Origin of the sequence: Paenibacillus rhizophilus, from assembly GCF_003854965.1 — a bacterium.
GTDB lineage: Bacteria > Bacillota > Bacilli > Paenibacillales > Paenibacillaceae > Paenibacillus_AQ > Paenibacillus_AQ rhizophilus.
The window spans coordinates 57,197-114,867 of the sequence record NZ_RQPI01000014.1; the positions used below are offsets into that span (position 1 = coordinate 57,197).

Here is a 57,671-nt window from a genome sequence, read left to right on the forward strand (position 1 = left end):
CGTCTGTAAACCATTTCGGAACGACATCCAGCAGCACCTTCACGATCTTATCTCCGAAGATTACACAAAGTAAGGTGGGAATCGCTGTGGTTAAACCAAAAATAAGAGGCCCAATCCAGAAAATACGGTTCATTTTGGCGAATTTTCCTTCGTTTAGCGCTTTTTGAGCCGCATGAGACACATAGGAATTGAGGATCTTGCCCAGCACATCCAATTGAATACCAAGCATTCCGACAGGCACCCCAACTGCTAAGGCTATAGCTTTCGCATTTTCAATATCACCGGTTGTACGGATAGCTACGTAAATCCCGACAAGTGTCGCAAGACCGTAATTGGGTACGGAGGACCCGCCTATATTAGCTACCCCTAAGGCCATCAATTGGAAAGTCCCGGCTATGACCATGGCCGTAGGGACATCGCCCATAATAAATCCGGCAATCATTCCGATAATGGATGGGAACCAGGTTGTAATGACGAAGCCCTGCTGGTCCAGAACCATCCAGAAGGCTAATGCAACAATGAGTATCGCTTGTATAATCTCCATGTTTTATCCTCTTCCTGCTTGGTTATTTGATATAGGTTTCCAGTGGTTCTTCGGCATCTCCCGGCACAAAGTGAAAGGTGACTGGAATTCCTTTTTCTTTTAAAGCTTTTAAATCGGCTACTTCTTTTTCATTGACCGAAACCATCTTCTTTACCGTTGTTTTGCCTTCGCCGTCAAAGATGATCCCGACATTTACCTTCGGAATGTGAACGCCGCCCGCAGCAAGCTTCAGTAACGTTTCAGGTTCTCGAACAACCAATAAAACATTATGGTCGTCATATTTTCCAGCATTGAAGTTGGTAATGGCCGTATCCGTATCAATGATCGACATCCCGGTTCCGGCAGGCTTGCTCATACGCATCGCCGTTTTTTGGACTTCATCCTGACTTACAACATCATCCACGACCATCAGCCGTTTGGCTCTTGTATGTCCCGCCCATTGCGTTACCACAATTCCATGAATCAAGCGTTGATCAATTCGCGCCAGTACGATACCCATATCTCTAATCTCCTTCTGTAAGTGTTTTCTTTATGGCCATGAACAGAGGATATCACCATGAGAAAACGCTAACAATACATTTGGAGGAAGTTAGGAAAGCGCTTATTAAACCGGGAAAAGTATCAGATGTACGGGAAAATTCCCACGTTCCTCCACACGGGCGGGCGCAAATAGAAAACCCCTGATCCATCAGTATTTCTGACGAATCAGGGGCACGTACTGTCTCAAACATATGTTGAAAAAGATCTATATAATCCTTTCTAATAGATCCCCCACTTTTTCTGCCATTTCCTGCGGTGGATAAGGCCATACCACTATTTTATCTTTATATTCATCTGGAGGGGTATTTCCAATGAAATATTGTATTTTACAGTACACATCCTTAAGTAAAGTATATAGATTCCACTTGTTCTTATCTTCTTAGTTCTTCGGTCTATTTAAACTATCCTGACACTCTCTCAGGAAATTACAGTTATATAAATTACTATTCTTTTGTTTTTCATTGAGAGCTATTTAATCCATTTAAGAAATTTCAATCTAGAGTATTGAGTATGGTTTGAATAATATTTGATAATTTTCGTTGATCCGTTGCTGTTTTCACCATGGTACGCAGTCCTAACCAAGCATTCAATAAATATTGAGAAGCAGCCTCTGGCTCCAGTGAAGCTTTAAGCTCCCCTCTTTGCTGGCCAGTCTTAACGAGGTCATATAACAATTCCTCCATTTTTGAATAGCTGTCTTCAACAAGAGAGGCAACTTCGGGATCTAGTACCCCCAGCTCAACACCCGAGTTAACAATTAAGCATCCTTGAGGTTCTCCTTCTTTCCTTATCGAGGACTCTAGGAATTGCCGGATCAATTCCTTTACCGGTTCTTGCTTATCAACCAAGAACCTCATTTTCTTGTTTTGAGTTGACTCATACCGTTGTAATGCTTTCATATATAAAGTGTGCTTATCTCCAAAAGTGTCATAGATACTTCTTCTGTGGATTCCCATATAGTCCACTAAATCTTGCATTGAAGTTTTTTCATAACCTTGCACCCAAAACAGTTGAATTGCTTTATCTAACACTTCATTTATTTCAAATTCTTTGGGTCTTGCCAATGTAATCACCTCAAGCAATCATTATACATTTTAGTGACTGATCCGCAAACTAAAGTGTAAAACGCAAATAAAATCAAGCGAGGTGCTTGATTTTATCCTTCACATCTTTTAAATATGCTTAACGAAGAATTCTTCGTTTGTCTGCTTGTAACCACCCCGGAGTCCAACCTTTTTCCATCGCGTCCAGAGTTACTGCAGGTGGGACAATAGAATCGATCGCATCCAGAATATCTTTACTTAATCAGATGTCGCTACCCTTTAAGGTTTCACGAAGCTGCTCAATTGTCCTAGCCCCAACAATTGCTGATGTAATGGAAGAATGAGCTTGCGTAAATGCCATGGCAAGATGCGGTATAGTCAATCCTGCCTCATCTGCCAGTGTTTGGAGTTTAGCTATGGCTTCAAACTTGCTGCGGTTTTCTTCCCGATTAGGATCAACAATGGATTGCAAACTTCCCGCAAAGGTGGCTGCTCTTGAATCGGAGGAAATGGCTTCCCCAAAACGGTATTTACCAGTTTATAGACCACTTGTAATATAAATATCTGGGCAACATTGATTTTTTGATACACCCAATACTTAGCCCTTCTGTGATTCCAATTCTTTCAATGTAGGATAGTCAGTATAACCTTTGCTTCCGATCCCGAAGAAAGTTGTAGGATCTGCTTCATTTAATGGAGCTCCTGATTTAAGCCGCTCTACTAAATCCGGATTAGCTAATGACCATGCACCGACCGGTACCATATCAGCCAGGCCATTATCAAGATCGATACTTAGATCTTCCAGAGCACGCCCAGCCCGATTGACTAATAGTGGATTTGTCCAAATGGAACGAATATCATGGAGCAGTTTTTCGTTTCCAAGATGCATCACATGGAGATAAGCTAATTCCAGTTTAGCTAACTCTTTTACAAGGTAGAGATACAGTTCTGGACCTTGTTCTCCATCTTGAATCCCCCCAAGAGGTGTCCCTGGCGAAATACGGAAGCCTGTTCTTTCTGCTCCAATCTCTTCGACGACGGCTTTCGTAACTTCAATCGCGAAGCGAGCACGATTTTCTATAGATCCCCCATACTCATCCGTCCGAGTATTCGAATTTTCTCCGATAAATTGATTAATGAGATATCCATTTGCTCCATGAATTTCAACGCCATCCGCACCGGCTTCAATAGCTGCTGCTGCTGCTTTTCGGAAATCGGCAATGGTCGTTTGAATATCCTCTTTACTTAACTCGCGCGGAACGGGTATGTCCTGCATTCCAGTGGCTGTAAACATTTGAACACCGGGAGCAATTGCAGATGGTGCAACGGGTTGACGATGATGGGGTGTATTGTCGGGATGCGACATACGACCGGCATGCATTAATTGGATGTACATAAATCCACCTGCTTCATGCACTGCATCCGTAACCTTCCTCCAACCTTCTATATGCTGTTCAGTATAGATTCCCGGTGACCATAAGTATCCTTGACCATCATCAGAAGGCTGTGCGCCTTCCGTAATAAGGAGTCCCATAGATGCTCTTTGAGCATAATAAAGGGAGCTTAATTCTCCTGGTGTACCATCACTTTCCGCTCTGCTGCGTGTCATTGGTGCCATCGCCAAACGATGTGGCAATTCCAGGTTCCCAATTTTCGTATTACTCCATATTTTTTCCATTTTGTACACTCCTCTTTAAATTAAGTTAACATCGAAATTGTTATTACGAAAGTTGTGGGTATAACGCAGGAACGCCACCTGCAAGTCCACCTTGTATCATCCGGCTGGTATCATCCGCAATAATTTCAAAGCTGCCAGATTCTATGCCATCAATAGCTATTTTTGCAATATCTGCAGGGTTCGATTTGGGAACATCTATACCGGTTGTCATGTCTGTCTCCATAAAGCCTACATGTAATCCTGCTACTCTGACATTATGAGGATACAAGTTTAAACGTAAATCGTTCGTCAATGCCCATGCTGCAGCCTTCGCAGCTGTATAAGCACCTGCAGTTCCCGAACTAAACCAAGACAATGCGGAAAGAATATTCAAAATCGATCCTCCCCCGTTTTTTTCAATGACCGGTGCAAAAGATCGAACCATGGATAGCGTACCGAAGAAATGCGTATCAAATTCCAACTGTATTTTTTCCACATCCCCTTCCAGCAAAGAAGCGCCTGTTGATGATCCTGCATTGTTGATTAAAAGCGTAACATCCTTAGCAAGGATGGCAGCTGCTGCAACCTCTTGAGGGTTGGTAATATCAAGCTTTACCGGTATAACGCCTGGAATATCAATGGTCTCCGGATTTCTTGCACCAGCATAAACTTTAGCTCCTCTAGATAGAAGTTCAAGGGTGAGCTGGAGGCCTAAACCTCGGTTTGCTCCAGTGACAAATGCGACTTGTTCAGAAATGTTCATTGTATTAGCTCCTTTTATTCATTATTTGAGTACAGTCCCTCCTAAAACTCAGCAAACAGTGACTCACTTTTAAAAAGTTCCAGGTTTAGAAAGGCCTCACCATACGGGAATGATCGTTCTAATAATTTCAAAATAATAGACCATTTATGAAGGTAATCTTAATGCAAGAGAAGGAAAGAGAAACGTTTTAAGAACGATCATACTAGAAAGTGCAAAGGGAATTATATGCTAGATAAAAGTTTAATCGATACATCGGCTATACGCTGCAATTTTTCTTTGCGTATGGAGGTTCTTGCCATTACCCTTAACCCTACATAGACTGCATGCAGATGATTCGCTTGATCGTCGGCATTATAATCTGAGCTAAACTCTCCATCCTGCTGTCCCCACAGAATAATATCTTTGAACAGCTGTTCGGATAATGCAAACAATTCTGTGGTCTTTATATCCACCTCAGCATCACGCATTGCCAATTCCACCGCTGAATTTACCATCAAACAACCGGAAGGTGAATCTTCTTCACCACATATCACGAAACTAAAAATAAGCTGAAGTGCCTCAGTTGCAGTCTTAGAGCGCTTAACTTCGCCTACAAGCTTAGTACTTACTTTATCGTGAAATCGGTCCATTGCTTTCAAAAACAGCGTATGCTTGTCGCCAAATGTGTCATATAAACTTCTTCGATGAATTCCCATATGCTCGACCAGATCCGTCATAGATGTCTTCTCGTAACCTTGTTCCCAAAAGAGCTTCATCGCCTTTTCTAATGCCACATTCTCTTCGAATTCTTTGCTCCTTGCCATTCTATTCCCTCCCTGTTATTCAACATAACATATTGAGAACGATCGGTAAAGAATTTTTATATTACCACCTAGTGCATTAGCTTTATACGACCTATAATTTTAACTATTCTCGTATTAATTTGATTTAAGAAGCATTTGACCCCAAGTATGCGTGATGAAATCCGGAGCGAACTTCATGGAAAAGCGCATAACTTTCGTAAAACCGGCATTTACGCGTATTTTGTTTTTTTCCATCCCTTTAACACCGACATTAACAAGTTTTGCTAATGGCAAAGAGATCATCTTATTCAAAAAGCCTTCGTCAAAAGTGTCTGTGAGATTGGTTTCAGAAATAACGGGTGGACAAAGTTCCATCACATGAATGTTTTTTCCTTTAGCCCGGATTTGCTCACGTAATGCATCACTGAACATATGAATCCCAGCCTTCGTTGCAGAATAAGCCGGTGCGTTGGCAACTGTAATATTAGCAAGTAGTGAACTAACGTTAACAATCATCGCCTCCTGTTGTTGGGCTAACAGTGGCAATAAAGCCTTGGTGATATAGATTGTCCCATTCAAATTTGTGGCGATTTCAGCGGTAAGATGCTCGTAGGTAACTGCTTCATCAAACAAGTCAAATTCGTGTATAATACCAGCATTATTAAAAATAATATCCAGTTTCGGGTAGTGAATCCTTAGTTCTTTAGCAAGCTGCTCAACGCTATTGGGATCACTAACATCTGCGGCCATCCCAATAAGTCCGGGATTGTTCTTTACGGTCTGGTCGATTCGTTGTTGCGAGCGCCCCGTTATGATCACCGTATTTCCCATATCGAGCAAACGTTTAGCAAAAGCAAAACCAATCCCGGAAGTACCGCCAGTCACCAATATTGTTCTATTTTTTAGTTTCATTCTTCATCATCTACTTTCAATATGACTTTCCCTTGGCTATGCCCTGTCGCAATTTTAGCAATCGCGGCATTCACTTGGTCAAAGGGGTACACAGAATCAATCACCGGCTTAATGTTTGCTTCTTCAAGATACTTTGTGAAAGCTGCTAATTGCTTGCCATTCGGCTGCACGTATATGAAGTCATAACTTTTGCTTTGCGATTTGGCAAGCCCATCAAAAGGTGCCCCCAGTAAAGCGAAAAGAATCCTCTTCCCCGTTGACCAATCTGCGCTTTGACTAGCGAAACGGGCATTGGGGCCAGCGTTTAACGACAGTAATTTGCCACCTGACTTCAGTATCTTCATTTGTTTAAAAATTTCGCTAACGCCTCGGGTATCAATAACATAATCATAGTCTGCCAGTATCTCGGTATAGTCCTGCGTAGTATAGTCGATAAACTCATCTGCCCCGAGTCGCTCCGCCAATGCCCGCGCTGATCTACTCCCACTAACTGTCACAAACAGTCCTTGTGACTTCGCGTAAGGAACAGCAATCTGACCAAACCCCCCCGTACCGCCAGAGATGAATACTTTACCGCCTTGCTGAACATCTAAGATAGCTAGCGCCTGAACGACCGTTAAAGCAGACAGTGGCACTGCCGCTGCTTCTCTAAAGGAAAATTTGACTGGTTTTTTAGCAACAATCGCTGCATCCACTGCAACATATCCAATATTCTGGAGTACCGCGAGATTTGTGCAGCCTGCATTGGATACTCTCCTTAAAATTGAATAATGACTTTTCCTTTGGGATGACCTGTAGCAACAAGATTCAGTGCTTCGTTAATATCTTCAATATGGAATTCTGTGGGGTCCACCGCTGGTACAATTCCGTTCTCTTCAATAATCTTTGTAATTCTCTTCAATTGTTCTCCATCACTGCGAACAAAAATGAAATGATATTGAATTTTCTTCTTCTTGGCTTTGTGATCATACTTGGCCCCAGCAATGGTGAAGAGCTTTTGTTTCCAACCTGGCAAGCCCATAGCTTCGGCGAAACGTTTGTTAGGGCCGGTCCGCAAAGAAAGAAGGCGACCGCCTGCTTTAATAATGGAAAGTTCATGATCAAATTCGCTTGGTCCCAAGGTATCAATCACATAATCAAGATCACTAAGTTGTTCCCAATAGTTCTCAGTCGTGTAATCAATGTACTGGTCAGCTCCAGCCTCCATTGTCCGTTCACGTGCTTGTGGATTTCCACTGACGATGACCTTGAGCCCCATGCTTTTGGCGATAGGAATAGCCATTTGGCCAAATGAACCAGAGCCCCCGGGAATAAACACACTTTCGCCAGCTTTAGCAGCTAACTCTTCATGCAAACCTTGATAGGCAGTCAATCCTGTTAAAGGCGCAGCCGCGCCGGTCACAAAATCCAGATTAACAGGTAAATGTGCGATGGCATCCGCATTAATCGCCGCGTATTCCGCAAATGCACCAATTTTTTGTAGTGGCAGGCGTGAATAAATTGCATCGCCAACTTTGAAGTTCTGGACTTTCTTGCCAACCTTTTCAATAATACCTGTGAGCTCGTTACCGAGTACCAATGGGAACTCATAATCCTGGATTAACTTCACGCTCCCGGTAGCGATAAGCAGTTCCAAATGATTAACTGCCGCTGCTTTCACCTTAACCAAGACTTCGTTATCACGTATTCCCGGGATTGGAATATCGTTCACTTCAACTTTGAACTGTTTGGAATATTTAGTAATCTGTGCTGCTTTCATAACTCATGGCCTCCCATGCACAAAATAATGAGTAACATTCATTCGTTTTTGTAACTTACGCAATAAGCATAATACCCCAGGTTACAAAAGTCAACAATTGTTACTGACTATTATTTTATGCTATACTACAACCAGGTGTATACACGATGATTAATGAATTCATTAAAGAAAGAAGGGTTGGCAGCATGGTGTTACGCTGGGGCTTGATAGCAAATGTTTGCTTCAAAAAAACCATGTTCACCTGCCAAAACAAATGGCTAAAATCACACAAGAGCTTATTATTGAAACAGCGGAGGCATTAATTGAACGTACGGAAAAATCCGAAGTGACGCTCTCTCAAATTGCGGATGAATTAAGTATCACCCATGCAGCGCTCTATAAACATTTTAAAAATAAGCAAGAGCTCTGGGCAGCTGTGTCTAAGAGCTGGTTCAACCGGATGATTTCAGAACAAATCAAAATAGACACATCTAATTTAGCCACGCCAAGGGATGTGCTCCACGACTGGCTCTGGTCCTTTGTTAACGCAAAAAAACGCGCTTATAACGAAAATCCCAAAATGTTCGCCCTTAATACACAATATGTGGACAGCAATCCATTGGTATTACGCGATGTTCTCTGGGACTCCTACCAGATTATCGATGGCTTCATGGACTATCAAGATCCCCACTTAGAGCGGGCAGAGGCGATTCTATCCGCGTTTGCGGTGTTTAGTCTCCCGTCCTTCAAAGAATCCTGGAATTCCCCAGACTACCAAGATAGGTTTGAGCGCATCTGGAGTTTAATCAAACAGGGTCTTTAATTCCTAATGGAGCAACCACATCAAGTATCTACGATTATTCTTTTCAAGAATGCCAAAAGACACTCTAGGTTAAAACCAAAAGAATGTCCCAATCTTTAAGAAGCTTCGGCGAGTTTCAGCTTAACTGTGAGTCCCCGAGTTTATTTATAATCCAGAATTCAACTGATAATGAGATGAGATTAAATAATCACAGGCAGAATCACTTCCTATGCCGCCAAGCCCAAAACACGGGGTTTAATTACTCCTGACAGTACCTGTTGACGGCTTAGTTTTACCCTGTTCTATTTTACTAAGCTTACCTTGTGAAATCCTAATCTTTCAGCAAAGCAACCTGATTGTGATTACGCTTGATACATCAGCACTTCCGGTGTTTCAAGGGTTGGAAATCGTCATTTTGTAAACCTGTCTCAGTTATCATATAAAACAGTCTCAACTATAAAGGTTACTCACTGTGAGTAACCTTTATAGTTGAGACTAAAAAGCGCCGAAATCGGCGCTTTTTTTATGTCCATTTGAGACAAATGACAATTATAGATGAGATTTGTTGTGTTTTTATCAATTATAACTGAGATAAATTGTTCCCCTTGATTTAAGCAGGTACTAATATATCCGAAAAGCCAACATGAATTTTTTTCATTCCCATTAATCTAATAAATATTAAATTAGATTGTTGACTGGCTGATTTTTATCTCGTCAACTCTGTGCAGAGATGAACGCACGATTTTTAAAATATTCTCTTTGAAAAAAACAAAATTATCTCCATCAGCAATTGAACTTTTAAACTTAAAGCCTGCATATCCATTTGCTTTAATTAAATTCAGCAATATATTGTGTTGGAATATAATCAATTCCTGAATCTGATGGACTCACGGGTTTTGAAAACTCCATACTTATCGCATCAAGCAATTGTTGCAATTGAATAGCTCTTCGAAGATCAACTATCTGAAAAGGTGATTCAATTTTAGACAAGGTTAGGTCAACTATCTCCACTTCCTGTTTAAGTTCAAAGGTCGCAACACTAACAAGTGCATTTTTCCATGGACGAACCTCAGAAACAGCCGTGTCTATATCAGACGAAGTGTACAAATACGATATCCCCTTAGGATTTGCTCGACCATCTGATACTAATCTCGAGGGAGCTATACCCAATTCATTATTACTGTAAGGAACTGTAACATTATCAACTAATTCATAACCAATCCTAGCATGAAAAAACAATCTTCTGCTTTTAGTTTAATACGTTTCGAGTTTAGTAAATCCACAAAATCTACATCTGATGTAAAGTCTAAGATAAAGCGATTATGAGTTTTGATCTCCAAACAAAACCTCTCCCAAAGAGAGCTTTTATCATCATTAGTTATAATATTATCGTAAAATATTGCGCACTGCACATCTTCTACATCCTCACTACCATAGCCAATACACCAATCGTCTTTTTCTCTTGAAGAACTGTATATATCCGATAATAGTTTTTTTCGATTTTCGTCTGTTAAAGTTTCAGAAAAAAATGGACCAATCATTCTGAATATGTTGATACAACGGCCTTAGATTACTAAAAATCACTTCATCAATATCGTATTCATAACTAGGGGGCCTAATTATTTCCCAATGTCCACCTTGTTGTGACCTATCATAGATTGAAAAAACCACTTCGAATTCTGGTGTTAACTCTTCCTACAGCTATAACACTTTGCGACTTATTACCGCAATAACTGCAGCTACCAACTCTTTTATTACTAAAAATTTTATTGCGAATGTAATTATCTTGAAAACATCTTACACAACAGAACGACACAAAATTAACCTCCAATAAGCACAAAGAATTTTCTGAATGCTCGTGCTTTACTATTCTTGATTTTTTTCACTGATCGTGAACGTACATAACTAGTTTCATCGCTTAATAATTTCCAATTCAATTCAGTCTCCCAAAACCGATAAAAAATCAACCCTCATGATATACTCTTAGCCCCTTTTGAGGATCACTTATTTTCAATTTCTCTCAATTCAAAAGTAGCTACCCCAAAGTTATACTCTGAGGTAGCTGCACTATTTTTTAGAAGATATTATTCAGCCGTTCAAGTAACTATTTATTCATATGAGAGGTCGGTGGACAGGTCCCGATAAGCGTTAATCTGTTCCTGAAGCTCCACAAGCTTCTGCTCAAAAGCAGCAACCGCATCGGCACCAGCAATCCAGCGTAGTGGCGGCTTCTCCTCGCTTGCAATGGTAAGGAGTGCTTTTGCGAGCTTAGCTGGATCGCCACCTTGCTTACCGTTCATCGATTCCCACATAGCGCGGGTTTGTGTCGTACGCTCAGCATAGTCATCGATGCTCAGCTCTGGCCAGTTGGTCGACTCTGGTTCCAGTAGCTCTGTACGGAAGAAACCAGGCTCAACGACGGTGGTATGAATACCAAATGGCTCCACGTCGAAGCGCAAGGACTCCATCCAACCTTCGAGGCCGAACTTGGAAGCAGCATACGCGGAACAAAACTCTTGTCCTATTAGACCGGCGAGCGAAGAAATCGAGATAATGTGACCAGAGCGAGCTTTACGCATGACGGGCAGCACAGCTCGTGTAACATTCATCGGACCGATCAGGTTAGTGTTAATCTGTTTCTCGATCTGAGCTGGGCTCAACTCTTCAAAGTAACCCGCATAGAAGTTAGCCGCGTTATTAACCAATACATCAACTCGACCAAACTTTTCTATCGCTGCTTTGACAGCTGCCTCAGCGTCTGACAGTTTGTTCACATCAAGTTGAACGACCAAAAGATTGTCCGACGCACCTATCGCTTGAGTAACCTTGTCTGTGTTGCGGCCTGTTGCGACGACCTGATAGCCGGCTGCCAGAGCTGCCTTTGCAATGTCTACACCCATACCTCGTCCTGCACCTGTAATAAACCATACTTTTTTATCTATCTTTTTTATTTCCTCCAAATTGATCGCTTTATGTTTTTTAGAGTTGTTGAATGGTTGGACGGACAATCATTTCATTAACCGCTACATCTGCTGGTTGTTCGATTGCAAATCCAATGGCACGAGCAATGCTTGCAGGTTCAATTGCAATTTTGGTTTCTTCTATAATGGCCGCTTTTAATTCTGAACCAGAAATGGCTTGAGTTAATTCTGTGGCAATAGATCCTGGCGAGATGATGGTCGTACGAATATTATTGCCGCACTCTTCGATACGGAGACCTTCCGTAATGGCACGCACAGCAAATTTTGTACCACTATAGACTGCACTAGCAGGGAATACTAAGTGACCAGCTATAGAGGAAACATTAATAATATGCCCTTCTTTTCGTTCTCTCATGGATGGAAGAACAGCAGCTATACCATATAGGACACCCTTGATGTTAATATCAATCATCGCATCCCATTCATGAATTTTCTTCTCATGAACTGGGGAGAGCGGCATTACTCCAGCATTGTTGACCATAACATCTATTTTTCCAAACTCTTTAAGAGCATACGCGGCCAGCTCTTCCATTTGTTCATGTGAGGCAACATCTGTTACTTTATAAACTGCTTGCCCCCCACTACTTTCGATCTCTTGCTGCAGCTTTTGTAAACGGTCTTCACGACGAGCCGCCAAGATTACTTTTGCACCCTTGGATGCAAGTTCTTTTGCAGTTGCTTCACCAATCCCACTGGAGGCACCTGTAATAATTACAATCCTATCTTGGATATCGGACATATAAGTAACTTCCTCTCTAATTAAACATGATTAAACTGTTTATTCAACAACTTGCATGTGCTCTTCAGACATACGCCCACCGTGCACTTTGACTTTCGAGAACTCTGTTTCAAGCTCGTGAAGTTCTGCTGAAGTTAGTTGGATTTTTATTGCCCCTAAATTCTCGTTCAGGTGGTCAATGTTACGCGTACCTGGAATTGAAACAATCCATGGTTTCTGCGCCAAAAGCCATGCAAGAGAAATCTGAGCTGGTGTAGCGTCTTTTTTTTCTGCGAATCTTCTTAGCAAATCAATAATCGGCATATTTGCTGTTATATTTTCAGAAGTAAAGCGCTCAAATTCAGCTCGAAGGTCCGTTTTCGGGTCAAGATTTGTGTCAGCATTGATTTGACCAGTAAGATAACCCATTCCAACGGGACCCCATGGGACGAACCCGATACCTAACTCCTCACAAGTTTTAAGTACATCATTCTGTTCAGGAGCTCTTTCCATAAACGAATATTCGCTCTGAATTGCTGTAACGGGCTGCACAGCATGCGCTCTTCGGATAGTCTTAGCACTCGCCTCAGAGAGACCAAAGTGCAAAATCTTCCCCTCCGTGATGAGATCTTTAATCGCACCAGCTACCTCCTCAATTGGTACTTTGGGATCTACCCGGTGCTGGTAATAGAGATCAATGCGGTCCGTTTTAAGTCGCTTTAATGAAGCCTCTACCACTTTTTTGATTTGTTCCGGCCGGCTGTTAAGGCCCTCTGAGCCTTCAAGGTCAAAACCAAATTTGCTTGCAATCACTACATTATCGCGGAAAGGTGCAAGCGCTTCTCCAACCAGTTCTTCGTTTGTGTATGGACCATAAACTTCTGCTGTATCAAAGAAAGTGATGCCTCTTTCATAGGCAGAACGAATGGTCTTAATTCCTTGCTCTTTATCTGCAGGAGGGCCGTAGTTGGCGCTAATGCTCATACACCCTAATCCTAATTCAGAAACTTCTAATTTTCCGAGTTTTCGTGATTTCATTTTATCTCCTCCTTAAGGATCTCCTACGTCAGTCCGGTTGTATTACTCAGGCTGATCGATATTTTCATTCTTCGATCTTAAACCACGGGCCTGAAGCTTGAATTCCATTCCATAGTTTTTCCGGAAGCTCAAGCTCGCTTACTTTTGAAATCTTAATAGCTGTCTCAAGTTCAGCTTCTTTACCCTCCTGAACCTTTCCTACCCAGTCTGGATTTATAATTAAGGCATGACCAATGGCTGCCAGAGTAATCCCCTTATCTAGGGCTGTTACAACCTGATCCGGAGTAACTAACGAACCAGCAGCCATAACAGGTAATCTGCCGCCTACATGTTCCACAATGAGTTCGAGATACGTTTTTTCATCCTGACTATCTACAGGTTTTGATGAGAGTGCATCTACGAGTGAAGCATGCACATAATCCACTCCCTCTTCAATCAGGCGATCAATCAATGTATAGGTATCCTTCATGCGCAGACCACCTTCCATGGGTTCGTCAGGAGAAACCCGGTAACCGAAAATAAACGGTTTTGTTGCATGCTTTTGAATCACGGTTTTCATTTCCTGAATGACTGCTAGCGGGAACCGCAGGCGATTCTCTAATGATCCTCCCCATTGATCTTCGCGTCTGTTGAAGAATGGAGAGAAGAAGTTCTGCATTAAAAATCCATGTGCGCCATGAATTTCAACACCATCGAATCCGGCTTCAATGGCGCGTCTTGTGGTTTCGCCAAATGCGTGGATCACTTCCAGTATTTCATCATGTGACAATGCTCTTGGCGTAACAGAAGGAGCAAATGCCGTAGCTTCAGTCTCTAGGGCACTAGAACTTACTACATCTCCATTAGGAGTTAACGCCGCCAGCGCTTTGTTCCCCGCGTGGAAAATCTGAAGCACTGCAGCAGCTCCTCCACTTTTCGCCGCATCGGCCAACTTTCGTAAACTTGGAATAAAGGTATCGTCATAGCCTGCAAATTCATGCGTAAAACCTATACCGTTTGGCTGGACATGTGTACATCCCGTGATAATCAGACCTACACCGTTTACTCTTTTTTCATAATATTTCACTTCTTCATCAGAAATCGTGTAATCGTCATTACTGGACCACGTAGTCATAGGCGACATAACAACTCGATTTCTAAGGGTGATTCCATTGTTAAGTGTAAGGGATTCAAGTAGCTTGTTATATTTTACGTTCATTATTTAACCTCTTTCATTTCTAAGTTTGATGTATTATTCGTTTTCTTTGATCTTAAGTTTTATGCTTTACAACAACACTTTCATCTATCCCCCTATGCCCGAATAAGAATTACCTTTTGCTTTTCTGGATGCGCTTCATAACATAGTACGTAATAAAGACACTGAGTCCCATGATAGCTATAAAATCTATAAAAAAGAGCACTGCTAACTGCTCATAATCCCAGAAGGAATACGAATAATATAAGACTAGATATTGACCGATTTTTCTCTTAAAAAAAGCGTATATGCCATAACCAGCAATCAGTACAGCAACCAGGCGAAGGCTGAGAACTAGTGTCCTACTTGCCTTGGGATTTCTCCTCATCCTCCGTGCTGCTCCCATAATCATTCCCCAGTGCAGTCCAAGATGAATGGACATCAGGACAAATCCCCAGTAGGCTGACAAATGATGCAGCTTTCGGCCAAAATCAATGCTTATGAATTGAATCAAGGAAAAAACGGTTTGTGAGATGATAAGTCCACTCACCATCATGCCCAGCATAACGAGCAGGAGCAAAAGATTGACCGCAGTACGAATGACACGAACCGCCGAATATTTCCCTTTAAAAATTGCCTTATACCAATTCAAATTCAGTACATTATGAATGATAAAAAGGGTAAACAAAGTTATGCCTGTCCACTCGTGGGCGGTGTTACCCGTCAAACGATAAGCCATCATGATTATAAACAACACAGTCATGATGGTATCGATAGATAATCGAACGATCATTTTGGGCTTTATCAAGTTCACCCCCTTTTTTTAACATTCTCAATTCACAATCCCGATTTCTTGTAACCATTTGTTCACCTCATCTTGTGCATCTTCTGCACGATTTCCCTGGACGGCAAGGCCATCCAGAATATTGGCCTCCGGGGCAAGCTCACGGATGTCGTTCACACTTCGTCCCAGACTACTTCCATCGTGGGTAATGAATGGAATAATCGTTTTTCCGGAGAAATCATATTCCTCCAAAAATGTATATACGGGCATTGGTATTGTCCCCCACCAATTGGGATAACCAAGAAATATCACATCATACTCATCCATATTTTCTACATGGGTTGCCAGTTCAGGCCTAGCGTCTGCCTTCTGCTGCTCCAGTGCTAAGTCTGTCGTTTCTTCAAAATCACCAGGGTAGGGTTCCACGGTTACAATCTGGAACTCATCGCCGTCAACGACATCCTGAACCATGTCAACAACCACTTTCGTATTTCCGATTAACCCCTCATCCCCAATTCTTAAGCTCGCAGAAGTAACAGCATCTACGTCTTCACTGAGGGAGGAAGTTCCCACGCGGGAGAAATAGGCAACGAGAGTTTTCCCGTTCTCACCTTCCGGCTGTTGTTCGCCACTGGACGCAATACTTTCGGTCGGGACCGGGGCAGAGGCTGGAGCAGTCGATGGCGGGGTATTTCCACTGTTGCTAACCGTTTCAGTGCTATTACCGCCCCCACAGGCAGCCAGTGAAAATAACATCAGCATCGAAAACATAGGTGTTAATAATTTCTTCAAGGTGTTTCCTCCATTTCATTTCAGGTTTTTTGATGTAAGGATTTCACAACACGCTCTAACCGTTCCAGTCCTTCTAACAACAACGCTCTGGGGCAAGCAATATTCATGCGAATAAATCCTTCCCCCGTTTCACCATAGGTAGGGCCATCATTGATTCTTAAGCGACCTTCTTCGAAAGCCTTGTTGCAAAGCTCTTCAGAACCGATACCAAGACTGCTGCAATCCATCCATACCAGATAAGTAGCTTCAGGGATCACGACCTTCAGTTCTGGAATCCTCTCATTGACGAAGGAGATTAAGTAATCCACGTTCCCTTGAAGATAATCCAATAATTGATCCAGCCACTCTTCACCTTCGTTGTAGGCGGCAATCAGGGCTTCAATTCCAAAAGCATTAGGTTCAATTGCTTCATTGACATTGATTGAACGGTTTACTCTATTTCTGTATTCCTCATTGGCTACGATGATATTTGATGTCTTGAGCCCGGCGAGATTAAAGGTTTTACTTGGTGCTGTGCAGGTAATGGAATTCATCAAAGACAATTCACTCACTGATGCAAATGGAATATGTTTGTTCCCTTTATATATCAAGTCCCTATGAATTTCATCAACGACAACAAGGACATTATATTTTAAGCATATTTCTCCCAAGCGCTGCAGCTCACTTATGCTCCACACTCTTCCCACAGGGTTATGGGGATTACAAAGTATGAAGACCTTCACCTTTTCATCTGCAGCTTTCTGTTCAAAATCCTCAAAATCAATTTCATAGGATTCCCCGGTGTACTTCAGTTCATTTTGTACTACCTCGCAGCGGTTATTCGTAATTGAGCTATTAAAGTAATTGTAGACAGGTGATTGAATCAGCACCCTATCTCCGGGCTCTGTAAAAGCCTGCACAACGGCCGAAAGCGAAGGTATGACACCCGTGCTGACTTCAATCCATTCTTTTTTGATTTTGATATGATGCCTCTTCGCCCACCAGCTTACCTCTGCTTCATAATAGGCATCCGGGATGCTGGCATATCCGAAAACCCCATGCTGCACTCTTTTTTCAAGTGCTTGAATAACTGGATAAGCTGTTCGAAAATCCATATCAGCCACCCACATAGGCAAGACATCTTCTGGAGTGGAGTCCCATTTCACACTATTGGTATTTCTTCTGTCAATGATCTGATCAAAATCATACCTCAACGTATGGCCTCCTCCGCTTCTTCATTGTTTATTTTGGTAATAAACTGCGTATTGGAATAATCCAGCTCAGGGTCATCCAATATAAGCTCTCTAATACCTTCTGCTCTGATCATGCCGCTGATCGGATTTTTAACACTGTCGATTGTATTCAAGATCGTTGCGTGCACAGTCGAATACTCGAAGGATAAGTCCGTATCCATCATTTCACAATTTTCAAGGATGAGGTTCTCGGCATAACACAAGGGCTGTGTGCCAATGATTTTACAGTTAACCAGTCTTAGATTTTTGGAGTACCACCCCAGATACTCTCCCTCTAAAACTGAATCATAAACCGTAATATCCTCTGTATTCCAAAAGGCATCCTTCGAGGTGATCACACAATTACGCACAACACCTTTTTTCACATGCTGGAAGGAGTAGTCACCATCTAATTTGAAATGATCAAGTTCAATATCGGAGCCGTGCAGCAGTAAGTAATTCCCTTTAAATTCAGAATCCGAGATCTTAACATTCTCGCAGTCCCATAAAGTCTCATTCGTATCCATGATCGTCTTGTGGATGGTGATGTTCTGGGCATCCCTAAAGATCTTAGGCGCATCCACTTTGCAATTGGTCATCCGGACATGACTGCTGTACCATATCGCTGCCCGGCCGCCATCCGAGAAATAGCTATCCTGAATGTCTATATCTTTGTTATGCCAGAACGGATATTTACCGGAAAAGCTGCAATCTGATACTTTCAGATCCCGGCTCTCTTTAACTGCAGATTCTCCAGCTAAAAATTCACTATGCTTGATTTGTACATTAGCAATTTTATATAAGGGGCGTTCGCCTTCGAATATTCCTTTTTCAATCAGGTTCATCATGTGTAGCCTTCTTTCTTAATTTAAGTTATAATCGAACATTCGTTTATTTAACTTTATAATACACCCTCGCCAATTCGTCACACCCGCACGATAATAAACGATTATTCGATTAATATCTAACCACTTAAAGCAGAGGGAATTGTTTTGTAAACTTCTAATTACACATAGCTCCCTCTGAACGTCTGATTTAAGCTTTTAAAGCATCCCAGGTCATTTGAACGATCTCGTTCAAGCTTTCTTGTTTCAATTCTAATCGACCACCAAAATATTCTTTAACATATTGCATCACCGGGTTAAACATGAACATATGGAGTAGGCTCGTATCCACTTGTTTGAAAACATTCTGGCTTTTGCCTTTTTCAAATAATTTAATGAGAGGCTCAAAATATTCCAATCCCTCATTACGGGACAATCTATCAAGGAGTGGTGAATTTGAAAATTGCTCCAGAAATAAAAACTCATCTTTATGCGTCAAAACAAAGTCAATAAATTTTCCTAACGCATGTTCGAATGCTGTTTTTAACGGCATAGATTCATTGTAATCATAAAACACTTCCAAACTCATTTCCTTTTTGATACTCAAATATAATTTATTCAGCATATCCTCCTTATTCTCAAAGTATACGTAAATCGTCGAAGCTGATACACCGGCTTTTTTTGCAATCTTGGACATCGAAGTTTCCGATAATCCAAGTTCATTTATCAGCTGGATCGAAGCATTAAAAATGCGTTCACTTTTATTCTCATCTTTATGTCTCATGCATCTATGATAAACGTTCGTTCGATTAAAGTCAACTGCTAATAAGAATAGTTAAGTTCTTGTCCTACGATAAAACATATACTGGTTAAAAGTGTACTTGAGTTGATTTTGAAGAGTCCAAGACTTGAACCTCATAAGAGCTATCGAATGAGCGATGGACATTAAGATTAATCTCAACGCTATTTATCCAATCTATTTGCTCACAAAATTCTAAATACTGATCCAGATTTTCGAAAAAGATGATGTTGCTGGACGGATTACTGTTCGAAGTAAATTCATAAACAAAAGTTGAGCCAATCGCACTAAATAGATTTAGACAATCGTTTGTACCTAACTCTTTTTCAGTAATTGATGAGAATTCGGCTCTCGGTCCGCCCCAGGCAATTCGGGGAAGCAGTTTCAGGCGGACACACCTACGAGGCTAACTACGTAAGCGTAGTCGGTCACTTCGTGACCTTAAGCCTCTCGGCATCGTGAATACAAGAACGTTATGCGAAACTCCAGATAAAAACAACAACTGAAGGGATAACAAAAATGAAGACCAAAATTGAAAATCCACTAACAATCGTTGCAATGTGGTTTGTTCAAATTTATCGTTAATTCTAATGGGAAACGTTAATTCAATGAAACAGCGACAGTCTAGGACTTTATTTTCTCGTCCTTTTCTGTCGCTGTTTCAATTTTTAGGGTCAATCTAAAACTTATTTTATGGAGTCTGACGGTATTTCAGTCTAATACTTTTATTTTCTGCTGACACCTACTTCAATCGCGGATGAGCCTGCTACAGAACCTGTTCTTAATGACTGCGCTTATTATATCTGCCAAAGGTTATGATGGTCAGTACCATACCCACAATGCCCATACCAGTTAGAAGCCCTTACGCGAAATCCATCACATTACTCCCGTTAGAATGAATAATTCGACTCGCTGTTAGCGAAAAAAAAGAGGCTGTAAACAGTATTCCTAAATTTTGTTGTTGCTTTGTATTCATTATTTCCACTCCTTACAAAACAACGATTTATCTGATTTATAATTGAATATTTTTTAGTATGACTATGAATCCACTACGTAATAACAATGTCACCCTTCATTCGATCCTTAAAAAGAATAAACCCTTGATACATCAGCACTTCCGGTGTTTCAAGGGTTGGAAATCGTCATTTTGTAAACCTGTCTCAGTTATCATATAAAACAGTCTTAACTATAATGGTTACTCACTAATCAGTCACCCGCTTAAATCTTATAAGCCTTCATCGCTTTGCGCAGCTCCTTGATGCTCGGGCGCTTGCCGTACATCAGCACGCCGGTGCGGTAAATCTTCGCGGCCAGCCAGCCCAGGCCGAAGATCGTAACGAGCAGAAGCAGCAGCGACAGGATAATTTCCCATGCGGCTACATCGCCGACGCCGATCCGGAGCAGCATGCTGAGGGGCGATGTGAACGGGATAAAGCTTGTGACCTTGATCAGCAGGGTGTTCGGGGTCGAAATGCTGAACAGCGGAACGTAGAAATTCACGAAGCCGAGCATCATGACCGGCATCGCGGCCTGCCCGAGGTCCTCGGTGCGGCTGACGATGGAGCCAACGGCGGCATACATCAGGGCGAACATGAAATAGCCGAGAATATAAAGGACGATTCCGTACAGCAGCAGGCTGACGCTCAGCTGTCCAAGGTCAAGATTGAAATCCTTCAGAACGCCCGAATTATGCGGCAGCATCAGGTTGGCGGCGATGGCGGCCGCGATAATGGCGATTTGCAGCAGACCGACCAGGAAAATGCCGATGACCTTGCCGAACATTTGCGCAAGCGGCGAGGCGCTTGTAATCAGAATCTCCATGATGCGCGAGCTTTTCTCCGAGGTGACCTCCGCAGCGATCATATTGCCGGTCATCATAATCGACATAAAGAACAGAATCAGCAAAATGTAGACAATGACATAGTTGATCAACGGATGGGATTTATCCTGTGCCGCTTCCCCGTCCGCGGTGATCTTCTCGGTGCCAAGCGGCACCGGCGCATTCATGGCCGCGATCTGCTGCGGCGTCAGCCGGTCGCCCGCGATGAGCTGCGCGTTGACCTGCTGGAGCGCGGACTGCAGGAAGCTCTTCGCCTTGGCACTATCGTCCGCCATATGGAAGACGACCGATCCGAGCCCGGCTCCGCTCTGCTCCGTAAAGGTGAGATATCCGTCCACTTTGCCGTCCGAAAGGGCCTGTTTCAAGCCGGCATCATCGGCGGCGGGATACGGGGTGACGGTCGCGTCCACGCCGGGCTGCTTGGCGTAAGCCTGAAGAAGCTGCGCGGCGGCGCTGCCGTTCTCCGCAATGACGGCGATGTGAACGGCCGAGCTTTGAGCGCCGTTTCCGTCCTCGCCTTTGAACACTTTAATAAAATAAGGGATATTCATTCCGATGCTCAGCAGCACTACCATAATCAACGTCGTGATCAGGAAGGATTTCGTTCTCGCTTTGTTCTTGAACGTGAATCCAATAATCGTGCCCATTTTATTCATGAGATTCACCCACCGCTCTGATAAAAATTTGGTTTAACGTCGGTTCCTTGATTTCAAAATGCTCCACTTCGCCCTGCTCCAGCGCCGCTTTCAGAATGCGCTGGGCGGCGCCGATCTCGGTAATGCGAACGAGATAGCCCCGCTCCTGGCGTTCCACGGCGGTCACGCCCAGAATGGCGTCAAGCCCGGTCACCTCGCCAGGCGTCCGCAGCAGCACCTCTTCCCGCGGATAGCCCTGCTTGATCTCGCGAAGGTCGCCCTGCACGACCGTATTGGAGCGGTCCAGAATGGTGATATGGCGGCACAACTCCTCGACATGCTCCATCCGGTGCGTGGAGAACAAGATGCTCGTTCCCTGGTCGCGAAGCTCCCGAACCGTATCTTTCAGCAGCTCGACATTGACCGGATCAAGGCCGCTGAAGGCTTCATCGAGAATCAGGATCTGCGGCTTATGTACAACGGCGGCGATGAAGCCCATTTTTTGCTGATTGCCTTTAGAGAGCTCCTCGATCTTCTTGTTATAGTAGTCCGGCACGTCAAAGCGGTCCAGCCAGTACCGCAGACTCTTGTCGGCATCGCTTGCGGACATTCCGCGCAGACGCGCCAGATAGTTAATCTGCTCGCTGACCTTTACTTTCGGATACAGCCCCCGCTCTTCGGGCAGATAGCCCATAATGGCCTGAAGCTCGCTGCTGAACGGCTTGCCGTTGTACCGGATGCTCCCCTCGTCGGGATAGATTAGGCCGAGCACCATACGCATGGTCGTCGTCTTGCCAGCACCGTTGGCCCCGAGCAGCCCGTAAATCTCTCCCCGCTCCACCCCGAGGCTGATTCCGTTCACCGCGGTTTTGTCGCCGTACTGCTTTACTACCCTTTCCAGCTTTAGTGCTTCCATTCTCTAATCTCCTCTCTTTGAATCGGTAAGTTCGGGACGGTGTCCCATGGTCCACAAACTCAAAATCTCTTCCAAATCCAGGCTGCGTTTCTTGATCATCTTTACGCCCAAATCTGAAAAGCGTTTCTCCAAATCTTGCATCCGCGAGGTAATCACCCTTGCCATACCCGGGGTCTGCATCTTCAGCTCCAGCGCCTCCGGAACCTCGGCCGCAAGCTCCGCGAGTTCCGTTTCATCCGCCGCGCTGACCCAGACTTCGCTCCATGTTCCAAGCAGCTCGTCTTTTTCGGCCATGCCGAGCAGTTCCCCCTTATGCAGCAGGACGATGTAGTCGGCCAGCCGGCGCACCTCCTCAACAATATGCGTGGAAATGATGATCGTGGCCTCCCGCTCATCCATATAGCGCTGGAACGTCTCGATCATGATCCGCCATGCAAAAGGGTCCAGCCCCGACGAAGGCTCGTCGAGCAAGAGCAGCTTAGGTCCGGCGGCAAGAACGGCGGCGATTTCGAATTTGCGGCGCTCGCCTTTGGACATTTTACCGAGCCTTACTCCCCGCGGCACTTCGAATTGCTCTAGCAGCGCCTCAAAATACGCCGGATTCCAGTCCGGGTACCATCGGCTGCGAAAGCAAGCTGCCTCTTCAGGTGTCCAGTGGCTCTCCTCATGAATCGGGGATTCCGGCACATAGCCGATGCTCCGCCGGATCTCCATCGGGAGCTCGCCTTCGGCGCTCTTCCCGAACCAGCTTATGGTCCCTTCTTCCGGAAGCGCCAGCTTCAGCAGCATGCTAAGAAGCGTGCTTTTTCCCGAACCGTTCTGCCCCACAAGCGCGATGATATGCCCCTCCGGCAGCTCCAGGTTGATCGGTCCTATCGTTTTGGAGCGCCTTTTCTTGATCACATTCCGCATCTCCACCGCCAGTCGAACCATGCCTCACTCCCCCTTATTATCCTCTTCCCCGTATTTGCGCTTTACCATTTCCCGAAAAAGCTCCTCCAGCTCCTCGCGGCCGAACTGAACGGAACGCCCGGCATCCACCGCCGCCTCCAGCGCTTTGCGGACCGTCTCCCGCCTGAACTCCTCTCTCGCCCCGTCTCCGACATGGGAGACAAAGGTTCCGGTTCCCTGCCGCGTCCGCAGCAGTCCTTCGCCCTCCAGATCCTGATACACCCGGCGGACCGTAATCACGCTGCATTTCAAATCCCCCGCAAATTCCCGGATCGAGGGCAGCAGCGTCCCTTCCGCAAGATTACCGCTTATAATCAGCGACCGTAGCTGCGTCTCAATCTGGTGGTACAGCGGCTCCGCGCTTTTGTCATCAATTTGTATAGGAATCCACAATGCTTACACCGCCTTCCCGCCCGCCGGCCAATCCGTCCCCCGCCATCATACAAGGTCCCGGCTCTTCAATCTGTGAATCGTCCATCTGGAGAACAGCTGCACGGACACCGTGCCCGCAAGCAGCGTTCCCCACATCAGGGGAGACAGTAGCCCCCATTCCTTCGAGCAGGCGAGGCTGTAGAACAGCAGGTTGCCTCCGGTAAATTCGACCAGCATAGCAACTCCAAAGGAAACGAGCATGATCAGCAGAAGCAGCCAAAAATAGGCTTTTCCGCTGTATAGAAACTCGATAAAAATGAACAAACCCGTTACTGCCAATCCATAGCCGATCCAGGTAAAAGAAAACACGACATACCCGAGCGGAGAAATGGAAGCTCTGAGATGGCCGGCGAGCGCGTAGACCAGCCCAAAGAACAATACGCCGTTCAGCGCGAAGCACATGACCGATTGCAGCTTTCTTTTGCACAAGACGGCATTCAGCGGGATGGGCAGGCTTCGCAGGTACGCCAGCATTTTCGTATAAGAATCCTCGCTCCAAGACTTGATCGCACGGCGGGAATACGCATAGCCGAGGGATGGAATCATCGCCAGCAGCAAATAGTCGGGCAACACGCTTCGCTGATGGGTCTCCGCCGAATCATTGATGAGCAGTCCCATCAGTCCCCCCAGATAGGTCATAGCGACGATAGTGAACAAAGCGGTGAACATCAGCCTTATTTTGTCGCCCCGCAAATCCCCCCGGAGCATAAACCAGGAATCTTTCCATGTTTGCATGAAGGTTAACCTCGCTTTAATCAAGTGATTATGTGTGATTACTGTATATATCTATATACACAGTATATGTCCTTATTTTTCCATTGTCAATAAGTGGAACAAAATATCTGTGTTGGCATAGCCGTTGACATATCGCAAAACGTCGATATAATGGTTACATGAAGCCAATTGACCCCATTGAAGTATTCAAGGCACTGTCTAATGAAGCGCGTCTTCAAATCTTGGATTGGTTAAAAGATCCGAAAGCCCATTTTGGCCCCCAGGGAGGCGTAGATCTTATCGAGGTTGGGGTATGCGTCAGCCAGATTACATCGAAACTGAATATGACCCAATCGACTACATCTCAATATTTATCCGTTCTGCAGCGGGCTGGACTCGTACATGCGACTCGGCTGGGCAAATGGACATATTATAGAAGAGATGAAGAGGCAATCAAAGAAATTGCTTCCTACATTCAGCACGACCTTTAAGTCATAAGGACTGGATTCAAACCGTTGAATTCAGTTTTTATATATAAAATAAATCGATAATTCGAGATTTGTAACTGAATCTTTTTATTTTTAACCAACAAATCGACATTTCTCGAATTATCAACATCCAAAAAAAGGAGTTGTTCTCATGTCCAACCGTTCCACCCCGTCCGGCAGCGCCGCAACGCTCGTGATCGTTGCGCATCCGGATTTGGAGTCATCCCGGATTAATAAACGGCTCGCGGCCGAGCTTGAACGAAGAGGCAACGTTACCATTCACCGGCTGTACGAGACTTATCCGGACGAAAAGATCGACGTCGCCCGCGAGCAGGCGCTGCTCACGTCTCATGACCGTATCGTGTTTCAATTCCCGTTGTTCTGGTACAGCTCGCCTTCCTTGCTGAAGAAATGGATGGATGAAGTATTTGAGCTCGGCTTCGCGCACGGCAGAGGCGGCGATAAGCTGAATGGCAAGGAACTCCTCATTGCCATCTCATCGGGCGGCGCGGAGAGCATGTACCAAGCCGGAGGCTTCCATAATTACTCTTACAGCGAGCTGCTGCGGCCGTTCCAGCAGACCGCCAATCTGGCCGGAATGATCTACCTGCCGCCCTTTGCTGTGGGCGGAATTCGCGAAGTGACCGACGAACAGCTCGAGAAGTATGCGGCGTATTACGCCGACTATGTGGAGGGACGGCCCGCCCTCTCCCGCACGCGAGGTTAACCGAAAGCCGCGTCGCCGAAGACAACCCGCCGGCGTCATTCTGTCGGCAGTAGACGGAAGGAGCCGGGAGGGGCCCGCGCCGCGATAGCTGTACGGGTACCTAACCCCGATAGCGGCATGGGCGCCTAAGCTTTATATCCCCCGGCCGGACGCGCAAACAACAACAGACTGCCCCTTAAGCGGCTATTTCCGCTTAAAGAGCAGTCTGTTGTTTTGATTCACAGGCCCTCAGAAGCCCGCAAGCTTCCCCGCTTCTTTTTTCCGAATCACTCTCCCCCTATTCGCCCTCCGTCTCCCTTAGTCCGGCGTCTTCCGGGTTCGGCGCATGCTGGAGACGGTATTCCATCGGAGATATCCCCTCGCTTTTTCGGAAAGCGCGAATAAAGGTATTCCGGTTATTAAATCCGACCGAAGCCCAAATATCTTGAATCAGCATCGTGGAGTTCGCCAGCAGCTCCTTCGCCTTCTGAATCCGCAGCTCCTGCAAATATTGATTAAACGGTTTGCCGAGCTCCTTCTTCAGCAGGCGGGACATATAGTTCGGCGTCGTATGGAACTTGTCGGCCAGAAACTCCAGATGAATATCCTCCTGATAATTGGCGTCGATGAAAGGCTTGAAGGCCAGAGACTCCAGCTTGCCTGCCTGCGGCTCGATGGTGTCCATGATTTTATTGAAATAGCCGTAAATGAATTCCGTCATGCCTTCAACCGAAATCGGGTGCTCGGACAGGATCATGCGGATATATTCCCGGTACGTTGCCTCGGGCAGCGTCTTGTCTTTATGCTTCAACACCTGCGAACCGATCACGAAGAGATGCATATACAGCTCTTTAATCGTAAAATCGCTCAGCCCCATCGCAACATGATTCCGAATAACCTTGTCCAGCAGTTCAAACAGCTCTTCCCGTTTAACGGACGCGAGCAGGTTGAATATTTTTTTATCGTCATTTGTATTAAGCAAGATGATTACAGACTCTTCATCTTCCTTCTGATAATAATGCAGCCGCTTATCCTCGAACGGCGACAGCCTCCACATCGCTTTCATCGCTTCCAAGTAAGACTCCTGAAGCCCGTCAAAGCCCTGATGAATATTACCCATGCCAATAAACAAATCATGCATGATTTCGTCATGGCGGAACAGGCTGAACAGACCCTCAAAATAATCCGAAAGCTCCCGCCGATCCGCATCCCTCGGAAGATTGACAAGCAGACAGAACACATTCGATTCGATTTCCACCAGAATGCTCTGATATCCCGCCAGCGTATTCGCCTTGAGAAGGCTTGCCATTTTGTCATAATACGTATTCTGCTCAGCGCTGCTGTAATCCATATAGAAGGCTTTCGTGAATTTGGTCCGGATCAGCGCCGCCGCGAAATAATCGTGCTTGAATGTGATTCCGCATTTCTCCAGAAAAGAGCTGATGCCTTGTTCGTCGGGAATCCGGTTAAACCGCAGCATCCGAACGACCCATTGCTCCAAAGCGAGCGGCGAAATCGAGGTCAGGCTGTTGTTCAACAGGTCCATATTGTCCATCATCCGGTGAAACTCCCGGTCCAGCACCTTATATTCGTCGGCAGCCGGCTCCGGGGACGGCGATATTTTAACGATGAGCGATTGAATCGGCGCATACAGCTTCCTACTGAACAGGAAAGACAGAAGAACCGACAGCACAAGCGCGATCAAAGACAGTGTAACTCCCCAATACTTCACGTGTTTCATGCTGTCGCGAATGTCCGAGACGGGTACCAGGGCAATCATGTTCAAGTTTTTAAAAACAAAACGGGTGCTCATTTGAATCGCAAGCATGTCCTTTTCCCCCACTGTTGTTCTCAAAACGGGCGAGCCGGAAGACTGGAACTGATTGACGAAATCCCGAATGTCTTCCCTGGGCTCGTTCATTTCAGTGGACGCGATAAGCTGCTGACTATCATCCACGATAAAAAGCATACTGTTCGGGGTCAGCTTGGAGCTTGCGAGCGACTCGATAATCGGATCAACCTTGAGATTGATCACATACAAATCATTGGACCGGTATTCGGCAATGGCCGTCTGAACAATCGGGAGGATATACGCGCCGTTCCGTGAACTCGACCTGGAAGGCGGGAGAATCTGAAACGGCCGGCTCTGCGACCCGTAATTCTCCCAAAATGGCTTCGGGTATTGTTCGAGTGCGTTTTTCCTGCCAAAAAAATCTGTGGCGGAATAGGTTCCCTGATCGCTGATGATGAGATTGTCTTTCTTCTTATAAATAAAAACGCTGTCCACATATTCGCCCATACGGCTAATTCGGCTCAGGGAATGGATGGTCTGTGACACAATAGCATATTGGGACGGATGGTCCACATTGAAACTGGAAGAGAACAGCTGCATGACGTCCGCATCCAAAGAAAGAAGATAATTGGAATTGTAGATCCCCGTAAACACGTTATTCAGGCCGTCCGCAATATTGGAAAGAGATTTGTTGTAATTCTGCTCCAGCTCGGATTCAAAATACCATAAATTGACCCGATACGTGATCAGATTGATCAATTGAATCAGCAGAGAGACGACGAGGAAGAAAAAGAAAAAACGGTACAGTAAACTCCGAAAAGCCCCCTTCATGAGTGAACGCGTAATCTTCAGCATCTGTAATGTCTACCCCCTGAAGATAAGTTAGGTTATATTATGTCTCCAAAAAGATTGATCTGTCAACAAAATGTGACATAATATGACGCATATAGGCTAGGAATGAGACATAAATCATTTTTGTACACTCGAAAATCGCTCAATCAGGTCAAGTTTTGTGACATCATGTCGAAAGTGTCTGTTTCGCCGGGATATCCTCGTAGCTTTTAATAAGGGTGTGGGCAGCAGCCAAGAAAGGGGATGATCGCAAATGGAAAACACCATAGCGAAGGAAAAGAAAAGCTTGGTCATCAAACAGAAAGGAATGAGGCGTATAAGTTTAGGAGTCTATTTTAGAAGAAATATTCATTACTATATCCTTCTAATCCTTCCGGTCTTGTATTTTGTTGTCTTCCGTTACGGTCCTATCATTGGAAACGTGCTGGCTTTTCGCAGGTATGTTCCCGGCGGGTCCATCTACGGCAAAGAATGGGTGGGTTTGAAATACTTCAAACTTTTTCTTGGCGATCCTAATTTTTGGGTGGCCTTTAAAAACACCTGGCTTCTGAGCTTCTATCATCTGCTCATTACGGTTCCGGTTGCCATTCTGTTCGCCCTGCTCGTCAATGAAATTAAATCGGGCAAGCTTCGCAGCGCGGTCCAGACGATCTCTTATTTCCCCAATTTCATCTCGATCGTCGTCGTAATCGGCTTAATGAAGGAGCTGCTCTCGCCAACCTACGGCCTGATCAACAAGGGGCTGGAAATGATTGGGATTGATCCGATCTTCTTCATGAATGAACCCGGATGGTTTCGCTCCCTGTATATTTCCTCGGAAGTCTGGCAGTATACCGGATGGAACTCCATCATCTTCTTCGCCGCTATCTCTTCTATCGATCCCCAGCTCTATGAAGCTGCGGAAGTGGACGGCGCGGGGCGTCTGAAGCAAATCATTCATGTCACCATACCGCAAATTATGCCTACAATCACCGTCGTCTATATTTTATCGCTTGGGCAATTAATGAGTGTTGCGTTTGAAAAGGTGCTGCTGATGTATACGCCAAGCAATTCCCAGGTAAGCGACGTTATTGAAACATTCGTTTACCGGATTGGGCTGGAAAGCAGCAATTACAGCTATGCGACGGCTGTCGGGTTGTTTAGCGGAGTTCTGGGGCTTGTAATCGTCATAATAGCCAACTACCTTTCCAAAAAGGTTACCCGTTACTCACTCTATTAATTCCTCCCGGGAAGGAGCGCCTTTCATGCATTATCGAAAAACAATGGAATTCCGTGTGTTCTCGGTGATCAACTTTCTATTTATGGCCTTGGTCATCTTCGGTGTCACTCTGCCTTTTCTTCATCTGCTGGCCGTTTCTTTCAGCGATTCGGCTGCGAACACGAGCGGCAAAGTCAAGTTTCTTCCCATTGGGATGAATATGGAGGCCTACAAGTTTATTTTTCAACACCCAAGTATTCTGGGCGGCTTCTGGAACGCTATTGTACAGACGGCAGTCGGAACCCTAATCAGCATCTTCATGATGACCATTTGCGCCTATCCGTTGTCCAAGCCCATCAAAGGGCGGAAAGTGATGATCTGGCTGATCATGCTGACCATGTTTTTCAATGGAGGCCTGATTCCGACCTATATGCTGGTAAAAGGGCTGGGGCTGCTGGATACGCTGGGGGCCATCGTGCTGCCTTTGTGCATCACGCCATATTTTCTAATGATCATGATTAATTTCTTTCAGAGTTTTCCGGATAATCTTGAGGAGTCCGCGTTAATAGACGGTTTGAATCCGATTCAGATTTTGTTTAGGATCGTTCTTCCGTTGTCCAAGACAATCATGGCCACCATGATCCTGTTCCTGGTCGTTATGTATTGGAACAACTGGTTCAATTCCTTGATTTATTTGAACAGTCCAGACAAGTACCCGATCATGCTGATTGTCCGGAATATTCTGGACGGAGCCAATCTGGTGAACGGTTCACTTACGGGAACCAACCTGGAGAAGCTGTCGACGGCTTCGTTGAAATCCGCTGCCATCATGGCGACAACATTGCCCATTTTTTGCGTCATTCCATTCGTCCAGAAGCATTTCACCAAAGGCGTTCTGCTCGGAGCGGTTAAAGGATAATTCCAATAGGAGGCATGATGATTTATGGAGAAAATGTCAATTAAAAGGTTCGGCGTATGGTCGAGACTTACCGCTCTTTCCCTGCTGGTAGCCATCCCGCTTGCGGCTTGCGGCGACAGCGCCAATAAAACCGGTAGCGCGGACAGGGCCAAAGACAGCGGACCGGCAACCCTGACCATGCTATATGCCGAATCGGGGTCCCCGTTCAACAAGGACTGGCCCGTGTATAAGGAGCTTCAAGCACGCACCAATGTGAAGCTGGACCTGCAGATCGTGCCGGAATCGGATTACCAGAGCAAAGCGAAGATCGTACTCAGCTCGGATAAGATTCCCGATATGGTTACGAATATCAACCAGTCCAATGTGCTTGAGCTTGGAGGCACCGGCGTTCTTCTCCCGATTAGCGATTACATGGACAAATTGCCGAACCTCAAGAAACGGATTGAGGAATTCAAGATGGAGGACGAGCTGGAAAACTGGAAGTCTCCGGACGGAAAGCTGTATGTGCTTCCCTTCTTGACCCAGTCAGCAAGCTATAACCGCTCGCCGATGATCCGGACGGACTTGCTTGAAAAATACGGTCTAAAAGCGCCGACGAACACGGAAGAACTCTATGCGGTGCTCAAAAAAATGAAGGACATGAATCCGGGCAGCTATCCGTTTACGGGCACAAGCGCAGACGATCTGCGAAGCATGTGGGGCGCCGCCTGGGGAATTGAACCGAGCTATAAAGGCTTTATCTTCAACGAGCAAACCGGTCAATACGAATATGTGTACACCAGCGAAAACTACAAGAAGTATGTGACGTATTTAAACCGGCTGATTAAGGATGGCTTGGCCGATCCCGAATTGTTCACTTCCAATTACGATCAGATGCATCAAAAGCTCTCAACCAGCAAGAGCATGTTCTATTTCTTCTGGAACGGCGAGGAAATCAGCAATATCAATCTGCTGGGCAAGAAGAACACCGGTCCGGAATTCAAGATGGCTATGCTCCCGCCGATCGCCGGTCCGGCCGGACAAAAGGCTCTTGCGGGCACCCGTATCGATCGCGGCACCGTCATTCCGGCAAGCGCCGCGGACAAGCCTTATTTTGAAGACCTGCTGAAGTTCGCCGACTACCTGTACAGCGATGAAGGAATCGACCTGCTGACATGGGGAATCGAAGGGGATACGTACGTTGTAAAAGAAGACGGCAAGAAAGATTTCACGGATAAAATGAAGCAGTCGGAGAACCTGAATAAAGCGCTGTGGGATATCGGATCGGCCAACGGCTCCTTCACCCTGGTGTGGCCGTTCAAATGGTTCGCGACGATTCTCGGCAACGATGATTTCGAGAAGTATACCGAAGAGGCCAATAAGAACAACTGGTTTACGCCGGCAGCCAAGGTGCCGAAGATGAACACCGATCAGAAGGACGAGGAAAGCCTGCTGATCGCGGGCGTCAACGACTACTACGCCAAGATGCAAGAACAGTTCGTGTATGGAAAAGTGTCCATCGATCAGGAATGGGACAGCTACGTGAAAGAAATTCATGCCAAAGGCGTGGACAAATTGCTGGAAGTCTACAACGCTACGCTGAAATAACAAGACTTGATGAACGGGGCCGGCGCCAATTCCGGCCCCGGCTCATTAAGTCCGAGGGCGGGATGACACATCTGAAAAGATAGTAAAGGAGAGAGTTATAAATGATTATGCCTGCTAACGAGACGGCCAGAAGGATGGCCATTCTGAAAGCCAGCCTTGCCGCGAACGGCATCGCCGCTTTGGTGGTTTATGGGAACGGCGCCGGAGAAAGCGGCGGCACCGTAAGATACCTGACGAGCTGGATGCCGCAAAACTCTGACGCGATTCTCATTGTCCCGGCTGAAGGTATGCCAGTGCTGATCACAAGCGACAAGAACAGAGCCCGGGGGTTTATTAGGTTCTTCAGTGAGGATGGACAGGTGGTCAAGACGAACAACCTGTTTGGAACGGCCAAGGAAGCGCTGGCTTCGGCGGTCCCGCGCGGCAAATTCATCGCCCAGGCGGGCGAATTCGATCTTACGGCGGGGAGGGCCAAGGAATTCCGCGCTCTGTTATCGCCGTATGAGGTTGCGGACGGCAACACGATCCTCAACAAGCAGCGCCTGGAGCGGACGCCGTTCGAGGCCGAGAAGCACCGGAAAGCGACCGCGCTTGCGGACAAGCTTGTCGCCCACGCCATGGGCATCGCGGCGATCAAAGGCGTGACCGGGGCCGATATTATGGCGGACGTTGAATATTTCGGCCGGCGGCTCGGCGCCGATTTATCGGTGTGCTGGATCGCCATAGGCGAGCGCCCGGCCGAGACCATGTTTGAACTGTTCGAGCTTACGGAAACGCTCGGCCCGGATTCCCGCTTCCAGATCGGCGCTACCATATGTCTCGACGGGTACTTCTCCCAGGTGCTGCGCATCGGAACGTTCAAAGAGCCTTCGGCGAGGCTTAAGGAAACGGCGGCCGCCATTATCGCCATGCAGGACGCCGCGCTCGCCAAGATGGTTCCGGGAACCCCGGTCCATGCCATCAGCGACGTGCTGGAATCCATGATCGACGAATACTGCCCGTACACCCGCGCGACAGACCCGTTCCGCTTCCAGGCATGCCATGCGATGAGCTGCAGCTACGTCGATCCCGGCATTGCGCCGTTTCTCTACGCAGATCGCGACAAATCATTCGACTTAGAATCTCCGCTCGTGATGGAGAACCAGGTCTATGAAGTGCACCCGAACTTCACACTGCCCGACCTTGGACATGTGGTTGCGGGCGATGTGGCTGTTGTCGGCAGCGACGGGGCTTCCTGGGCGTCGAAGTTCCCGCGCGGCATATTCCCAATTTCCTAGTCCACATATAAAAGAAAGGCAGGTTAGTATCCATGCGTATTGGAATTGACGGCAGAAAAATACCCGAGGCGAAATCCAGAGGGCCGATCAGCTCGCTCGACCACGCCAAGAGCCTCGGTATGGAGGGCGTGTTCTTCCGCACCATCCTGGATGTAAGTCCGGAACTCGACAGAGGAATCATCCGCGAGGTCAGGCAGCGCGCCAACGAGCTAGGACTCTATCTGGAGGCCGGGCTGGGAAAGGTAAATCCCTACGCTCTTCCCGAGACGCCCGAGGTGCGGGCAATCGGCGGCGGGGATACGCTGCTCGGGTTCCGGCGGATGATGGAGTCCTGCGCGGAGTTCGGCATTAACGAACTGTGGATTTCCACCGCAGGCGCGAAACCCTACAAGGGACGGTTCGGCACAGACCGATTCCGTACGGACGTATCCTGGGAGGACCAACTGGAGGCAACGCGCCGCTTCCTGCTGAAGCTGAAGCCTATTGCCCTTGATCTCGGCATTCATCTGAACCTTGAAACCCATGAGGAGATCACCACGTTTGAAATCCTCCGTCTCATTGAAGCGGTCGGCGATGATGTAATCGGCATCGTCTTCGATACGGCCAACGTGCTTATCCGGGGCGAGCACCCGGTCATGGCCGCCAAGCGGATCGCTCCGTTTGTGCGCCAGACGCATCTGAAGGACGCTTATGTCGAGCTTGTCGAAGGCGGTGCTTGCCAGAAGGCGGTTCACTGCGGGGCCGGTCTCGTCGATTTCCCGGCCGTGCTTCAAGAGCTGAACAAATATAACCCCGGCCTCAATCTCACCTTCGAGAACGACGTGCCCCGTTCGGAATGGGGCATCATCCCGGGCGAGCCTCATCTGATCGAGCTTTACGACCCGGAGTGGATCGCGGGGCACCCCGACCTTTCGCGCGAAGAGTTCGCCGCCTATTTTGAACTTGCACGCGACTACACGGAACGCATCCGCACGGGTGAGGTCAAATCCTGGAAGCAGCTGAACGCGGAACCGTTCGAATACGCCGAGGCGGTCCAGTGGATCGAATCGTCCCGGCGGCACATCGACGAAATCTGCCGGAAGATCGGCCTCCCGCGGGAAACCGCTGCCGATGTCTGCCGGGTAGATTAATATCATTCAGGCCATCAGCTGGAAGGAGAAGCAGATATGGAACTTGAACGACAGATTCGGGTGATCGTGATCGGCGCCCATCCGGATGAAGCGGATATGTATGCAGGCGGCACCGCCGCTTTGTTTGCGGAAAGAGGACATAAAGTCAAGTTCCTCTCGCTGACCAATGGCGATTGCGGCCATTATGAACAGCGCGGGGAGGAGCTTGCGCGGCGCCGTAAACTAGAGGCCCAGGCCGCTGCGGACTGCCTTGGAATTGAGGAATATGAAGTATTGGACACGTCGGACGGGACGATCGAGCCGACACTGCCTTTCCGAAACGAAGTGATCCGGCAAATCCGCAGATGGAAAGCGGATATAGTGATCACCTTCCACCCGGAGGGCGGAATCAGTCCCGACAACCGGTATACGGGACTAATCGTCAGCGACGCGGTGCCATTCACGTCGGTTCGCGGCTATTTGCCGGATGAACCCGCCCTGACCGACCGGCCTTTGGTTCTGTTAATGCCCGACACGACGATGATTCACGATTACCGGGCCGATATCGTCATTGATGTCGAGCATACAATTGAGAAGAAATTGCGCGCTTGCGACGCGCATGCCACGCAGTTTTATGAATCCCCGGCGTGGCACCGGGGCAATTTGGATCAGCTTCCTGTGGAGTGGGAAGACAAGAAACAGTATTTATTGGAAGGATGGTCAGAGACCTTCTATGTTTCACAGAGAATGATTCCCGCTTTGGAGCAATGGTACGGGGAGAAGCGCGCGGCCGAAGTCCGTTATGCCGAACCGTTTGAAATCGCCCGGTACAGCCGGCCTGCGAGCATGGATGAATTAAGACAGTGGCTGCCGATGCTGGCGGATTAACTTTTAAACAGAACATGGGCGCCTTGCTCCCGGTATTCAACCGGCGGCAGGGCGCCCTTTATGTTATGCCGTCGCCCCCTCTACCGCTGATATATTGGTCATAATGCTAATAAACCCATCTAATTACACCTATGATTAACATAGCAAAAGAAAAAACAAAAAAAAGATATCCATATTTCTTATTATCTATGACAAATTTGAATCCAAGCAAAATAAATATCATTATGAATAGCACATATGTAATTCTATTAACAGGCAAAGATATATTCATATAAAAAAGCGAGAATATATTAAGCACTATAATAATTAATCCACTTAGTAAAACACCAACAAAAAAAATCTGCTCCTTTACTATTCATCACTTTTTCAATTTGTCCTGAAAAAAAGCCACCCCCGGCAAAGCGGGTTAACACCGCTTCACAACAGGGATAGCTCTTCAACCTCCGCAGCGGCAAGGCCGCGGTTTCCGTTCGCATGCTTTTTGAGCGGACGCCTTCACGCGCCTAAAATAACTTGCCACACCGGCTTCGTATGCCCGCCCGGATACATCAAGTACAGCAGCACATACACCGCCACGCCCGTTACGGCCGTGATAAACCAGATCACCGAGGTCACTCTGCCCCATTTGCGGTGCTTCGCGTACTTGGCCTTGAAGCCCAGCGTCAGCGTCGTGATGCCGAATACGGCGGCGACGGTTGCGAGCACAATGTGAAAAATAAGAAATACATGGTACAGCCCCGAAAGGCTCTCCGGTCCGCCCCATGACGTATTGCCCACAAATACCGTTCTCGACGCATACACAAGAAAGAACAGCACCGCAAAAATCGCTCCGGCAATCATCGTCTTTTTGTGCGCCTCGCGTTTGCCCTTAATGATGAGTCCCCAGCCGATAGCCACAAGCACCGCGCTGATGACGATGAACGATGTGCTGATCGTTGGAAACACTGTGAATATATCCATGTCCGTCCTCCTAGACCTCACCGGCAGATGCACAGGTCAGTTCGCGGCTTTCACCCCGGAAGAGTCCGGAAGCTCGTCATCGTCCTGCCTGTTCTCTTTTTTATACCAGTGATAGAACACAGAAGCAAGCATGGAGGCAAAAATAACTTCCTGAATGAATTTCATCCCAATGCCGCCGACCTGCTGATCTACTCTCGGGGACAACACTTCAAAGAACGCCGGTCCGCCAAAAGACCGCAGCAGCGCCGCGCCGCCGCCCGAAACGCAGTAGCCCATCGCTCTGGCCCAGGCATCCGGGTCGCTGTACGTCGCATAAAGCGGCTTGTCGGCAAAAATAATCAGCCCGCACGCGGGCGTCAGCAGCACCATATTAAGGAAGATGAATCCTGTCTTGGCCAGCCCGTTCCAACGGTCCCCTTCCGGCAGCGGACGGATCAGCGTCCACCACATCAGCGCCGAAGCGACAAACAAAGCAGCGTAATACAGCCGGTGAACGGCAAAATGCAGCATCACATAATCATGAACCGCCGGGATATGATACAGGGAGAACAGGCCGTTGAACAGCAGCGCCGCCGTGACCGGATGAGCCAGAAAGGCCAGCCGCCCGAAGGGATTGACTTTAAGAGCGGACCGCCATATCTCCACCGGAATGCCAAGCATAATGAGCGGGACGGCAACATAATAGGAGAGCGCCATGCTGAGCATATGAAAAGAGAACATGAGATGGCCCAGCAGACTGACCGGCCCGCCCTGGGCTAAATAGAGCGCCGCCATCCCTGCGACGAAGAAGATCCACCGCCGCAGGGGCACTGACTCCGCTATACCAAACCGGCCCGACAAGGGGCCGATCAGCACGAAATAACAGGAGAGCGCAACCAGCACCGCAGCCAGAAACAGCGGGCTCCATAAATCGGCCAAGCTGAACACGTTCAGTCCGAGCATCGTTCAAGCCTCCCCGCGTTTGGAAGTACGTCAATGAATCACCTGTCCCGGCGCTGGCGGATACCCGAAGCCATTGCATGGCTTAGCGGACGCTCGCCGTATGCGGAGTACTCCTGCTCCATCCGTAACTGCAAACCCGCTAACTCTGCCGCGACTACGCTGCATACCAGCCTACCTCGCACCGCTCCTGAATGTGCAGATACCACCTCCACCCATAACTACAAACCCACTTACCTCTGCCACGACTCCCCGTATTCACAGCATACCAGCCTACCTCTACCGCCGCTGCGGACCTCATTCCTGAAGCCGCTTTCGAATATGAGGGAAAACCTCCTGCTTATTTCGCCTTTTCGAACGATTTCCGCTATTAAACGGGATTTCCTCCCTCTCATTCAAGCGAAAACGGCCAAACCTTCGGTTTTCGGTGAATTAAACCGGAGGTTTTCCGCTATAATCCACCATTCCGGTCCATCCGCCTCAAATAAGACGGAGAATTTCCAGTTCAGCCATTCCGGACGACCGTCATCGTGTCATCGCACAGGCTATCGCGAACTATGGCCTCTGCCGGCTCCTGCGTATTCAGCAAAGCCTCTAAGCTCTGGTTACGAAATGGACTTTTCCTTTTCCCACAAAACCAGCTTCAGCCATCCCCCAACAGAGGAGCCCCGCCTTTTGTCTTCACAAGCTTGTTCATCCCCTTTGACGATAGAGCCCGGACAGAGCTCCATTCCGAAAAAAGGCAGGCCCCCGGCCCGCCCCTTGTTCCGCTAATCCCACCAGACCCAGTACAAGGCCATAATGATGCAGGTTCCGGCGATCAGGAAACCGCCCAGCATGAAAATAATCGGCATCATATGTCCCTTATCCTTCAAATGCATCCAGTAGCCCATCTGCAAAAAAACCTGAATCACGGCCATGATTAGCAGCAGAATGACTGCAAAGACCACATTGACCCCTCCGGCCGCCACCGCCGCAAAAGCGATAAGCGTCAATATGGCCGAGAGGACGAAAACCATAATATGCTTCTGCGGGCCTTCTTGACGGTGGCGGCGCTTCACGCCGTTATCCCGTGTATGCTGTTCAGCGGCCATAGCCTAGCCCACCTTTCCGAGCAGATATACAATCGTAAAGATGAAGACCCACACCACGTCGATAAAATGCCAGTACATGGCGGATACGTAAATTTTCGGCGCGGTCACTACGGTCAATCCCTTGCGGGCCAGTTGGCCGATCAGCAGCGAAATCCACAAAATGCCGAATGCGACGTGTGCGCCGTGGAATCCGACCAGCGTATAGAACGCCGAGCTGAATGCGCTTGTGGTCATGCCGAATTTTTCATGTCTTACATATTCGCTGAATTCGTAAATTTCCAGCCCCAGAAAGCATAGTCCCAGTACCACGGTTACAAGCAGCCAATTCCGGAGCAGCGCCGGACGGTTCCGATGCATCGCCTGAATCGCGAATACGCTGGTCAAACTGCTGACGAGCAGGAAGAAGGTCGCCGCCGCAACGAGCGGGAGATGAAATAGCTCATTAGCCGTCGGCCCTTCGTTGGTCTGATTTCGCAGCGCCAGGAAGGTGGCGAACAAGGTGCCGAATAGCACGGCCTCGCCGCCGAGAAACAGCCAGAAGGCAAGCACTTTGTTGCGTCCTTCGGCGGTCGCTTTTTCCGGCTCATGCGGCAGGCCGCCGTGGACGGGTTCTGCATGCGTCGTTGTCATATCCGGTTCACCTTCCTTCCAGCTCTTCCGGCTCGATATGCCAGCCGTGATCGTCGTACAGCGAACGCATCAGCATCGCTCCGAAAGTAATAAGAAGACCCAGCCCGGTCACAATGTAGTTGTTGAACAAAAAGCTGACAAATCCGCCGCCGAAATCGTCGCGGCTGAACATGAAGCCGAGCCCGGCGATAAAAATGCCCACCGACATGATGAACGGCAGCGGCGTCGCCGAAGGCATATGAATCGGCCCGATCGGCTCGGCAGGGGTCATCCCCTTGTTCCCCGCTACCTTCTCCTTCCAGAGAGCGTCAAGCCCGCGCACCAGCGGAGTCTGCTTGAAATTGTATTCCGGCGGCGGCGACGGGATGCTCCACTCCAGCGTGCGGCCGTCCTCCCAGGGATCGTTCGCCGCATCCATCGGCTTTCTTGAAGTGATCACGATATTGGCCAGGAAGATCAGCGTGCCGACGCCCATCAGTCCGGCCCCAATCGTGCTGACCAGATTTAGCGTGTCAAAATGCTGATTCGGCAGGTAGGTGAATACCCGGCGCTGCATGCCCATAAGGCCGAGAAAATGCTGAACGAAGAAGGTCAGATGAAAACCGGTGATGAACGTCCAGAAGGTCCATTTTCCCAAAGTCTCGCTCAGCATGCGCCCGAACATCTTGGGCCACCAGTAGTGCAGACCCGCGAACAGGCCCATCACAAGGCCGCCGACGATAACGTAATGGAAGTGCGCCACGACGAAATACGTATCGTGGAACTGGAAATCCGCGGGTGCAGATGCCAGCATAACGCCGGTCACGCCACCCATGGTGAACGTCGGAATGAAGCCGGAAGCGAACAGGTTCGGTGTGGTAAAGCGAACCGAACCGCCCCACATCGTGAACAGCCAGTTGAATATTTTGATCCCTGTCGGAACTGCGATCAGCATCGTCGATACGGCGAAGAGAGCGTTAGCCACAGGGCCAAGTCCGGTCGTGAACATATGATGCGCCCACACCATGAATCCGAGGAACGCGATCAGGATCGTCGCGAACACCATGGAGCTGTAGCCGAACAGCCGCTTGCGGGCAAAGGTCGGAATAACCTCGGAGATGATGCCAAAGGCCGGGAGAATCAGAATATAGACTTCGGGATGGCCGAAAATCCAGAAAATATGCTGCCAGAGCACCGGGCTGCCGCCCGCTCCGGGCTCGAAGAAGTTCGCGCCGAGTATCCGGTCGAAGGTCAGCAGCACAAGGCCGACGGTAATGGCGGGAAAAGCGAACAAAATAATGGCGGACGTAATAAACGTCGTCCAGGCGAACATCGGCATCCGCATAAACGACATGCCCGGCGCGCGCATCGTAATGACGGTCGCCAAGAAGTTAATGCCGCCGATCAGGGTGCCCAGGCCGGCAATTTGCAGGCCGATGGTGTAAAAATCGACGCCGTGCGTTCCGCTGTAAGCCGACGTTGACAGCGGCGTGTAGGACGTCCAGCCCGCATCGGGCGCCCCGCCCATAACCCAGCTGAGGTTAAGCAGCACTCCGCCGAACAGAAACGTCCAGAAGCCCAGCGCGTTCAAAAAAGGGAAAGCGACGTCGCGCGCGCCGATCTGCAGCGGGATGACTGCGTTCATCAAGGCGAAAATAACCGGCATGACGCCAAGAAAGATCATCGTCGTGCCGTGCATCGTAATCAGTTCGTTGAAGGTCTGGGCGTCCAGAAAATTGTTCATCGGCTTAATGAGCTGCCACCGGATAAGGAGCGCTTCAATCCCGCCTATCCCGAAAAAAAATCCGCCGGCCCACAGGTACAGAATGGCGATTTTTTTGTGATCGACGGTCGTAATCCAGTCCATCAGCCCGGTATGCCGCTTGACGCCGTGCCCGAGAGGTTTCGGGTGATCCAAGGTATGCGCTGCTTGAGCCAAGGTTCGTACCCCCTTTTCAAATATACCGCTTGGTAAGGGCTGCCGTGACTAGTTCAATTTATAGCCGGCCAAATAGTCGGCGATCCGATCGATTTCGTCGTCCGTCAGGCCCATATCCTGTTTGGGGTCGGGCATAAGGTTGCCCGGCTTAACGCCTTGCGTATCATGCAGCCATGTCTTTAAATTCTCCTCCACGGGAGCGCCGTCCTGGCGGGTGTCGTCATTTAGCAGAATACCGGCCACCGATTCGCGGGAGCCGATGCCGGTCAGATTCGGTCCTACCGACAGCCCCTGATCGCCGACCGCGTGGCATTTCAGGCACTGCTCCTTGAAGGTTTGGGCGAGCGCCGGATCTTCAGGAAGCACCGCGGGCGCTTTTTGCGCCTTTATCCACTGCTTAAATTCATCATTGCTAACCGCTTTCACTTTGAATTCCATGAACCCGTGGGAAGGTCCGCACAGCTCGGCGCATTTGCCGCGGTATACGCCTTCCTTCGGCGCGCTGAAGCTGAACCGGTTAGTTGCTCCGGTCGGGTTGGTGTCGATTTTACCGGAAAGAGAGGGGACCCAGAAGGAATGCAGCACATCTTTTGTCGCCAGCTCAAAGGCAATGTTCTTGCCTGCGGGAATAATGAGATCCTGCGCCGTCTTGATGCCGTAATCGGGGTATTCGAATTCCCACCAATACTGGTGGCCTGTCACTTTGACTTTGATCGCGTTCTTGTCACCAGAATGATTGTCGCCCAGGGCGAATACCGTCCTCACCGTCGGAACCGCCAGCACGATAACGAGAATGAGCGGAATCACGGTCCAGAGCACTTCCAGCTTGAAGCTGCCCTCGATCTGTTCCGGAATTTCATTCTGCCCCGGCTTGCGGCGGAAACGGATCATTACATAAGCCGCGATGGAAAAAACGATCAGCAGCACGACAATCATGATGGAAATCGCAAGCTTCATAAGTCCCAGCGAGCTTTCCGCGGCCGGCCCCTGCGGCCTTAAGACCGAGAGGTCTTCCCGGCCGCAGCCGGCGAGAACCGTTCCGAAAACCGCGATCAGGGGAAGCAGCCGCCTTGCAGAGTGCCACGTTCTCATCATAGATCAACCCCGCTTTTTCCGATTTCAATTAGGTTACTTATCCTGCGCTGTCAATTATAACAATCACTATTAATATAATTTTCAGGGTCTGTTTTGTCAATCGTTCACAACTATTTCAAAATAAGAAAAAAGCTTGTCAATTCAGTATTTGCAATCGGTTTCTGAAAGCGGTATTATTAATAATGGATGTGTGTCAGCGCTTACAAATTCCTTTTTCCCTAATATTCATTTGACAAATTATCGGGCTTTGAATCCATGAGCTTACATGAAGCACAAAAAAACCGTTCTCTGCGGCATACGCAAATCACGGTTTATAGAATCCTTTCGGAATTAACAGATGGACGGTTAAGAGACAGACGAATTCATTCTTACGAGTTCATGCTCCACGACCATGGTGAGTTCTTCCTCATAGCCTCCCGTTATCCGGTATTTACGGACATACTCTTTGACGAATTTCTTCGGATCCTTGGGTCGGAAAATACGTGTCATTTCCCGCAGACTTTCCTTGACTTCGTTGTGACCTTTGCTTGCCATGATCAGTTCCCTCCCAAAACATTGAAAATGAATGCTCCGTTGTAGAGAATGCATGATGAAAAGTCCGCCATAACTTCGAAATGCAAGGGCGCGTAAATGCCATAAGACCGAATGCCGCTTGCATTTATCGATCCTCCGCGATCAGCCGGCAGGAGCCAGGACCTTCGTATCGGAATCGGTGAAGCAGGTTCGTCGCGATTTGGGCTGAGAGTTTCCGGTGTTAATTAACACCTTGACACTGTGATTACCCGAAAAGCCAAGTCTTTGAATCACTCCTTTCGGGCTTTATCGTTTTATTGTATCATATTCCCGCCCAACTTCCACCTTTCCCGTAAAATGCCTACATGGTAAATTTTTTTTACGAATCTTTTGGAACGTACGTTCTACTACAGCATAAATTCTCTGCAGCGGATAAGTCAAGTGTGAGAATTTCTGAAAATAATTGGTTAACCTATATTAAAAAGTTGAAAATTCAGCACATAGCACAGCACCCGATTGACGAAACCATGACCTCTACGTCGGGGCCGGGAAGGGGAACGCCATGTATACACAGTTGCTGACTTCGTTGATAAGGTCCAACATGAGGAGCGCTCCATGAAACCGGCGGTGACCTTGCTTCGCTCTCCGCATGCCTCCGTCCCCTACATTCCCATGGCGAAGCCCGAAGATACGGGAACCTGCGCGGAGCGGCTGGAACAGGCCCATCAGACCGCGCTGCGGGAATATCCGAAAATGCATAGCATGCTTATCGCGCGCCGCGGCCGATTAATTTGGGAGCGATATTACAGCGAAGGACACGCCGCCCTGTTGAACGATCTCCGCTCGGCCACGAAGAGCGTTACTTCTCTGCTGGCCGGAATAGCAATCGGAAGAGGAGATATGCCGGAACCCGGCGTTCCCGTTATCGAGGCGCTGGGGGAGCATGTCCCTTACCTGCATTCGGAGCAGCTGCCGATGATTACGCTCAGACATCTGCTGACGATGACCTCGGGCTTCGGCTGGAAGACCGGCAAAAGGCTCGGCGAGCCGCTGATCCACAAGTTTCACCGCAGCCGCCGCTGGGGTTCCTTTGCGCTCGGCCTGCCGATCGTGCCGGAGAACATCGGCACCTTTCAGTACCGCAGCCCCGATTCGCATCTGATCTCCATGATGCTGACGGAATCGACGGGCCATGACGCCTTCGCCTATGCCATGGACCATTTGTTTGCCCCTTTGGGCATCGCGCACGCCGCCTGGCTGCCGAGTCCCGAAGGCCACAGCATGGGCCATATCGGCCTGCATTTGACCTCGCGCGACATGGCCAAAATCGGCCTTTGCCTTCTGGACGGCGGCATGTACGCTGGGCGGCAGGTCATCCCGGCCAATTGGCTGGACCAGGCGCTGACCGCCCAGACTGCCGGCTACCCGGCATACGGCGATTACGGCTTTCAATTCTGGACCGGCACCATGTCGGGACAGCCGTTCTCGCTGGCCCACGGGCACGGGGGACAGCAGATTCTGCTGCTGCCGAAGCTCTCCGCCGTCATCGTCTTTACGGCGGAGAGCAGGACCAGCCACTGGAAGCATCCCCGGAAACTGGTTGAAAAATACATTATTCCGGCATTGGCAGACGGCGGACGGTAATAGGCAATGGCAGACAGTTGGCGGCTGCCGGAGCGGAATGGTTACAGGAACACCCGGCGGCGAATCACCGGGATAGCGGGCTGAATTAGCGAGAGGATTTAACGGGATGAATGGGCTGGGCTGATTAGAAGGGTTGATCAGCAGGCGCTGAGGCGGGTTGGCGAGATGGATCAGCAAGATAGGCATGACGGAGACGGTTTGGCAGGATGAATCAACAGGCGCTGAGGCGGGTTGGCGAGATGGACAGCAGGATAGGCATGGCGGATTGGCAGGATGGCGGCAGGCGTCAAGCGGACGCTGCTCATACTTTGTCCGCCCCGCTCATACGCTTGTATAGAGGAAGCGCCCGTGTAAGGCCTATGCCCGCGGGTGCTTTCTGTTCATATGACAGGAGAGTGAAGCCCTTGTCCCCTTTTCGTTCATCCGTCGGCTTGCCGGATTATATTGCGGCTGCCCTGTGCTATCTATTCCCTTTCGCCGGAGGCATCGTCTTTCTTGCCCTGGAGAAGCGCAGCCGGTTCGTGCTATTCCACTCCCTCCAGTCGTTATTGGCCTACGGCGCGCTGATGGTCGGCCATGTTCTGGCCGGTCTGCTGCCTTTCATCGGCCCGCTGCTTGCGGCGCTCATCTTCCTGTGCAGCTTCGGAATCTGGCTGCTGATGACCTATCATGCCCTCCGGGGCAACTGGTATAAGCTGCCCTGGGCCGGCGATATCTCGGAGCGGCAGCTGCGTCGTCTGTAAGCTCTTTTCGCTTCATGAAAGGATTCCCCTTAGTCCCTTCCTTTCGATACTCATGAAAAGGATTCCTTTTTGTCTCTTCCCTTCGTTACAATGGAAGAGCACAACAGCATGAATTTGGGCCTGGGGGAAAATGAATGTACTTGTTTGTTATCAATCCGCGTTCCGGCGGAGGAGCCGGGCAGAGGTCCTGGCTGCGGATCGAGAGGCTGCTGAAAGAGCGGGCAGCGGAGTATGAAGCGTTGCACACCGAGAGCGCGTCAAGCGCCGGCAGTGATGTGATGCAGGCGCTCTCGGGCCGGGAGCACTGGAGCGCCTGTGTAGTGATCGGCGGGGACGGAACGATACACAGCGTGCTGGAGGCGCTGAGAACACGCGGCGTTCCGCTCGGTATCGTGCCTGCGGGCTCCGGAAACGACACCGCGCGCGCCTTCGGCATTCCGCTGGAGCCGAAGGCCGCGCTCGATGCTGCGCTGGGCGGTATCCGCGTTCCGGTCGATCTGCTGGCCGGGAACGGCTATACGCTGACCGCCGTCGCCAGCGGATTCGACGCCCAGGTCGCCGAGAATGTCAATGCCAGCCGGTACAAACGGGTGTGCAACGCCCTGCACGCGGGGCGGCTGGCCTATCTGATCGGCATTCTGCATACGCTGATCACCTTTAAGCCTTGCCGGGCCAGCATCGTCTGCGACGGGCAGGAGCATACCTTCGAGGACGTCTGGCTCGCGTCCGTCTGCAACCTGCCAAGCTACGGCGGCGGGCTGCTCATCGCGCCGCAGGCAAGGCCGGACGACGGCCGGCTCGACGTCTGCGTCGTGTACGGGTGCAGCCGCATGCAGCTGCTGCGGCTGTTCCCGACGGTGCTGAAGGGCAGCCATGTCTCGCTGCCCTTCGTGACGATGCTGCGCGGGACAAGCGCAGCCGTCAGCTTCGAGCGCGAGCGGCCGGCGATCGGCGACGGCGAGAGCCTCGGCCGCGGCGCGCTGGCCGTGCGCTGCGAGCCGGGGGCGCTGACCGTGCTGGCGCCCCGGGCCTGGGCAGCCGCGGACCCGGCGCCCCAGGCCCAGGTGGGCGCAGGCCGCGAGGGCGGCGCTTGACGCAGGCGGCGCAGACCGGGGCCAGGCCGGCGGAGCGCAAGCCAGGTCAGGCCGGCGGAGCGCAAGCGTGCAGGAAGGCGCCTCCGCACGCCGGACACGGTCGCCGGAGGCCGGGAAGGTCTCATCTCCGGCCTGCTGGCCCTTATCTCCGGCCTGGGGGCCTTCCCGCCTCCCGGCTTACAACGCCCTCCCCGGAAGCGTTAACAGAACAGCAGCCGTTATGAACGGGCAATTTCCGCCCCCCATAACGGCTGCTTATTTCTTGCGTGTCCATTGCCCCGGGTACCAATTACATGAGGAATCCAACTTCCCGGCCGAAAACGGGGTGGCCTTGGGGATTACAGGGAAAAACTCCCTCTAATTTTAGCATCCATCTTCTTTTTATTGATTTAGAAGGAATTTCTCCGTCTAAATTCGGGGAAAAAGGCTGGAAAAGAGGTTTTCGCTCAAAATAAAAGGAGAATTTCCCTTTACCCTCCCGAAAAGAGCGATTTACTCTAAAATAAGCGGGACTTTTTCCCTGTAATGGCAGCAAGCGCACACATGGATCGCTCCCTTTGCCCTTTCTTCTGATAACCACCGCCCGAGTCCTCAGTGCGCTGAATCAAACGGGTTCACCTAGCGACTTCCCTGCGATCAGCCAGACCGGCTGCTGGGCCGAGGCGTCACGGCCTCGGCACCGTCTTACCCCAGCGCCTTCCCGGCCATCGCTCAGCCCGGCTACCGTGGCGAGGCGCCTCTGCCTCGCCACCGTCTCGCCCCGCGCGTCCCCGGTGCATGGCTCGGACCGGCCTACACCTCCCCGACAAAAACCACCCTCTCGTCCTCCAACGATGCGATACGCACCAGCGACTCCACCCGGTAGCCCGCCTTCAGCAGCAGGTCGCGCCCCGGCTGGAACGACTTCTCAATCACGATGCCGATTCCGGCCACCGCGGCGCCGGCCTGCTCCACAATCCGTGCCAGGCCGAAGGCGGCCTCGCCGTTGGCCAGGAAATCGTCAACGATCAGCACCCGTTCGCCGGGAGCGATGAACTTTTTGGAGACGGTAATTTCGTTGGTCTCTCTTTTGGTGAATGAGTAGACCTTCTCCACGTATATATCCTCCGTCAAGGTCAGAGACTTCTGCTTGCGGGCGAATATAAGCGGGACTTCAAGCTCCAGCGCCGTCATAATGCCCGGAGCGATGCCCGAGGATTCGATAGTCAGCACCTTCGTAATCTTTTCCTCCGCAAACAACGCCTTGAACTCGCGTCCGATTTCACGCATCAGGAACGGGTCCATCTGGTGATTCAAAAAAGAGTCCACCTTCAAGACACCCTTGGCGAGCACAATGCCTTCATTTATCACCTTTTGCTTCAAGAGCTTCATATGTACTCCTCCTTCTTTATCCTGATTCATTCGGCTGCAGGAAAGGCCCATTCTCCCTCAGGTCCAGCGAGGAGAAAATGGGCCTTTCGCGGCCGGCTCAAAGACCTGGCGGCTTCGGCGGCAGCAGGTTGCTGACGATCGATTTCAAATCATGATCTTCCCCGGATTTTTTGCCATCCGCGTCATAGCCGGTTATCCGGATCTCGGAATATTCGGCACCCGGGTCCACCGGCTTGAATATCAACTTCTCCCGGTCGTCCAGCCTTACATTGAACTTCATGTCCTTAAACATCTCGATCAGCTGGCTCTCGGACGGAGCCGTTCCCTCGTCAAGAAACAGCAGACCCCTCAGCGATTTCGGCCCTTTCGAATGCAGCACTTCAAAATGTACGATACACTCCACTCTTCTTCACCTCCCTGGCGTGATTTGGCATATTCCGGTTCAGGCTAGTATCCATCCCGAGTGTTCCCCGGAGTCCGGGCCTCCATCCGCTCTTCTTCGTCATCGCTTCCGACGTATTTGCGGTATATGCTCCGGTAGCGATGGCCGTAGCGCCGTTCCAGTTCGGGCGCCATATCCTGCTCCAGCTCAAACAGCACCATTTCCTGCATAAAATGGCCCAGCAGCAGATCCACCAGCACCCGGTGTTCCGTCACAACCGCCTGGGCCATTCCGTTCACTCTGCCCCCGCTCGTACCGAGCATGCACCACCGGCGGTCGACCACGAACGAGAATTTACGCCCTTCGGATTCCTCCATCTCTGCAAGAGGCGGCCACGGAAGGTATGGGCTTGCGGCATTGCCGCCGTCGAAAGCCCAGAGGAGCCTCACCCCGCGCCGCTCGGCCTGTTCCAGCTCGCTGCGAAGCAGCGAGGCTTCTTCCCTCCACACATCGACGATGATCTCATGCTCCGCTGCGTTAAGCTGGCGGATCAGCGCATCCATTACATTGCGCTCGCCTTCCACATTATAAAATGTAGTGCTGACCGAGCCGCCGCGCGGCATTTCGTTCTCTACGAAGGAGAGAGACGCCTGAACCCGTCCGGAGATCATCTTGGCCAACTCTTCCGGGGCCAGAACGCTGTACCTGGCTGGCTCTCCGTCGCCGCAGCGTACATATCCCTGCTGGGTCAGGCGCTGGAGCGCAGCATACACATTGGACCTGGAGACGCCGAGACGCTTCGCCACCTCGTATCCGGATGATTGACCTATCGCCGCCAGCTCCACCATAATTTTGGACTCCATTTCCGTAAAGCCCAGACTGCGCAGATGCAGCAGCAATTGTTCCATTCCTATCGTCCCCCCCAAGGCTGGCTGAATGCAAGGCTAAATCTGTTCGGATCCGCAGCGCGGACACCACATGGAGCCTTTGGGCAGGTCCGCCCGGCAAATCTGGCATTTCACCATCTCGCGCGGGCCGCTGTCGCCTTCCGTTTCTTCATAACCCTTTGCCTGCCAATCCCGGATGCGCCGGTCGAGCTCAAGCTGTCTTTCCCGCTCCCGCTCGAGTTCATCGGCCAGGCGGCGTTCACGCTCCGTTCCCTGCACATTCCCGGCGTACTCCTCCACCGGAACCGGGAGCGGAAGCTCCTCATCTTCGCTCTCTGGAGACATATAGCCATAAGGCTCTTCCGGTTCCTTTTGCGGACCCGCCGCTGTCCCCGTTCTGTCCGGTTCATCCGTTTGCAGACCAGGTTCCTTATCATAAATAACCGGGGCAGGAGCGCTTACGTTCTGCTCCAGCTTGCGTCCGCAGTGCGGACAGAAATTCGCGTCCAGCGCGACAATATATCCGCATTTGCAGAGCCGTTCATTTTTCAATTCGGCGATGCGCGAGCGCAGAGCGTCGATTTTATCCTGAAGTCTGAGGCAGGAGCGGGACATCTCTGTCATTTTACCTTCAGCCAGCGATAAATCCCTGGAGCGGTATCCCTCATAAAAGATCTTGCCCATCTTCATAAATTCAATTTCCATTTCGCGCTCAATATCGGAAATTTGGCTGTTCAGCTTGCCGATTTCCACGGAGTTTTGCGCTTTTTCGCTAACCCGGTTGGCTCCGTCTTTAATGCGCTGCAACAGATTCATCGATAGTCCCCCTTCTCACAATGAGCCAAAAATAGCACCGGCGAAAACGAAACGGCAGCCCTTCCGGCAGAAGGGTATCCGTTTCCACTTGATAACTGGGTCAAACAAGCATCCGCACCCGGCGCCGCCGGAAACTATGACTCTATCATACCAAATGTGCACGCCAGATTCATTATTTGTCGTCTTGTGTATAATACTTAAAAACGATTCTGGCAAATCTTACCCAAGATGGAGGGATTGTCGTGCGGGACAACGATAAAAAAAGCTACTTTGTTTCCCTTAAACACGGGTTGATCCAGGAGATGCGCGGCGAATCGGGCGAGTTCGAGGTCAAGCTTGACGACACCGGGCTTTCCGAACTGCAGGGCAGGCTTCAGGAGCTGGAACGGGAAGACGAATATGCCTTCCGCCGCACCTTTGTGCCTTATAAATCGGCCGATCACGACGATGCCGCCAATCAATTCGACGACAAGACCGTCAGGCTGTACCGCTTTTTATGGGAGCATGGCACCGAAGAAACACGGAGAATGATCGTCAGCCTGAACGTTCTCCCCAAGCTGGAGAATACGGGCTACCACGACAAAGGATACGGCGAGGATGGATCGCCCACCAATAAGTAAGCGCTTTAAGTTCTGGATGTGAATGTTCGATATAAATCTCCCGTATGCGCCTGTTCGACATTAATCGGATAATTCCGAAGTCTTTCGCATATGTACTTGGTAGTTTTTTGACGAAATGCGGTAGTTGTCCCTGTATAAGCTCAAAGCGCCTTTTTTGGGGGGCGGTTTGTGATTTGGATACAAGTGGAAAATTTTGCTTCCGGGGCACCACATCGGTTAAAATGAAGGAGATGATAAATACTTAAATTCGGGAGAGTATCCGTGAAAGAACAAGAAAGCAGATTACTTACACTGGATCAACTGCAGGTTCACGTCCAGGATTTGGGCCGCTTAGAATTGAACGAGGATCTGTCCAGGCAGCTTGGCGAATTCAAGAAAATGCCCGCCCTTTACCGACTCGCCCTCAAAGAGCTTGAGAACAAAATCGAGACGCTGAAGACCGAATGGAAAATGCGTGACGGGTACAGTCCGATTGAACATATCAAATGCCGGGTCAAGGAGCCGAAGAGCATCCTGCAAAAATTGGAGCGCAAAGGATACGCCTTCAGCTTCGAGAATATTGAAACGCAAATTCACGATATCGCCGGCATGCGGATTGTTTGCGCTTTTGTCAAAGATATTTACCGGCTCGCCGATCATATTAACACCAGGGACGATATCCGGGTGCTGGAAATCAAGGACTACATCGCCCAGCCGAAGCCGAACGGGTACCAGAGCCTGCATGTGATTGTCGCCGTGCCGCTCATTCTTCTGGATGGAACCAAATGGGTAAAGGCCGAAATCCAGCTGCGCACGCTGGCCATGGATTTCTGGGCGAGCATGGAGCATATTCTCTATTACAAATACGACAAGCAGCTTCCGCCACATGTTGCGGAAGAGCTAAAGAGCGCCGCACGCGCCGCCGACGAGCTGGACAAGAGAATGCTGCGTCTGCGCAGAGAGATTCTGGAACTGCCTTAAGGCTATAGGACACTTAAGAGAAGATCTGAGGCTTGCCCGAATGTCCGGGAAGCTGTAGTGCATACCCATCGGCAAGAAGAAACGGCTGCGCCATCCTCACAGGAGGAGGGCATCCGTTTCTCGTAGAAATATAAGGCCAACGATAGGCGCAAAGCTTATAAAGTCTTATATTTACATAAAAACGCCCCGCGGCATCATTCCATTAGCCGCGGGGCTTCTTCCCTTTCACGTATACGCTTCATTTCGGAAGCAGCCGTTATCCATAGAATAGTCTCAAGAATGGACTCATTTTTCCAGATTCGCCACCCTCCGGGCCGCAGTCTCCGCCGCCCGCCGCATGATAAGCTCAAGCCCTTCCTGCGCGCGGGGCACATTCGGCAGCAGCGGCCTCCAGTCCTCCATCGCAGGCGGGAAGGATGGAGAGCCGGGAACAGGCCGATCCCGGACTTCAAGGAACGCGGGGCCCGGCTGGTGAAGCGAACCTTCGGCCGCGGCCTCCGCCATCCACTCTCCGGCGGACACCGCCGGGCCTTTCTTCTCCAGCCTCGCGAGCTCCGCGGACAGTCCGGCTCCAGGCTGCGACCCGGCTTCTTCAGCCTCGCCTCTGGCCCAAAGAGCGAAGACCTCGTCCGTCAGCTCGCCCTTCGGCAGGCCGCGAAGCGCGAGCGCGGTCAGCGGCTCCTTCGCCAGCCGTTCTCTTACCTTCGCCATTGCCTCTTTATTGGCGGCTTCGTCATTCGTATCCGGAACCGCAAGCTCCGACTCGTTCGGCCACAGCCCGAATTCAGCCAGCCATGCGGGGAGGCGCCCTTTGAGCAGCCCGTATAATTCCTGCGGACTCTCAGCAAGCCGTTCGACCGCCTCCCTGCGCCGGGAAAGCGGCCATACCTCCATCTTCAGGACCTGCCGGAATTTCGGGGAGGCCTGCTGCGGACCCGCAGCTCCGCCGCCGCCCGTATGACCCCCTGCAGCCGTGCCGGATACGGGCGTCCATACCGCCGTAAGCACTCCCGGCACAGCTTTCAGCACCATGTTCATCGTCTCCGTCATATCTACCCTCCGCGGCTTGCTTCATTCGTTTTATTTGCGATTTGGCTACATCCAGTCTTGGTTTTGCAGCTCGATCAATTCCTTCAGCTCGTGATCGGACATTTCGGTCAGCCAATTCTCACCGGAGCCGACAACCTGCTCGGAGAGGTTCTTTTTCCGCTCGATCAGTTCGTCGATTCTCTCCTCCAGCGTTCCCTGACAGATCAGCTTGTGGACCTGCACGTTCTTAAGCTGCCCGATCCGGAAAGCCCGGTCCGTCGCCTGATTCTCGACTGCGGGATTCCACCAACGGTCGTAATGCACGACGTGATTGGCCCGGGTCAGGTTCAGCCCTACCCCGCCCGCCTTAAGCGACAGGACGAAGAATGCCGTTCCCTCCCCTTCCTCTTCCTGAAAGGAGCGCACCATCTCGTCGCGGTCCCGCTTCGAAACGCCTCCGTGCAGGAACAGCGGCGTCTTGCCGTAGCGCTTGGCCAGTCTGTTCACCAGCAGTTCGCCCATCGCCACATACTGGGTAAAAATGAGCGCCGACTCCCCAAGCTCCGAAATGCTGTCCAGCACTTCGAACATGGTCTCCATTTTGCCGGACGGTTCGTTTCGGCTGTGCCGGCCCTCCTCTTTGCGGAAGAGCTGGGGATGGTCGCAGATTTGCTTCAGCTTCGTCAGGGAAGACAGCACCAGTCCACGCCGCGCCATACCCGAGCTTTCGCCGATCGTATTCAGCATTTCGTTCACAACGCTCTGATACAGCAGCGCCTGTTGCTCCGTCAGCGCGCAGTAGGATTTCAGCTCCAGCTTCTCCGGCAGATCCTTGGATATGTCGGGGTCGCTCTTCAGTCTGCGCAGCAAAAAAGGCGACACGAGCCGGTGCAGCTCCCGCAGCCGTTCCGTCCCTTCGCCGGTCCCGTAACGCTCGCGGAATGAATGAAAGGTGCCGAGATAGCCCGGGTTCAGAAAATGAAAAATCGACCACAGCTCTCCAAGCCTGTTCTCCACCGGCGTTCCGGTCATTGCGATCCGGTGATGGGCTTCGAGCCGCATGACGCTTTGCGCCTGCTTGGTCCGGTAATTTTTGATGTATTGGGCTTCGTCCAGCACAACGGTCGACCATGATACCGAGGCGAGATCCTCGCTATCCCTGCCGGCCAAGTGATAAGTGGTCAGCACGATATCATGGCTGGCCGCCTGCTCCTGAAAGGCGGTATCGCGCACTCGGCGGCTTCCATGATGGATATAGACGCTCAGCGTGGGCGAGAATCGCTGCAGCTCCCGCTGCCAGTTGCCAAGCAGCGAGGTCGGGCACAGAATCAGAACCGGATCGCCGCCTGCGGCATTGTGCCCGCGCAGACCGTGGTCCGGCCGCTTCGTACCTGCCGCGTGCTCCGTCCGCCTGCCGCCTTGTCCGACAGCCTTGTCGTCCTCGGCCCCGCGTCTGAGGAGACTGGCGATGACCTGTATCGTCTTGCCAAGGCCCATATCGTCGGCGAGGCAGACGCCGAAGCCGAGTTCGCCCATGACGCTCAGCCATTGGTAACCCCGTTCCTGGTAAGGCCGCAGCGTTCCCTGCAGTTCCTCGGGAACCGGCAGCGCTGGCAGGCTCTGCACGGTGTCCCCGCGCATCAGCGAGGCCAATAGACCGATCGTTTCCATGCCTGTAATGGGCATTCCCTTCCACAGCCGGTCCTCTCCCGCCTCGGCCTCAAGACGCATCCAGTCGGAAGTAGACATTTCCCCGCTCTCATGGCGTTTCATATACCGGAGCACCTGGCGGATTTCCTTCGGGTCCACCTCGATCCATTCCCCGCGGAATTTTACAAAGGGGACCCCTGCCGCCAGCAGTGCGCCCAATTCTTCCGCGCTGACGGAACTTTCGCCGAGGGAAGCCTCGATCTTGAAGGACACCAGCGCCTCCATGCCAAGCGCAAGCGCCTGCGTACCGTCCGGAATTTCCGGCAGCTGCATTTTCAGCTTCATGCCGATCCGGCGGCGTCCTTCCTTGCTCCAGCGCGAAGGCAGCTGTACGGTAATCCCCCGGGCGGTCAGCTTCTGCACCGTCTCCTTAAGGAAATAATACAGCCGCTCCGGCTCAAGGTTCACGCCGGTCGGGGCGGGAATCCTAAGCGCCTGTGAAATATCCGGCGACCATTCGGCAGCCCGGCCCAGCGCTGCAAGGAGCTGCTCCTGAATTCCCTTGTAGCGTTTGCCCCAGAGCGTAAACTCCCGGTCCCCGCTACTCCAGATCATCGCTGCCGGGAGCCAGAATCCGCTCTCCTCCCGTCCCTCGGCCCAGAAGGAGAGCCGCCATATCTCTCCGTCCTCTTTCGGCGGCTCCAGCCTCAGTCCGAGGCCGAGCTGGCCGCTCTGCTCCTCAGCCGCTCCGAAGCACGGAATATTGCCGGACGCTGAGGCGTTTACCGCCCCCAGCAGCTCCATCACCTCGGCGGGCGTGCCTTGAACCGGTATGTCGCGGCTGCCCGTAAGCAGGCTGTTCCACCATAGCTCCGTCAAAGGCGACCGGCCCCGCCGGTAATTGGCTTTATACGGAGCGAGCTGCTGCTCCATTCCGGCCACGACCCCTTTGACTTCCGCGTTGATTACCGCCTGCAGGAAGGAGTACAGCACCGCCGCCCCGGCTTCTTCCCGGGAGGCCGGTTCACTCCCCTGCAAGGCTGACGAGCTTAGCGCCAGCACCGGCATAGAGGCGGCGAACTGCAGAAAGGCTTCCCGCTGCCCCGGCTCCCTGAGGACGGGAATCCAGCACGTTTCCGCCGCCTGTTCCCCGCCGCGCCGCCGCGAGCCCGCCGGCCGCGGAGGCACGGCGCCCGGCGCGATGCCGCCTGTGGCGAGCAGCTCCAGCGCAAAGCGCGCCGCCGCCGCCCAGTAGCCCATCTCTCCCCCGGGATCGATGCCCTGCTTCTCGCAGAGCGCTTCATCCCAGGCGAGCAGCAGCTCGAACGCGTCCTTCGGAGACAGGGCAAGCCCTTCGAGCATTCGTCCGGACATCGGCCGCCGGGACGCTCTGCCCTCGGCTCTGGCCGCAGGGTACTTCACTTCAGCCAAACGAAGCGCCGCTCCCGCGAACGGACGCTGCCCGCCGCCCAGCTCCAGCCGCTTGACCACGCGAGTCCAGGCATCTACTTTAGGTTCCGAAGTCTCACCGGAGAAGCAAAATAAAACATCCCCTAACCACATTGCATACAGATGCTTAGTCATCGTGATCTCCTGTCTTTTTGAACAGGCCAAAATGGACATCCCGCTCCGAAGTCGCAAGCGGCAGCCGTTTCGCCGGAAAAGTAATCATTCTATATCTATTTCTGCAATGCAGAGTTCCCGAAATTCCAAAAAAGGTTTTATCTCCATCTTATACGAAAAAGCCGGGATTTAAAAACATTTCTGCATATTTCGCGGTCCGCATATTGAGCCGCCGGCGAAATTACGGCAAATTCACCGATTTTGCGCGCCTCATTTTCGTGACGGCAGATCATTTTTTCCGTCAAAATCTTCAGCGTGCTCACCCGGGACTTCACATCCCCGTTTGGGGTCGTACGGCTGTACATAGTAAATGCGCCGGAACGCAAAGATGCCGGCCAGGTATGCCTGGCCGGCCGGATTGCCGCCGAATTTCCGCTGTCGTACTGCCTCTGGTTATGTTCTTGAACGCTTACCCAATGTAGGCCGGCAGCTGTTTCTTCAGCCAATGGTCTATGAAGTCCGCAACCTCTTCCCAGCCCGGCTGCGCGATAATCCAGTGGCTGCGGCCGGAAAATTCCTTGTATTCCGTAACGGCCCCCGACTGCTGATTGTATAAGCCATAGTTCTTGCGGACCAGGCTGGCGGGAACGATCCGGTCCACTTCCCCGGCAATCATCAGCAGCGGCCCGCGGCTGCCGTTGTTAAAGTCCACTTTGAACGGGCTGCTTGAAGCGAACGGGGCGACGGCTCCCTGGAAAAAGATTCGCGTCGTTTCCGGCACCACATGCTCCCGGTAAGCCCGCTCCTGCTCGGCTCTGCCAAGCGTATGAACAAAGGCGTACTGAAACTCCTTGAAGGACATCATAAAGGTTTTTCGCCAAGGTTTGGACAGGATTCCGAAGATGGAACGCGCCGTGGTCGGATAAGCGGCTGCGACAATGCCTTTGGCGCCCGCGGAATTAATAGCGATCCCCGCCAGCCCCAGCCCGCGGTCCATCTGCAGCTGCGTCAGCAGTCCGCCGAAGGAGTGGCCGATGATGATCGGCTTCTCCGGCAGCGCCCGGATAATTCCGGCATAGTAATCCGTCAGATTCTCAAGCCCCAGCTTGCCCAGTCCGGCTTCGGGACGGTCCCGCAGCTCGGGCACAGACTGACCGTGGAAAGGCCAGGCCGGCGCCAAGACTTCAAAGCCTCTGTCCTTGAAATACCCCATCAGGGGCTCAAAGCTTGCCCGTGTGACAAAGGCTCCGTGAATAAATACAATCGTCGGTTTTTTCATTGCAATCTTCTCCTTTAGTTTGTTTTTACCTACTAGTTGGTAGATTCAGCCTAAAAAAATTTGTCTCTCTGTTTGAAAAAATTACGCCGTGACTCTCTTCGCCGCAATCAATGGCAGCATATGTTTTTTCACCATGTCGAACTGCCCTGCATCGTTAAATGCCCTTGAAGCCAGCATCCCGCCGTGTACACAAGCCAGAATCGCATGAGCCGTTTCCTCGATGGCTTCGCCATCCCCGGTGAACCGGTTCTTGTCGGCTGCATCCCGCAGCAGCCGGGCCAGCCAGTCGGTTAAATCCCGGAAATGTTCACGAATCTCGCCGATCACCTCTTCGGGCAGAATCGGAATCTCGGAGGCAAGCAGCGCGCACAGGCAAATATCCATGGCCCTGCTCCGCAGGCATGACTCCCAGTACGACAAATACTGTTCCAGTTTCTCCCGGGGGTCGTCAGTCAAGGAATTCAGCATGCTCAGATTTGCCCGCACTTCCTGCCGATACCTGCCAACCACATTTTGCACCAGGTTAGCTTTGGAGGGAAAGTGGTAATGGATACTCGCCTTCTGGATACCGATTTCGGCAGCTACATCCGCATAGCTGAAAGCACTGTACCCTTTCTCCAGAATCAGACGATTTGCAACGTTTATAATATGCTCGGACCGGTTCATGTCTTCACCTCTTGCCTTGAGTATACCTACTAGTAGGTAGAATGTCAACGACCGGAAACCCGTTTTTACAAAAAAACCTTTCCCGCATTCCTGCCGAGTTACCGCAGTCCTGCCGGGAAAGGCTTTATTCGTAATCGGCCCCCTATAAGACTGGAGTCCGGATTTCAATACGGGAATAGGATGCCCCTGTTATTTTCTGCGAGCTACCACTTCAATCTCCACGAGTCCGTCTTTAGGCAGACGGGCGACCTCAACCGCGCTCCGCGCCGGATAAGGCTCCGTAAAGAAGCTGCTGTACACCTCGTTCACGGCCGCAAAATCGTTCATGTCCTTAAGGAAGACCGTCGTCTTCACAACGTGGTCCAGCGAAGTTCCGGCCTCTTCCAGAATGGCCTGTACGTTCGCCAGCGAC

59 protein-coding genes (2 of these 59 running past the window's edge) are annotated in these 57,671 nt (G+C 50.3%); 15 read left to right on the plus strand and 44 right to left on the minus strand.

Translation table 11 applies throughout. The features are described from left to right. The 10 genes from EH198_RS19370 to EH198_RS19415 form a co-directional block, all read right to left on the minus strand. Positions 1-544, minus strand: the 5' portion of a protein-coding gene (locus EH198_RS19370) for a PTS mannose/fructose/sorbose/N-acetylgalactosamine transporter subunit IIC (protein ID WP_124697169.1). 260 nt of this gene lie to the left of the window's left edge; only the first 544 of its 804 coding nucleotides appear in the window; its start codon is at positions 542-544; its stop codon lies beyond the left edge, outside the window. 22 nt (positions 545-566) lie between these two features. Then, a complete protein-coding gene (locus EH198_RS19375) occupies positions 567-1,043 on the minus strand; it encodes a PTS sugar transporter subunit IIB (protein ID WP_124697170.1) in 477 nt (158 codons plus the stop codon). Positions 1,044-1,575: 532 nt separating this feature from the next. Next, complete coding sequence (locus EH198_RS19380) at positions 1,576-2,148, minus strand: TetR/AcrR family transcriptional regulator (RefSeq protein WP_124697171.1); 573 nt, start codon at positions 2,146-2,148, stop codon at positions 1,576-1,578. A gap of 241 nt (positions 2,149-2,389) precedes the next feature. Further along, positions 2,390-2,599, minus strand: a complete 210-nt coding sequence (locus EH198_RS25210; protein ID WP_246014450.1) for an aldo/keto reductase — start codon at positions 2,597-2,599, stop codon at positions 2,390-2,392. A 126-nt stretch (positions 2,600-2,725) separates the two neighbouring features. Next, the gene (locus EH198_RS19390) at positions 2,726-3,805 is read right to left on the minus strand and encodes an alkene reductase (protein ID WP_124697172.1); all 1,080 of its coding nucleotides are present in this window, start codon (positions 3,803-3,805) and stop codon (positions 2,726-2,728) included. 43 nt (positions 3,806-3,848) lie between these two features. Continuing rightward, entirely contained in the window at positions 3,849-4,547 is a 699-nt protein-coding gene (locus EH198_RS19395) for an SDR family oxidoreductase (RefSeq protein ID WP_124697173.1), read from the minus strand. 221 nt (positions 4,548-4,768) lie between these two features. Further along, a complete protein-coding gene (locus EH198_RS19400) occupies positions 4,769-5,350 on the minus strand; it encodes a TetR/AcrR family transcriptional regulator (RefSeq protein ID WP_124697174.1) in 582 nt (193 codons plus the stop codon). A 114-nt stretch (positions 5,351-5,464) separates the two neighbouring features. Then, positions 5,465-6,241 carry an SDR family oxidoreductase gene (locus tag EH198_RS19405; RefSeq protein WP_124697175.1) on the minus strand — a complete coding sequence of 259 codons (777 nt, stop codon included), beginning with the start codon at positions 6,239-6,241 and terminating at the stop codon, positions 5,465-5,467. Then, positions 6,238-6,936 (minus strand): zinc-binding dehydrogenase, encoded by a 699-nt coding sequence (locus EH198_RS19410; protein WP_185702979.1) that lies wholly within the window; start codon positions 6,934-6,936, stop codon positions 6,238-6,240. The genes EH198_RS19405 and EH198_RS19410 overlap by 4 nt, the downstream gene beginning before the upstream one ends. A gap of 62 nt (positions 6,937-6,998) precedes the next feature. Then, the gene (locus EH198_RS19415) at positions 6,999-8,000 is read right to left on the minus strand and encodes an NADP-dependent oxidoreductase (RefSeq protein WP_124697177.1); all 1,002 of its coding nucleotides are present in this window, start codon (positions 7,998-8,000) and stop codon (positions 6,999-7,001) included. A gap of 253 nt (positions 8,001-8,253) precedes the next feature. Here EH198_RS19415 and EH198_RS19420 point away from each other — a divergent pair, with 253 nt between their 5' ends. Further along, entirely contained in the window at positions 8,254-8,802 is a 549-nt protein-coding gene (locus EH198_RS19420) for a TetR/AcrR family transcriptional regulator (RefSeq protein ID WP_124697225.1), read from the plus strand. A gap of 807 nt (positions 8,803-9,609) precedes the next feature. Here the strand turns inward: EH198_RS19420 and EH198_RS19425 are convergent. The 16 genes from EH198_RS19425 to EH198_RS19500 form a co-directional block, all read right to left on the minus strand. After that, positions 9,610-10,020, minus strand: a complete 411-nt coding sequence (locus EH198_RS19425) for an RES family NAD+ phosphorylase (RefSeq protein ID WP_124697178.1) — start codon at positions 10,018-10,020, stop codon at positions 9,610-9,612. Next, the gene (locus EH198_RS24395; protein ID WP_148091520.1) at positions 9,987-10,322 is read right to left on the minus strand and encodes a hypothetical protein; all 336 of its coding nucleotides are present in this window, start codon (positions 10,320-10,322) and stop codon (positions 9,987-9,989) included. The genes EH198_RS19425 and EH198_RS24395 overlap by 34 nt, the downstream gene beginning before the upstream one ends. Positions 10,323-10,889: 567 nt before the next feature. Further along, positions 10,890-11,789, minus strand: coding sequence for an SDR family NAD(P)-dependent oxidoreductase (locus EH198_RS19430; RefSeq protein ID WP_246014452.1), 900 nt, complete (start codon positions 11,787-11,789; stop codon positions 10,890-10,892). Then, positions 11,761-12,501, minus strand: a complete 741-nt coding sequence (locus EH198_RS19435) for an SDR family oxidoreductase (protein WP_124697179.1) — start codon at positions 12,499-12,501, stop codon at positions 11,761-11,763. Before EH198_RS19435 ends, EH198_RS19430 begins: the two co-directional genes overlap by 29 nt. Before the next feature lie 39 nt (positions 12,502-12,540). After that, a complete protein-coding gene (locus EH198_RS19440; RefSeq protein WP_124697180.1) occupies positions 12,541-13,518 on the minus strand; it encodes an aldo/keto reductase in 978 nt (325 codons plus the stop codon). A 64-nt stretch (positions 13,519-13,582) separates the two neighbouring features. Beyond that, positions 13,583-14,716 carry an NADH-dependent flavin oxidoreductase gene (locus EH198_RS19445; protein WP_124697181.1) on the minus strand — a complete coding sequence of 378 codons (1,134 nt, stop codon included), beginning with the start codon at positions 14,714-14,716 and terminating at the stop codon, positions 13,583-13,585. Positions 14,717-14,825: 109 nt separating this feature from the next. Further along, positions 14,826-15,500, minus strand: a complete 675-nt coding sequence (locus EH198_RS19450) for a DUF4405 domain-containing protein (RefSeq protein WP_124697182.1) — start codon at positions 15,498-15,500, stop codon at positions 14,826-14,828. A 24-nt stretch (positions 15,501-15,524) separates the two neighbouring features. Then, positions 15,525-16,268 (minus strand): flavodoxin, encoded by a 744-nt coding sequence (locus EH198_RS19455; protein WP_221621550.1) that lies wholly within the window; start codon positions 16,266-16,268, stop codon positions 15,525-15,527. 20 nt (positions 16,269-16,288) lie between these two features. Continuing rightward, positions 16,289-17,461, minus strand: coding sequence for a MalY/PatB family protein (locus EH198_RS19460; protein ID WP_124697183.1), 1,173 nt, complete (start codon positions 17,459-17,461; stop codon positions 16,289-16,291). Then, on the minus strand, positions 17,458-18,324 hold the full coding sequence (locus EH198_RS19465; protein ID WP_124697184.1) for a DUF3737 family protein: 867 nt from the start codon (positions 18,322-18,324) through the stop codon (positions 17,458-17,460). Before EH198_RS19465 ends, EH198_RS19460 begins: the two co-directional genes overlap by 4 nt. Before the next feature lie 190 nt (positions 18,325-18,514). Then, complete coding sequence (locus EH198_RS19470; protein WP_124697185.1) at positions 18,515-19,087, minus strand: TetR/AcrR family transcriptional regulator; 573 nt, start codon at positions 19,085-19,087, stop codon at positions 18,515-18,517. Positions 19,088-20,320: 1,233 nt separating this feature from the next. Beyond that, positions 20,321-21,598, minus strand: coding sequence for an ABC transporter permease (locus EH198_RS19480; protein ID WP_124697186.1), 1,278 nt, complete (start codon positions 21,596-21,598; stop codon positions 20,321-20,323). After that, the gene (locus tag EH198_RS19485) at positions 21,591-22,493 is read right to left on the minus strand and encodes an ABC transporter ATP-binding protein (RefSeq protein WP_124697187.1); all 903 of its coding nucleotides are present in this window, start codon (positions 22,491-22,493) and stop codon (positions 21,591-21,593) included. The genes EH198_RS19480 and EH198_RS19485 overlap by 8 nt, the downstream gene beginning before the upstream one ends. A gap of 3 nt (positions 22,494-22,496) precedes the next feature. Then, complete coding sequence (locus tag EH198_RS19490; protein ID WP_124697188.1) at positions 22,497-23,426, minus strand: ATP-binding cassette domain-containing protein; 930 nt, start codon at positions 23,424-23,426, stop codon at positions 22,497-22,499. Between the two features lie 3 nt (positions 23,427-23,429). Continuing rightward, a complete protein-coding gene (locus EH198_RS19495) occupies positions 23,430-23,837 on the minus strand; it encodes a GntR family transcriptional regulator (protein WP_124697189.1) in 408 nt (135 codons plus the stop codon). Positions 23,838-23,882: 45 nt separating this feature from the next. Beyond that, a complete protein-coding gene (locus tag EH198_RS19500) occupies positions 23,883-24,611 on the minus strand; it encodes a hypothetical protein (RefSeq protein WP_124697190.1) in 729 nt (242 codons plus the stop codon). A 167-nt stretch (positions 24,612-24,778) separates the two neighbouring features. On the opposite strand from EH198_RS19500, the gene EH198_RS19505 reads away from it, so the two are divergent. Together EH198_RS19505 and EH198_RS19510 are read left to right on the plus strand one after the other, a co-directional pair. Then, positions 24,779-25,081, plus strand: a complete 303-nt coding sequence (locus EH198_RS19505; RefSeq protein ID WP_124697228.1) for an ArsR/SmtB family transcription factor — start codon at positions 24,779-24,781, stop codon at positions 25,079-25,081. 148 nt (positions 25,082-25,229) lie between these two features. Then, on the plus strand, positions 25,230-25,805 hold the full coding sequence (locus tag EH198_RS19510; protein ID WP_124697191.1) for an NAD(P)H-dependent oxidoreductase: 576 nt from the start codon (positions 25,230-25,232) through the stop codon (positions 25,803-25,805). Between the two features lie 277 nt (positions 25,806-26,082). Here EH198_RS19510 and EH198_RS19515 read toward each other — a convergent pair whose 3' ends face one another. After that, positions 26,083-28,431, minus strand: coding sequence for a helix-turn-helix domain-containing protein (locus EH198_RS19515; protein ID WP_124697192.1), 2,349 nt, complete (start codon positions 28,429-28,431; stop codon positions 26,083-26,085). Between the two features lie 250 nt (positions 28,432-28,681). Between EH198_RS19515 and EH198_RS19520 the strand changes: the two genes are divergently transcribed. From EH198_RS19520 to EH198_RS19545, 6 genes are all read left to right on the plus strand, one after another. Next, positions 28,682-29,647, plus strand: coding sequence for an ABC transporter permease (locus EH198_RS19520; RefSeq protein WP_246014454.1), 966 nt, complete (start codon positions 28,682-28,684; stop codon positions 29,645-29,647). A 25-nt stretch (positions 29,648-29,672) separates the two neighbouring features. Continuing rightward, positions 29,673-30,545 (plus strand): carbohydrate ABC transporter permease, encoded by an 873-nt coding sequence (locus EH198_RS19525; protein WP_124697193.1) that lies wholly within the window; start codon positions 29,673-29,675, stop codon positions 30,543-30,545. A gap of 24 nt (positions 30,546-30,569) precedes the next feature. Then, the gene (locus tag EH198_RS19530) at positions 30,570-32,132 is read left to right on the plus strand and encodes an extracellular solute-binding protein (RefSeq protein ID WP_124697194.1); all 1,563 of its coding nucleotides are present in this window, start codon (positions 30,570-30,572) and stop codon (positions 32,130-32,132) included. A 101-nt stretch (positions 32,133-32,233) separates the two neighbouring features. After that, the gene (locus EH198_RS19535) at positions 32,234-33,409 is read left to right on the plus strand and encodes a M24 family metallopeptidase (RefSeq protein ID WP_124697195.1); all 1,176 of its coding nucleotides are present in this window, start codon (positions 32,234-32,236) and stop codon (positions 33,407-33,409) included. Positions 33,410-33,441: 32 nt separating this feature from the next. Further along, entirely contained in the window at positions 33,442-34,539 is a 1,098-nt protein-coding gene (locus EH198_RS19540; RefSeq protein ID WP_124697196.1) for a sugar phosphate isomerase/epimerase family protein, read from the plus strand. Between the two features lie 36 nt (positions 34,540-34,575). After that, entirely contained in the window at positions 34,576-35,406 is an 831-nt protein-coding gene (locus EH198_RS19545) for a PIG-L deacetylase family protein (RefSeq protein WP_124697197.1), read from the plus strand. 495 nt (positions 35,407-35,901) lie between these two features. Here the strand turns inward: EH198_RS19545 and EH198_RS19550 are convergent, their stop codons facing one another. The 7 genes from EH198_RS19550 to EH198_RS19580 form a co-directional block, all read right to left on the minus strand. Continuing rightward, a complete protein-coding gene (locus EH198_RS19550) occupies positions 35,902-36,366 on the minus strand; it encodes a DUF420 domain-containing protein (protein ID WP_124697198.1) in 465 nt (154 codons plus the stop codon). 36 nt (positions 36,367-36,402) lie between these two features. After that, the gene (gene ctaG / locus EH198_RS19555; RefSeq protein WP_124697199.1) at positions 36,403-37,308 is read right to left on the minus strand and encodes a cytochrome c oxidase assembly factor CtaG; all 906 of its coding nucleotides are present in this window, start codon (positions 37,306-37,308) and stop codon (positions 36,403-36,405) included. 767 nt (positions 37,309-38,075) lie between these two features. After that, positions 38,076-38,399 carry a cytochrome C oxidase subunit IV family protein gene (locus tag EH198_RS19560; RefSeq protein ID WP_124697200.1) on the minus strand — a complete coding sequence of 108 codons (324 nt, stop codon included), beginning with the start codon at positions 38,397-38,399 and terminating at the stop codon, positions 38,076-38,078. 3 nt (positions 38,400-38,402) lie between these two features. Further along, complete coding sequence (locus EH198_RS19565; protein ID WP_124697201.1) at positions 38,403-39,029, minus strand: cytochrome (ubi)quinol oxidase subunit III; 627 nt, start codon at positions 39,027-39,029, stop codon at positions 38,403-38,405. A 7-nt stretch (positions 39,030-39,036) separates the two neighbouring features. Next, a complete protein-coding gene (gene ctaD / locus EH198_RS19570) occupies positions 39,037-40,875 on the minus strand; it encodes a cytochrome c oxidase subunit I (RefSeq protein ID WP_124697230.1) in 1,839 nt (612 codons plus the stop codon). A gap of 120 nt (positions 40,876-40,995) precedes the next feature. Further along, the gene (gene coxB, locus EH198_RS19575; protein WP_124697202.1) at positions 40,996-42,042 is read right to left on the minus strand and encodes a cytochrome c oxidase subunit II; all 1,047 of its coding nucleotides are present in this window, start codon (positions 42,040-42,042) and stop codon (positions 40,996-40,998) included. 345 nt (positions 42,043-42,387) lie between these two features. Further along, positions 42,388-42,576 (minus strand): hypothetical protein, encoded by a 189-nt coding sequence (locus tag EH198_RS19580; protein ID WP_019913840.1) that lies wholly within the window; start codon positions 42,574-42,576, stop codon positions 42,388-42,390. 594 nt (positions 42,577-43,170) lie between these two features. Here EH198_RS19580 and EH198_RS19585 point away from each other — a divergent pair. From EH198_RS19585 to EH198_RS19595, 4 genes are all read left to right on the plus strand, one after another. Then, positions 43,171-44,199, plus strand: coding sequence for a serine hydrolase domain-containing protein (locus tag EH198_RS19585; RefSeq protein WP_124697203.1), 1,029 nt, complete (start codon positions 43,171-43,173; stop codon positions 44,197-44,199). Positions 44,200-44,356: 157 nt separating this feature from the next. Beyond that, positions 44,357-44,536: a hypothetical protein gene (locus EH198_RS24400; RefSeq protein WP_148091521.1), complete on the plus strand. Its 180-nt coding sequence runs from the start codon at positions 44,357-44,359 to the stop codon at positions 44,534-44,536. 67 nt (positions 44,537-44,603) lie between these two features. Beyond that, on the plus strand, positions 44,604-44,942 hold the full coding sequence (locus EH198_RS19590) for a DUF4870 domain-containing protein (RefSeq protein ID WP_124697204.1): 339 nt from the start codon (positions 44,604-44,606) through the stop codon (positions 44,940-44,942). 134 nt (positions 44,943-45,076) lie between these two features. Further along, a complete protein-coding gene (locus EH198_RS19595) occupies positions 45,077-46,036 on the plus strand; it encodes a diacylglycerol/lipid kinase family protein (RefSeq protein ID WP_124697205.1) in 960 nt (319 codons plus the stop codon). A 604-nt stretch (positions 46,037-46,640) separates the two neighbouring features. Here the strand turns inward: EH198_RS19595 and EH198_RS24805 are convergent. The 5 genes from EH198_RS24805 to EH198_RS19615 all read right to left on the minus strand — a co-directional run bounded on the left by EH198_RS24805 (position 46,641) and on the right by EH198_RS19615 (position 49,492). After that, positions 46,641-46,787 (minus strand): hypothetical protein, encoded by a 147-nt coding sequence (locus tag EH198_RS24805; RefSeq protein ID WP_185702981.1) that lies wholly within the window; start codon positions 46,785-46,787, stop codon positions 46,641-46,643. A gap of 41 nt (positions 46,788-46,828) precedes the next feature. Then, complete coding sequence (locus EH198_RS19600) at positions 46,829-47,407, minus strand: xanthine phosphoribosyltransferase (protein ID WP_124697206.1); 579 nt, start codon at positions 47,405-47,407, stop codon at positions 46,829-46,831. 97 nt (positions 47,408-47,504) lie between these two features. Continuing rightward, complete coding sequence (locus tag EH198_RS19605) at positions 47,505-47,810, minus strand: hypothetical protein (RefSeq protein ID WP_124697207.1); 306 nt, start codon at positions 47,808-47,810, stop codon at positions 47,505-47,507. Positions 47,811-47,854: 44 nt separating this feature from the next. Next, on the minus strand, positions 47,855-48,697 hold the full coding sequence (locus EH198_RS19610; RefSeq protein WP_124697208.1) for a TrmB family transcriptional regulator: 843 nt from the start codon (positions 48,695-48,697) through the stop codon (positions 47,855-47,857). 36 nt (positions 48,698-48,733) lie between these two features. Then, entirely contained in the window at positions 48,734-49,492 is a 759-nt protein-coding gene (locus tag EH198_RS19615) for a zinc ribbon domain-containing protein (RefSeq protein WP_124697209.1), read from the minus strand. Positions 49,493-49,734: 242 nt separating this feature from the next. Between EH198_RS19615 and EH198_RS19620 the strand changes: the two genes are divergently transcribed. Together EH198_RS19620 and EH198_RS19625 are read left to right on the plus strand one after the other, a co-directional pair. Beyond that, a complete protein-coding gene (locus EH198_RS19620) occupies positions 49,735-50,112 on the plus strand; it encodes a hypothetical protein (RefSeq protein WP_246014456.1) in 378 nt (125 codons plus the stop codon). A 378-nt stretch (positions 50,113-50,490) separates the two neighbouring features. Next, positions 50,491-51,072: a GTP pyrophosphokinase gene (locus EH198_RS19625; protein WP_124697232.1), complete on the plus strand. Its 582-nt coding sequence runs from the start codon at positions 50,491-50,493 to the stop codon at positions 51,070-51,072. A 285-nt stretch (positions 51,073-51,357) separates the two neighbouring features. Here the strand turns inward: EH198_RS19625 and EH198_RS19630 are convergent, their stop codons facing one another. The 5 genes from EH198_RS19630 to EH198_RS19650 all read right to left on the minus strand — a co-directional run. After that, a complete protein-coding gene (locus EH198_RS19630) occupies positions 51,358-52,122 on the minus strand; it encodes a hypothetical protein (protein ID WP_124697210.1) in 765 nt (254 codons plus the stop codon). Positions 52,123-52,167: 45 nt separating this feature from the next. Beyond that, positions 52,168-55,335: a DEAD/DEAH box helicase gene (locus tag EH198_RS19635; RefSeq protein WP_124697211.1), complete on the minus strand. Its 3,168-nt coding sequence runs from the start codon at positions 55,333-55,335 to the stop codon at positions 52,168-52,170. Between the two features lie 448 nt (positions 55,336-55,783). Then, positions 55,784-56,593 (minus strand): alpha/beta hydrolase, encoded by an 810-nt coding sequence (locus EH198_RS19640; RefSeq protein WP_124697212.1) that lies wholly within the window; start codon positions 56,591-56,593, stop codon positions 55,784-55,786. An 81-nt stretch (positions 56,594-56,674) separates the two neighbouring features. Continuing rightward, entirely contained in the window at positions 56,675-57,259 is a 585-nt protein-coding gene (locus tag EH198_RS19645) for a TetR/AcrR family transcriptional regulator (RefSeq protein ID WP_124697213.1), read from the minus strand. A 189-nt stretch (positions 57,260-57,448) separates the two neighbouring features. Then, a protein-coding gene (locus EH198_RS19650; protein ID WP_124697214.1) for a RidA family protein crosses the window boundary here: on the minus strand, positions 57,449-57,671 show its 3' portion. It continues 158 nt past the right edge of the window; the window shows 223 of its 381 coding nt (coding positions 159-381); its start codon lies beyond the right edge, outside the window; its stop codon occupies positions 57,449-57,451.

Bases quoted from the DNA above. Each gene is read 5' to 3' on its own strand.
- EH198_RS19400 (WP_124697174.1), bottom strand. From the start codon at position 5,350: ATGGCAAGGAGCAAAGAATTCGAAGAGAATGTGGCATTAGAAAAGGCG.
- EH198_RS19390 (WP_124697172.1), bottom strand. From the start codon at position 3,805: ATGGAAAAAATATGGAGTAATACGAAAATTGGGAACCTGGAATTGCCA.
- EH198_RS19480 (WP_124697186.1), bottom strand. From the start codon at position 21,598: ATGAATAAAATGGGCACGATTATTGGATTCACGTTCAAGAACAAAGCG.
- EH198_RS19585 (WP_124697203.1), top strand. From the start codon at position 43,171: ATGAAACCGGCGGTGACCTTGCTTCGCTCTCCGCATGCCTCCGTCCCC.
- EH198_RS19490 (WP_124697188.1), bottom strand. From the start codon at position 23,426: ATGGTTCGACTGGCGGTGGAGATGCGGAATGTGATCAAGAAAAGGCGC.
- EH198_RS19615 (WP_124697209.1), bottom strand. From the start codon at position 49,492: ATGAATCTGTTGCAGCGCATTAAAGACGGAGCCAACCGGGTTAGCGAA.
- EH198_RS19610 (WP_124697208.1), bottom strand. From the start codon at position 48,697: ATGGAACAATTGCTGCTGCATCTGCGCAGTCTGGGCTTTACGGAAATG.
- EH198_RS19520 (WP_246014454.1), top strand. From the start codon at position 28,682: ATGGAAAACACCATAGCGAAGGAAAAGAAAAGCTTGGTCATCAAACAG.
- EH198_RS19420 (WP_124697225.1), top strand. From the start codon at position 8,254: ATGGCTAAAATCACACAAGAGCTTATTATTGAAACAGCGGAGGCATTA.
- EH198_RS19635 (WP_124697211.1), bottom strand. From the start codon at position 55,335: ATGACTAAGCATCTGTATGCAATGTGGTTAGGGGATGTTTTATTTTGC.
- EH198_RS19595 (WP_124697205.1), top strand. From the start codon at position 45,077: ATGTACTTGTTTGTTATCAATCCGCGTTCCGGCGGAGGAGCCGGGCAG.
- EH198_RS19525 (WP_124697193.1), top strand. From the start codon at position 29,673: ATGCATTATCGAAAAACAATGGAATTCCGTGTGTTCTCGGTGATCAAC.
- EH198_RS19540 (WP_124697196.1), top strand. From the start codon at position 33,442: ATGCGTATTGGAATTGACGGCAGAAAAATACCCGAGGCGAAATCCAGA.
- EH198_RS19625 (WP_124697232.1), top strand. From the start codon at position 50,491: ATGCCCGCCCTTTACCGACTCGCCCTCAAAGAGCTTGAGAACAAAATC.
- EH198_RS19565 (WP_124697201.1), bottom strand. From the start codon at position 39,029: ATGACAACGACGCATGCAGAACCCGTCCACGGCGGCCTGCCGCATGAG.
- EH198_RS19435 (WP_124697179.1), bottom strand. From the start codon at position 12,501: ATGTCCGATATCCAAGATAGGATTGTAATTATTACAGGTGCCTCCAGT.
- EH198_RS19515 (WP_124697192.1), bottom strand. From the start codon at position 28,431: ATGCTGAAGATTACGCGTTCACTCATGAAGGGGGCTTTTCGGAGTTTA.
- EH198_RS19535 (WP_124697195.1), top strand. From the start codon at position 32,234: ATGATTATGCCTGCTAACGAGACGGCCAGAAGGATGGCCATTCTGAAA.
- EH198_RS19395 (WP_124697173.1), bottom strand. From the start codon at position 4,547: ATGAACATTTCTGAACAAGTCGCATTTGTCACTGGAGCAAACCGAGGT.
- EH198_RS19440 (WP_124697180.1), bottom strand. From the start codon at position 13,518: ATGAAATCACGAAAACTCGGAAAATTAGAAGTTTCTGAATTAGGATTA.
- EH198_RS19405 (WP_124697175.1), bottom strand. From the start codon at position 6,241: ATGAAACTAAAAAATAGAACAATATTGGTGACTGGCGGTACTTCCGGG.
- EH198_RS24395 (WP_148091520.1), bottom strand. From the start codon at position 10,322: ATGATTGGTCCATTTTTTTCTGAAACTTTAACAGACGAAAATCGAAAA.
- EH198_RS19530 (WP_124697194.1), top strand. From the start codon at position 30,570: ATGGAGAAAATGTCAATTAAAAGGTTCGGCGTATGGTCGAGACTTACC.
- EH198_RS19375 (WP_124697170.1), bottom strand. From the start codon at position 1,043: ATGGGTATCGTACTGGCGCGAATTGATCAACGCTTGATTCATGGAATT.
- EH198_RS19630 (WP_124697210.1), bottom strand. From the start codon at position 52,122: ATGACGGAGACGATGAACATGGTGCTGAAAGCTGTGCCGGGAGTGCTT.
- EH198_RS19580 (WP_019913840.1), bottom strand. From the start codon at position 42,576: ATGGCAAGCAAAGGTCACAACGAAGTCAAGGAAAGTCTGCGGGAAATG.
- EH198_RS19470 (WP_124697185.1), bottom strand. From the start codon at position 19,087: ATGAGACATAAAGATGAGAATAAAAGTGAACGCATTTTTAATGCTTCG.
- EH198_RS19600 (WP_124697206.1), bottom strand. From the start codon at position 47,407: ATGAAGCTCTTGAAGCAAAAGGTGATAAATGAAGGCATTGTGCTCGCC.
- ctaG (WP_124697199.1), bottom strand. From the start codon at position 37,308: ATGCTCGGACTGAACGTGTTCAGCTTGGCCGATTTATGGAGCCCGCTG.
- EH198_RS19445 (WP_124697181.1), bottom strand. From the start codon at position 14,716: ATGAACGTAAAATATAACAAGCTACTTGAATCCCTTACACTTAACAAT.
- EH198_RS19560 (WP_124697200.1), bottom strand. From the start codon at position 38,399: ATGGCCGCTGAACAGCATACACGGGATAACGGCGTGAAGCGCCGCCAC.
- EH198_RS19545 (WP_124697197.1), top strand. From the start codon at position 34,576: ATGGAACTTGAACGACAGATTCGGGTGATCGTGATCGGCGCCCATCCG.
- EH198_RS19640 (WP_124697212.1), bottom strand. From the start codon at position 56,593: ATGAAAAAACCGACGATTGTATTTATTCACGGAGCCTTTGTCACACGG.
- EH198_RS19550 (WP_124697198.1), bottom strand. From the start codon at position 36,366: ATGGATATATTCACAGTGTTTCCAACGATCAGCACATCGTTCATCGTC.
- EH198_RS19465 (WP_124697184.1), bottom strand. From the start codon at position 18,324: ATGAACCTGATTGAAAAAGGAATATTCGAAGGCGAACGCCCCTTATAT.
- EH198_RS19645 (WP_124697213.1), bottom strand. From the start codon at position 57,259: ATGAACCGGTCCGAGCATATTATAAACGTTGCAAATCGTCTGATTCTG.
- ctaD (WP_124697230.1), bottom strand. From the start codon at position 40,875: ATGGACTGGATTACGACCGTCGATCACAAAAAAATCGCCATTCTGTAC.
- EH198_RS19500 (WP_124697190.1), bottom strand. From the start codon at position 24,611: ATGCAAACATGGAAAGATTCCTGGTTTATGCTCCGGGGGGATTTGCGG.
- coxB (WP_124697202.1), bottom strand. From the start codon at position 42,042: ATGATGAGAACGTGGCACTCTGCAAGGCGGCTGCTTCCCCTGATCGCG.
- EH198_RS19485 (WP_124697187.1), bottom strand. From the start codon at position 22,493: ATGGAAGCACTAAAGCTGGAAAGGGTAGTAAAGCAGTACGGCGACAAA.
- EH198_RS19415 (WP_124697177.1), bottom strand. From the start codon at position 8,000: ATGAAAGCAGCACAGATTACTAAATATTCCAAACAGTTCAAAGTTGAA.
- EH198_RS19510 (WP_124697191.1), top strand. From the start codon at position 25,230: ATGTCCAACCGTTCCACCCCGTCCGGCAGCGCCGCAACGCTCGTGATC.